Source organism: Cryobacterium shii (assembly GCF_004402595.1).
In the GTDB taxonomy this organism is placed as follows: Bacteria; Actinomycetota; Actinomycetes; order Actinomycetales; family Microbacteriaceae; genus Cryobacterium; species Cryobacterium shii.
The window spans coordinates 1-57,223 of sequence record NZ_SOFY01000009.1; the positions used below are offsets into that span (position 1 = coordinate 1).

General features: G+C 67.3%; 52 protein-coding genes, 3 tRNA genes, 1 other RNA gene and 1 pseudogene (1 of these 57 cut by a window edge). 40 read left to right on the forward strand and 17 right to left on the reverse strand.

Translation table 11 applies throughout. From position 1 onward, the window contains the following. The first annotated feature begins 160 nt into the window (after window positions 1-160). The 13 genes from E3O49_RS00945 (at window position 161) to E3O49_RS01000 (ending at window position 14,193) form a co-directional block, all read left to right on the forward strand. A complete protein-coding gene (locus tag E3O49_RS00945) occupies window positions 161-820 on the forward strand; it encodes a DsbA family oxidoreductase (RefSeq protein ID WP_134365143.1) in 660 nt (219 codons plus the stop codon). After that, window positions 817-969 (forward strand): hypothetical protein, encoded by a 153-nt coding sequence (locus E3O49_RS16435; protein ID WP_160140991.1) that lies wholly within the window; start codon window positions 817-819, stop codon window positions 967-969. The genes E3O49_RS00945 and E3O49_RS16435 overlap by 4 nt, the downstream gene beginning before the upstream one ends. Window positions 970-1,105: 136 nt before the next feature. Continuing rightward, window positions 1,106-2,272, forward strand: coding sequence for a tRNA dihydrouridine synthase DusB (dusB, locus tag E3O49_RS00950; protein WP_134403116.1), 1,167 nt, complete (start codon window positions 1,106-1,108; stop codon window positions 2,270-2,272). After that, window positions 2,265-3,512 (forward strand): deoxyguanosinetriphosphate triphosphohydrolase, encoded by a 1,248-nt coding sequence (locus tag E3O49_RS00955; RefSeq protein WP_134365145.1) that lies wholly within the window; start codon window positions 2,265-2,267, stop codon window positions 3,510-3,512. Before dusB ends, E3O49_RS00955 begins: the two co-directional genes overlap by 8 nt. An 89-nt stretch (window positions 3,513-3,601) precedes the next feature. Next, window positions 3,602-5,470 carry a DNA primase gene (gene dnaG, locus E3O49_RS00960; RefSeq protein ID WP_134450857.1) on the forward strand — a complete coding sequence of 623 codons (1,869 nt, stop codon included), beginning with the start codon at window positions 3,602-3,604 and terminating at the stop codon, window positions 5,468-5,470. A 178-nt stretch (window positions 5,471-5,648) separates the two neighbouring features. Then, window positions 5,649-7,286, forward strand: a complete 1,638-nt coding sequence (locus E3O49_RS00965; protein ID WP_134450859.1) for an ABC transporter substrate-binding protein — start codon at window positions 5,649-5,651, stop codon at window positions 7,284-7,286. Window positions 7,287-7,382: 96 nt separating this feature from the next. Then, window positions 7,383-8,471 (forward strand): ABC transporter permease, encoded by a 1,089-nt coding sequence (locus E3O49_RS00970; RefSeq protein WP_134450861.1) that lies wholly within the window; start codon window positions 7,383-7,385, stop codon window positions 8,469-8,471. A 2-nt stretch (window positions 8,472-8,473) separates the two neighbouring features. Further along, window positions 8,474-9,550 carry an ABC transporter permease gene (locus E3O49_RS00975; protein WP_420898175.1) on the forward strand — a complete coding sequence of 359 codons (1,077 nt, stop codon included), beginning with the start codon at window positions 8,474-8,476 and terminating at the stop codon, window positions 9,548-9,550. After that, window positions 9,547-11,235 carry an ABC transporter ATP-binding protein gene (locus E3O49_RS00980; protein ID WP_134450862.1) on the forward strand — a complete coding sequence of 563 codons (1,689 nt, stop codon included), beginning with the start codon at window positions 9,547-9,549 and terminating at the stop codon, window positions 11,233-11,235. The genes E3O49_RS00975 and E3O49_RS00980 overlap by 4 nt, the downstream gene beginning before the upstream one ends. Window positions 11,236-11,240: 5 nt before the next feature. Further along, window positions 11,241-12,119 (forward strand): ATP-binding cassette domain-containing protein, encoded by an 879-nt coding sequence (locus tag E3O49_RS00985; protein WP_134365150.1) that lies wholly within the window; start codon window positions 11,241-11,243, stop codon window positions 12,117-12,119. After that, window positions 12,103-13,110 carry a D-isomer specific 2-hydroxyacid dehydrogenase family protein gene (locus E3O49_RS00990; RefSeq protein ID WP_134365151.1) on the forward strand — a complete coding sequence of 336 codons (1,008 nt, stop codon included), beginning with the start codon at window positions 12,103-12,105 and terminating at the stop codon, window positions 13,108-13,110. The genes E3O49_RS00985 and E3O49_RS00990 overlap by 17 nt, the downstream gene beginning before the upstream one ends. Window positions 13,111-13,172: 62 nt before the next feature. After that, window positions 13,173-13,245 (forward strand) — tRNA-Asn (locus tag E3O49_RS00995). A 72-nt stretch (window positions 13,246-13,317) separates the two neighbouring features. Then, entirely contained in the window at window positions 13,318-14,193 is an 876-nt protein-coding gene (locus tag E3O49_RS01000) for a sensor histidine kinase (RefSeq protein ID WP_134365152.1), read from the forward strand. Between the two features lie 51 nt (window positions 14,194-14,244). On the opposite strand, the gene def is transcribed toward E3O49_RS01000, so the two are convergent. Beyond that, window positions 14,245-14,817, reverse strand: coding sequence for a peptide deformylase (gene def / locus E3O49_RS01005; RefSeq protein ID WP_134365153.1), 573 nt, complete (start codon window positions 14,815-14,817; stop codon window positions 14,245-14,247). Window positions 14,818-14,857: 40 nt separating this feature from the next. Between def and E3O49_RS01010 the strand changes: the two genes are divergently transcribed. From E3O49_RS01010 to E3O49_RS18975, 4 genes are all read left to right on the forward strand, one after another. Next, window positions 14,858-15,766 (forward strand): DMT family transporter, encoded by a 909-nt coding sequence (locus E3O49_RS01010; RefSeq protein WP_134365154.1) that lies wholly within the window; start codon window positions 14,858-14,860, stop codon window positions 15,764-15,766. Between the two features lie 158 nt (window positions 15,767-15,924). Then, complete coding sequence (locus E3O49_RS01015) at window positions 15,925-17,133, forward strand: glycosyltransferase (protein ID WP_241976125.1); 1,209 nt, start codon at window positions 15,925-15,927, stop codon at window positions 17,131-17,133. A 26-nt stretch (window positions 17,134-17,159) separates the two neighbouring features. Beyond that, window positions 17,160-17,233 (forward strand) — tRNA-Ile (locus E3O49_RS01020). Between the two features lie 173 nt (window positions 17,234-17,406). Next, window positions 17,407-17,631, forward strand: a complete 225-nt coding sequence (locus E3O49_RS18975) for a helix-turn-helix transcriptional regulator (RefSeq protein WP_160140992.1) — start codon at window positions 17,407-17,409, stop codon at window positions 17,629-17,631. Window positions 17,632-18,063: 432 nt separating this feature from the next. On the opposite strand, the gene E3O49_RS01030 is transcribed toward E3O49_RS18975, so the two are convergent. Both E3O49_RS01030 and E3O49_RS01035 read right to left on the reverse strand, forming a co-directional pair. Then, on the reverse strand, window positions 18,064-19,437 hold the full coding sequence (locus tag E3O49_RS01030; protein WP_134365156.1) for an APC family permease: 1,374 nt from the start codon (window positions 19,435-19,437) through the stop codon (window positions 18,064-18,066). A gap of 49 nt (window positions 19,438-19,486) precedes the next feature. Beyond that, window positions 19,487-21,154, reverse strand: a complete 1,668-nt coding sequence (locus E3O49_RS01035) for an amidohydrolase (protein WP_241976124.1) — start codon at window positions 21,152-21,154, stop codon at window positions 19,487-19,489. Between the two features lie 114 nt (window positions 21,155-21,268). On the opposite strand from E3O49_RS01035, the gene E3O49_RS01040 reads away from it, so the two are divergent. Further along, window positions 21,269-21,904: a TetR/AcrR family transcriptional regulator gene (locus E3O49_RS01040; protein WP_134365157.1), complete on the forward strand. Its 636-nt coding sequence runs from the start codon at window positions 21,269-21,271 to the stop codon at window positions 21,902-21,904. A gap of 57 nt (window positions 21,905-21,961) precedes the next feature. After that, window positions 21,962-22,762: a carbon-nitrogen hydrolase family protein gene (locus E3O49_RS01045; RefSeq protein ID WP_134365158.1), complete on the forward strand. Its 801-nt coding sequence runs from the start codon at window positions 21,962-21,964 to the stop codon at window positions 22,760-22,762. Between the two features lie 335 nt (window positions 22,763-23,097). Here the strand turns inward: E3O49_RS01045 and E3O49_RS01055 are convergent. After that, window positions 23,098-24,434, reverse strand: a pseudogene (locus E3O49_RS01055) (APC family permease); the annotation flags it as partial. On the opposite strand from E3O49_RS01055, the gene E3O49_RS18980 reads away from it, so the two are divergent. Continuing rightward, window positions 24,398-24,592 (forward strand): three-helix bundle dimerization domain-containing protein, encoded by a 195-nt coding sequence (locus E3O49_RS18980; protein WP_134365163.1) that lies wholly within the window; start codon window positions 24,398-24,400, stop codon window positions 24,590-24,592. The pseudogene E3O49_RS01055 and the gene E3O49_RS18980 overlap by 37 nt on opposite strands. Window positions 24,593-24,626: 34 nt before the next feature. On the opposite strand, the gene E3O49_RS18985 is transcribed toward E3O49_RS18980, so the two are convergent. After that, a complete protein-coding gene (locus E3O49_RS18985; RefSeq protein ID WP_370263955.1) occupies window positions 24,627-24,995 on the reverse strand; it encodes a three-helix bundle dimerization domain-containing protein in 369 nt (122 codons plus the stop codon). Window positions 24,996-25,106: 111 nt separating this feature from the next. Further along, the gene (mgtA, locus tag E3O49_RS01065; RefSeq protein WP_134403111.1) at window positions 25,107-27,767 is read right to left on the reverse strand and encodes a magnesium-translocating P-type ATPase; all 2,661 of its coding nucleotides are present in this window, start codon (window positions 27,765-27,767) and stop codon (window positions 25,107-25,109) included. 537 nt (window positions 27,768-28,304) lie between these two features. Here mgtA and E3O49_RS01070 point away from each other — a divergent pair. Both E3O49_RS01070 and E3O49_RS01075 read left to right on the forward strand, forming a co-directional pair. After that, a protein-coding gene (locus E3O49_RS01070; RefSeq protein ID WP_134450866.1) for an IS3 family transposase occupies window positions 28,305-29,701 on the forward strand; the annotation gives its coding sequence in 2 pieces (ribosomal slippage) (window positions 28,305-28,647 and window positions 28,647-29,701; 1,398 coding nt in all). A 586-nt stretch (window positions 29,702-30,287) separates the two neighbouring features. Further along, a complete protein-coding gene (locus E3O49_RS01075; protein ID WP_134403109.1) occupies window positions 30,288-31,130 on the forward strand; it encodes an aggregation-promoting factor C-terminal-like domain-containing protein in 843 nt (280 codons plus the stop codon). 66 nt (window positions 31,131-31,196) lie between these two features. On the opposite strand, the gene E3O49_RS01080 is transcribed toward E3O49_RS01075, so the two are convergent. Together E3O49_RS01080 and E3O49_RS01085 are read right to left on the reverse strand one after the other, a co-directional pair. Continuing rightward, window positions 31,197-31,763, reverse strand: coding sequence for a hypothetical protein (locus E3O49_RS01080; protein WP_134403108.1), 567 nt, complete (start codon window positions 31,761-31,763; stop codon window positions 31,197-31,199). 55 nt (window positions 31,764-31,818) lie between these two features. Then, window positions 31,819-32,544, reverse strand: a complete 726-nt coding sequence (locus E3O49_RS01085; RefSeq protein WP_134364924.1) for a helix-hairpin-helix domain-containing protein — start codon at window positions 32,542-32,544, stop codon at window positions 31,819-31,821. Window positions 32,545-32,654: 110 nt separating this feature from the next. On the opposite strand from E3O49_RS01085, the gene E3O49_RS01090 reads away from it, so the two are divergent. Both E3O49_RS01090 and E3O49_RS01095 read left to right on the forward strand, forming a co-directional pair. Then, on the forward strand, window positions 32,655-33,350 hold the full coding sequence (locus E3O49_RS01090) for a phosphoribosyltransferase (protein WP_134364923.1): 696 nt from the start codon (window positions 32,655-32,657) through the stop codon (window positions 33,348-33,350). Window positions 33,351-33,371: 21 nt separating this feature from the next. Next, window positions 33,372-35,066 (forward strand): bifunctional 3'-5' exonuclease/DNA polymerase, encoded by a 1,695-nt coding sequence (locus E3O49_RS01095; protein ID WP_134450868.1) that lies wholly within the window; start codon window positions 33,372-33,374, stop codon window positions 35,064-35,066. Window positions 35,067-35,080: 14 nt separating this feature from the next. Here the strand turns inward: E3O49_RS01095 and E3O49_RS01100 are convergent, their stop codons facing one another. Further along, a complete protein-coding gene (locus tag E3O49_RS01100) occupies window positions 35,081-35,650 on the reverse strand; it encodes a PadR family transcriptional regulator (protein ID WP_160140993.1) in 570 nt (189 codons plus the stop codon). 262 nt (window positions 35,651-35,912) lie between these two features. Between E3O49_RS01100 and E3O49_RS01105 the strand changes: the two genes are divergently transcribed. Beyond that, a complete protein-coding gene (locus E3O49_RS01105) occupies window positions 35,913-36,434 on the forward strand; it encodes a DUF3145 domain-containing protein (RefSeq protein ID WP_134364920.1) in 522 nt (173 codons plus the stop codon). Window positions 36,435-36,514: 80 nt separating this feature from the next. On the opposite strand, the gene E3O49_RS01110 is transcribed toward E3O49_RS01105, so the two are convergent. The 6 genes from E3O49_RS01110 to aceE all read right to left on the reverse strand — a co-directional run bounded on the left by E3O49_RS01110 (window position 36,515) and on the right by aceE (window position 44,180). Continuing rightward, complete coding sequence (locus tag E3O49_RS01110; protein ID WP_134364919.1) at window positions 36,515-37,750, reverse strand: beta-ketoacyl-[acyl-carrier-protein] synthase family protein; 1,236 nt, start codon at window positions 37,748-37,750, stop codon at window positions 36,515-36,517. 105 nt (window positions 37,751-37,855) lie between these two features. After that, window positions 37,856-38,104, reverse strand: a complete 249-nt coding sequence (locus E3O49_RS01115; RefSeq protein ID WP_134364918.1) for an acyl carrier protein — start codon at window positions 38,102-38,104, stop codon at window positions 37,856-37,858. A gap of 62 nt (window positions 38,105-38,166) precedes the next feature. Then, the gene (locus E3O49_RS01120) at window positions 38,167-39,171 is read right to left on the reverse strand and encodes a beta-ketoacyl-ACP synthase III (RefSeq protein WP_134364917.1); all 1,005 of its coding nucleotides are present in this window, start codon (window positions 39,169-39,171) and stop codon (window positions 38,167-38,169) included. A 12-nt stretch (window positions 39,172-39,183) separates the two neighbouring features. Further along, window positions 39,184-40,110, reverse strand: coding sequence for an ACP S-malonyltransferase (locus E3O49_RS01125; protein ID WP_134450870.1), 927 nt, complete (start codon window positions 40,108-40,110; stop codon window positions 39,184-39,186). Between the two features lie 130 nt (window positions 40,111-40,240). Continuing rightward, entirely contained in the window at window positions 40,241-41,446 is a 1,206-nt protein-coding gene (locus E3O49_RS01130) for a PucR family transcriptional regulator (RefSeq protein WP_134364915.1), read from the reverse strand. Between the two features lie 7 nt (window positions 41,447-41,453). Beyond that, window positions 41,454-44,180 carry a pyruvate dehydrogenase (acetyl-transferring), homodimeric type gene (gene aceE, locus E3O49_RS01135; RefSeq protein WP_134364914.1) on the reverse strand — a complete coding sequence of 909 codons (2,727 nt, stop codon included), beginning with the start codon at window positions 44,178-44,180 and terminating at the stop codon, window positions 41,454-41,456. Window positions 44,181-44,448: 268 nt separating this feature from the next. Between aceE and E3O49_RS01140 the strand changes: the two genes are divergently transcribed. The 6 genes from E3O49_RS01140 (at window position 44,449) to E3O49_RS01165 (ending at window position 48,023) form a co-directional block, all read left to right on the forward strand. Next, a complete protein-coding gene (locus tag E3O49_RS01140) occupies window positions 44,449-44,916 on the forward strand; it encodes a peroxiredoxin (protein WP_134364913.1) in 468 nt (155 codons plus the stop codon). A gap of 72 nt (window positions 44,917-44,988) precedes the next feature. Beyond that, a tRNA-Val gene (locus tag E3O49_RS01145) sits at window positions 44,989-45,061 on the forward strand. Between the two features lie 125 nt (window positions 45,062-45,186). Beyond that, window positions 45,187-45,891: a GAF and ANTAR domain-containing protein gene (locus E3O49_RS01150; RefSeq protein WP_160140994.1), complete on the forward strand. Its 705-nt coding sequence runs from the start codon at window positions 45,187-45,189 to the stop codon at window positions 45,889-45,891. Window positions 45,892-45,911: 20 nt separating this feature from the next. Continuing rightward, the gene (locus E3O49_RS01155; RefSeq protein WP_134364911.1) at window positions 45,912-46,628 is read left to right on the forward strand and encodes a GAF and ANTAR domain-containing protein; all 717 of its coding nucleotides are present in this window, start codon (window positions 45,912-45,914) and stop codon (window positions 46,626-46,628) included. Window positions 46,629-46,735: 107 nt separating this feature from the next. Further along, entirely contained in the window at window positions 46,736-47,074 is a 339-nt protein-coding gene (locus E3O49_RS01160) for a hypothetical protein (RefSeq protein ID WP_134364910.1), read from the forward strand. Window positions 47,075-47,177: 103 nt separating this feature from the next. Further along, window positions 47,178-48,023 (forward strand): universal stress protein, encoded by an 846-nt coding sequence (locus tag E3O49_RS01165; protein WP_160140995.1) that lies wholly within the window; start codon window positions 47,178-47,180, stop codon window positions 48,021-48,023. A 30-nt stretch (window positions 48,024-48,053) separates the two neighbouring features. Here E3O49_RS01165 and E3O49_RS01170 read toward each other — a convergent pair whose 3' ends face one another. Both E3O49_RS01170 and E3O49_RS01175 read right to left on the reverse strand, forming a co-directional pair. Continuing rightward, entirely contained in the window at window positions 48,054-48,884 is an 831-nt protein-coding gene (locus E3O49_RS01170; RefSeq protein WP_134364908.1) for a universal stress protein, read from the reverse strand. Then, entirely contained in the window at window positions 48,881-49,786 is a 906-nt protein-coding gene (locus E3O49_RS01175) for a universal stress protein (RefSeq protein WP_160140996.1), read from the reverse strand. Before E3O49_RS01175 ends, E3O49_RS01170 begins: the two co-directional genes overlap by 4 nt. 118 nt (window positions 49,787-49,904) lie before the next feature. On the opposite strand from E3O49_RS01175, the gene E3O49_RS01180 reads away from it, so the two are divergent. From E3O49_RS01180 to rnpB, 9 genes are all read left to right on the forward strand, one after another. After that, the gene (locus tag E3O49_RS01180) at window positions 49,905-51,602 is read left to right on the forward strand and encodes a GAF domain-containing sensor histidine kinase (RefSeq protein ID WP_134364906.1); all 1,698 of its coding nucleotides are present in this window, start codon (window positions 49,905-49,907) and stop codon (window positions 51,600-51,602) included. Then, complete coding sequence (locus E3O49_RS01185; protein ID WP_134364905.1) at window positions 51,599-52,282, forward strand: response regulator; 684 nt, start codon at window positions 51,599-51,601, stop codon at window positions 52,280-52,282. The genes E3O49_RS01180 and E3O49_RS01185 overlap by 4 nt, the downstream gene beginning before the upstream one ends. After that, window positions 52,279-52,782 carry a DUF427 domain-containing protein gene (locus E3O49_RS01190; RefSeq protein WP_134364904.1) on the forward strand — a complete coding sequence of 168 codons (504 nt, stop codon included), beginning with the start codon at window positions 52,279-52,281 and terminating at the stop codon, window positions 52,780-52,782. The genes E3O49_RS01185 and E3O49_RS01190 overlap by 4 nt, the downstream gene beginning before the upstream one ends. Window positions 52,783-52,999: 217 nt before the next feature. After that, on the forward strand, window positions 53,000-53,698 hold the full coding sequence (locus tag E3O49_RS16740) for a DMT family transporter (protein WP_174776161.1): 699 nt from the start codon (window positions 53,000-53,002) through the stop codon (window positions 53,696-53,698). A gap of 267 nt (window positions 53,699-53,965) precedes the next feature. Beyond that, window positions 53,966-54,295 carry a cytosine permease gene (locus tag E3O49_RS01200; protein ID WP_160140997.1) on the forward strand — a complete coding sequence of 110 codons (330 nt, stop codon included), beginning with the start codon at window positions 53,966-53,968 and terminating at the stop codon, window positions 54,293-54,295. 196 nt (window positions 54,296-54,491) lie between these two features. After that, the gene (locus E3O49_RS01205; protein WP_134364902.1) at window positions 54,492-55,382 is read left to right on the forward strand and encodes a cytosine permease; all 891 of its coding nucleotides are present in this window, start codon (window positions 54,492-54,494) and stop codon (window positions 55,380-55,382) included. 9 nt (window positions 55,383-55,391) lie between these two features. Then, window positions 55,392-56,213, forward strand: coding sequence for a Nif3-like dinuclear metal center hexameric protein (locus tag E3O49_RS01210; protein ID WP_134450872.1), 822 nt, complete (start codon window positions 55,392-55,394; stop codon window positions 56,211-56,213). 67 nt (window positions 56,214-56,280) lie between these two features. Beyond that, a complete protein-coding gene (locus E3O49_RS01215) occupies window positions 56,281-57,018 on the forward strand; it encodes a zinc ribbon domain-containing protein (protein WP_134364900.1) in 738 nt (245 codons plus the stop codon). A 44-nt stretch (window positions 57,019-57,062) separates the two neighbouring features. Then, an RNA gene (gene rnpB, locus E3O49_RS01220) (RNase P RNA component class A) lies at window positions 57,063-57,223 on the forward strand (it continues 218 nt past the right edge of the window).

Here is a 57,223-nt window from a genome sequence, read left to right on the forward strand (position 1 = left end):
CTACGGCATCCTCAGAGAACTCCAACGAGTCCTCGCCGTCTATCTCGGATACTGTCCCCACTGCCGACAACGAGCCCCAACATAACTAAGTACTACTAGGGCTGGCGCACACCGGGACCGGGCCGGGAATACAACGCGGGCGCCGACGGTTACCGCCACAGTGAGTGAAACCATCAAAGTAGACATCTGGTCCGATGTGCAGTGCCCCTGGTGCTACATCGGCAAGCGCAAATTCGAGGCCGGGGCGGCCCTGTTCGACGGCGAGGTCGAGGTCGAGTACCACAGCTACGAACTCGCGCCGGATACCCCGGTCGATTTCGACGGCAGCCCCGTCGACTACCTCAGCCAGCGCAAGGGCCTGCCCCTCGCCGACGTCGAGCAGATGCTCGAGCGGGTCACCGGGATCGCCCAGAGCGTCGGTCTGCACTACGACTACGACTCCGTGCACCAGACGAACACCGTCATCTCGCACGAGCTGCTGCACTACGCCAAAGCCCAGGGCCGCCAGCTCGAGATGAAGGAACGCCTGCTCAAGGCCTACTTTGTCGACGGCCGGCACGTGGGCCGGATCGAGGACCTGGCCGACCTGGCCGCCGAGATCGGTCTGGACCGGGACGACGTCGTGCGCTCCCTGACCGCGCACGAGTTCCTGGCGGCGGTCAAGGCCGACGTCGCTCAGGCCGCCGCCTACGGCATCCAGGGGGTGCCCTTCTTCGTGATCGACGGAAAATACGGCATCTCCGGTGCGCAGGAGCCTGATACCTTTGCGCAGGCTCTCGGCCAGGCTCAGTCCGAAAAAATCGAGGAGAAGAACAAATGACCGATGTGACCACCACCCCGGCCGTCCCCACCGAGGCCGTCTCCACCCCGGCCGTCCCCACCGAGGCCGCGCCGGTTCCCACGATCGAACTGCTCGGCCAGTCCGAGTCCGGCGCCTGCTGCGGCGCCGACGGCTGCTGCGGAGCCTGACTCCCCACCCCGCCGAGCCGTGAGTTTTACTCGTGTTTTGCGCCAAAACAGTGGCGGAACTCACGGCTCGGCGGGCGGGGAGAGGCCAGCTTGGGGGCGGTCACCAGCCATCCTGGCGTCTGTGAGAATTGAACGGATGATACCTGCAACCACGATCGGTCCGGCGAAGCCGCTCCAGATCGGCCCGCTCACGCTCGACGTGCCCGTCGTGCTCGCCCCGATGGCCGGCATCACCAACACCGCGTTCCGCCGGCTCTGCCGCGAGTTCGGTGCGGGCCTCTACGTCAGCGAGATGATCACCTCCCGCGCGCTGGTCGAGCGCACCCCGGAATCGATGCGCCTGATCCGGCACCACGAGAGCGAAACCACCCGCTCGATCCAGCTCTACGGGGTTGACCCGAAAACCGTCTCCGAGGCGGTCACCATGCTCGTCGCGGAGGACCGCGCCGACCACATCGACCTGAACTTCGGCTGTCCCGTGCCCAAGGTCACCCGCAAGGGCGGTGGCGCCGCACTGCCCTGGAAGCTCGGGCTGTTCCGGCAGATCGTCGAGGCCGCGGTGACCGCCGGCGGCTCCGTGCCGGTCACGATCAAGATGCGCAAGGGCATCGACTCCGACCACCTCACGTACCTGGAGGCCGGCAAGGCGGCCGAAGGCGCCGGCGTCGCCGCCATCGCACTGCACGCCCGCACGGCGGCCGAGCACTACTCCGGCCAGGCCGACTGGTCGGCCATCACCACGCTCAAGAACATCGTCACCAGCGTCCCGATCCTCGGCAACGGCGACATCTGGTCCGCCGAGGACGCCCTGCGCATGGTGGCCGAGACCGGATGCGACGGAGTCGTCGTCGGACGCGGCTGCCTGGGCCGCCCGTGGCTGTTCGGCGACCTGGCCGCGGCCTTCCGCGGCGACCTGGCCACCGCCCGGATCCAGCCCCGCCTCGGCCAGGTCGCGGACACGTTCCGCCGCCACGCCGAACTGCTCACCGAATTCTTCGAGAGCGAAGAGCGGGCCTGCCGCGACATCCGCAAGCATGTGGCCTGGTACTTCAAGGGTTACCCGGTCGGCGGCGACCTTCGGGCCAGCCTCGCGTCAGTGGTCTCGCTCGCGCAGCTCGACGACCTGCTCGGCACGCTCGACGGGGAGCAGGAATACCCGGGCGCGGGTGCCGAGGGCCCACGCGGACGCGCGGGCAGCCCGAAGAGGACCGCCCTCCCCGAACACTGGCTCGACTCCCAGGAGATCGAAGGCGCCGAACGCGCCAACCTGACCGAGGGCGAAGGGGACACAAGCGGTGGCTAACGAGACCGGGTACAGCACCCACGACGAACAGCGCTGGCTGCCGGAGCAGCACGGGTCCAGGCGCAGCGATTTCGCGCGCGACCGGGCCAGGCTGCTGCATTCCAGCGCGCTGCGGCGGCTCGCCGCCAAGACCCAGGTGCTCAGCCCCACCGCTGGCCTCGACTTCGCCCGGAACCGGCTCACCCATTCCCTCGAGGTGGCCCAGGTCGGCCGGGAGCTCGCCCTGCGGCTCGGACTCGACCCCGACATCGTCGACACCGCGTGCCTCGCGCACGACATCGGGCATCCGCCGTTCGGCCACAACGGCGAGCGTGCGCTGAACGACTGGTCCGCCGACATCGGCGGCTTCGAGGGCAACGCGCAGACCCTGCGCCTGCTCACCCGCCTCGAACCCAAGGTGTTCGGGGCCGACGGCCGCAGTTACGGGCTCAATCTCACCCGGGCCAGCCTCGACGCCAGCTGCAAGTACCCGTGGCCGGACGAGTCCTCGGTGGCCGACCCGAGCGGGCGCGCCAAATTCGGTTTCTACCAGGACGACCGGGCCGCCTTCGAGTGGATGCGCGCCGCCGCGCCGGACCGGCGCCTCTGCATCGAGGCGCAGGTGATGGACCTCTCGGACGACATCGCCTACTCCGTGCACGATTTCGAGGATGCCGTGGTCAACGGCTACGTCGACGTCGCCGCCCTCAACGGCCAGGCCAGCGCCGAACTCGTCCCGTCGATGCACGCCTGGATCGGCGGCGCCGTGTCACACGAGGAGCTCGCCCAGGCCTACGACCGGATCGGGGCGATGGACTCCTGGCTGCGCACCTGGACGGCGGGCCGCCGCGACCAGGGACGACTGAAGACCCTCACCAGCCAGCTGATCGGCCGCTTCTCCGGTGCCGCCGTGCACGCCACCCGGCAGTCCTACCCGATGGACAGCCTGCTCCGGTTCGGGGCCCACGTCGTGGTGCCGCGGGAGATCCAGGCCGAGATCGCCGTACTCAAGGGCGTCGTTGCCGCGTTCGTCATGTCCAACAACACCCGGCAGCCGATCTACACCCAGCAGCGTAAAGTGCTTGGCCTGCTGGCCGAACGCCTGTACACCTCGGGCGACGAGCACCTCGACGCCGGATTCACCGAGGACTGGCGCGCCGCCTCCGACGATGCCGCCCGCAAGCGCGTGGTCGTGGACCAGGTGGCCAGCCTCACCGACCAGTCCGCGCTGGCCTGGTACGAACGCCTCGTGCAGAACTGAGCCCGGCCCATCCGTAACTCCACACACCGTATCTCCACAAACCGGTGCACCGTACCGAACACCGACCCGGGCAGGACTAGCATTCAGCTATGGCAGGCCTGATTCGACAAGACGACATCGAAGAGGTCAAAGCCCGCACCAACATCGCCGACATCGTCAGCGACTATGTGAGCCTCAAGTCAGCCGGGGTCGGGTCGATGAAGGGTCTGTGCCCGTTCCACGACGAGCGCAGTCCCAGCTTCCATGTGCGCCCCCAGGTGGGGTTCTACCACTGCTTCGGCTGCGGCGAGAGCGGCGACGTCTACTCGTTCCTGCAGAAGATGGACCACGTCAGCTTCAGCGAGGCGGTCGAACGCCTCGCCGGGCGCGTCGGCATCGAGCTGCACTACGAGGGCGGCGAGGGCGCCGCGCCCGACCACACCAACCGGGCCCGGCTGTACGCAGCCAACCAGGCGGCCGCCGACTTCTTCGTCGAGCGGCTCGGCAGCGCGGGCGCCGCCGTCGGGCGCACTTTCCTCGGCGAACGCGGCTTCGACGCCCTGGCGGCCGCCCGCTTCGGCGTGGGTTTCGCCCCGAAGAGCTGGGACGAACTCACCAACCACCTCCGGGCCAAGGGGTTCACCACCGAGGAGCTCACGCTCTCCGGGCTGGTCTCCAGCCGTGAAGGAGCGAGCGGCGTCTACGACCGGTTCCGCGGTCGCCTGGTCTGGCCGATCCGTGACATCACCGGGCAGACCATCGGCTTCGGCGCCCGCAAGCTGCTCGACGACGACAAGGGCCCCAAGTACCTCAACACGCCCGAGACACCGATCTACCACAAGGCCCAGGTGCTCTACGGGCTCGACCTCGCCAAACGGGACATCTCGCGTGGGCACCAGGTCGTCGTCGTCGAGGGGTACACGGATGTGATGGCGTGCCACCTGGCCGGGGTCACCACCGCCGTGGCCACCTGCGGCACCTCCTTCGGTGTCGACCACATCAAGGTGCTGCGCCGCGTTCTCGGCGACGACAGCGGGGTCGGCGAGGTCGTGTTCACGTTCGACCCGGATGCCGCCGGCCAGAAGGCGGCCATGCGCGCCTTCAGCGAGGAGCAGCGTTTCACCGCCCAGACCTTCGTGGCGGTCGGTCCGGAGGGACTGGACCCCTGCGACCTGCGCCTGCACCGCGGCGACGACGCCGTGCGCCGGCTGATCGACTCGAAGAAACCCATGTTCGAGTTCATGATCCGGCAGCTGCTCGGCCAGTACAACCTCGACACCGTGGAGGGCCGGGTGGCGGCGCTCCGCTCCGCGGCGCCGATCGTCAGCGACATCCGCGACCCCGCCCTGCGCCCCGGGTACACCCACGAACTGGCCCGCATGCTCGGGATGGAGCTCGGCGAGGTCGGCAAGGCCGTCTCCGCGGCCCTGACCCGCTCACGGTCCTCCGGGTCAGGGGAGGACACCGCCCGGCACGCCGGCCGGGACGACGCGCCGCGGGAGCAGCCCTTCTCCATGGTCGACCTCGCCACCGATCCGGTCACCCGGCTGGAACGCGACGGCCTGATGGCCATGCTCCAGCGCCCGACCGTGGTCGGGCTGGAACTGCTTCAGCGGGCCGTGCAGACCACGTTCTCGAACCAGTCCCTGGCCGTCGTGCGCGACGCCATCGCCGCCAGCCTGGCGCACCACGCCGCATCCGACTGGCTGGACCGCGTCGTCACCGAGGTTCCGGCCCCGCTGGAAAACCTGGTCAAGGACCTGGCCATGGCGTCCCTGCCGGAGCGCTCCGAAGGGGCGGTCGCCCGATACGTGCGCGATGTCACGGTCGCCCTGGTCGACCGCGACCTGCTGCGGCAGAAGGCCGAGCTGCTCGGGCGGCTCCAGCGGGCGGATGCCTCCAACCGCGAGGTCTACGTGGCAATCCAGCGTGAACTGGTGCGGGTCGAAGCCGAGAAGCGCAACCTCCGCGAGGAGTGAGGCGCGAGCCCCGGCGGCCCCGAAAGCGGGGCGGTTCACGTTGCAGCTCGGTAAAGATGCTCCGTGAACCAGCTGGTAATCGGGCATTCTGTGCTAATTCTTTTCCTACAGCAATGCAGGCGTGTGCGTTACGGCCCCGCGCCCCGCATCGGAATTCTAGAGGAAGAGGCTCACGGCTATGGCATTCTCATCCACTTCACGCGCGAAAGGCATCAGCGCCGCGGCAGTCGTCGCTGTCGCCGCGCTGACCCTCGCGGGCTGCTCCGCGGGCGGGTCGACCGATAAGAGCACCAGCGGCGGCGGCTCCATCACGATCGGCACGACCGACAAGGTCACGACCCTCGACCCCGCCGGCTCCTATGACAACGGCTCGTTCTCGGTGCAGAACCAGGTTTTCCCGTTCCTGATGAACACGCCGTACGGCAGCCCCGACGTCGAGCCCGACATCGCCACCAAGGCCGAGTTCACCAGCCCGACCGAGTACACGGTCACGCTGAAGCCCGACCTGAAGTGGGCCAACGGCAACGCCCTCACGTCCTCCGACGTGAAGTTCACCTTCGACCGCCAGCTGAAGATCGCGGACGACAATGGCCCGTCCTCGCTGCTCTACAACCTCGCCAGCGCCGCGGCGCCCGACGACACCACCGTCGTCTTCACGCTCAAGCAGGCCGACGACCAGATCTTCCCGCAGATCCTGTCCAGCCCGGCCGGCCCGATCGTCGACGAGGATTCCTTCTCCGCCACCGCGCTCACCTCCGACAACGACATCGTCAAGGCGAACGCCTTTGCCGGCCAGTACGTCATCACCAGCTACGACTTCAACAACCTGGTCGGTTACAAGGCCAACAAGGACTACGCGGGACTCCTCGGCCCGGCGAAGACGGATGTCGTCAACGTCAAGTACTACGCCGACGCCTCCAACCTCAAGCTCGACGTGCAGCAGGGCAACATCGACGTCGCGTTCCGCAGCCTCTCGGCCACGGACATCGAGGACCTTCGCGGCAACGACAAGGTCAAGGTCGTCGACGGTCCCGGCGGCGAGCTCCGCTACGTCGTCTTCAACTTCGACACCCAGCCGTTCGGTGCCAAGACCCCCGAGGCAGACCCGGCCAAGGCTCTCGCCGTGCGCCAGGCGGTTGCCGACCTCGTCGACCGCGAGGAAATCGCCAAGCAGGTCTACAAGGGCACCTACACGCCCGTGTACTCCTACGTGCCCGCCGGTCTGACCGGTGCCACCGAGTCCCTCAAGGGCCTCTACGGCGACGGAAAAGGCGCCCCGGACCTCGACAAGGCCAAGGCGACCCTCGCCGCGGCCGGCGTGACCGGCCCGGTCGTGCTGAACCTGCAGTACAGCAACGACCACTACGGTCCCTCCTCGGGCGACGAGTACGCCCTGGTCAAGGACCAGCTGGAAGCCTCCGGCCTGTTCACGGTCAACCTGCAGACCACCGAGTGGGTTCAGTACGCCAAGGACCGAACGACCGACGTCTACCCCGTCTACCAGCTCGGCTGGTTCCCGGACTACTCCGACGCCGACAACTACCTGACCCCGTTCTTCCTCGAGGGTGGCTTCCTGAAGAACCACTACAGCGACCCCGAGGTCGACGCTTTGATCCTGAAGCAGGCCGTCACGGCCGACCCCGCGGAGCGCACCAAGCTGATCGAGGACATCCAGGACAAGGTCGCCGCCCAGCTGTCGACCGTGCCGCTGCTGCAGGGCGCCCAGGTGGCCGTCACCGGCACCGACGTGACCGGCACCAGCGACACCCTCGACGCGTCGTTCAAGTTCCGCTACGCTGCGCTGAAAAAGGGCTGAGTCCCGACCGGCTAGAGTTTCTCTAATTTGAAATCCGGGGGCACCCAGCAATTTCATTGCTGGGTGCCCCTCTCATTTTTCCAGCGTTAGGCAGGCATGACCACTGTGAGCATGCGTCCCACGGCCCCTCCGGCCGCCGGACGCAAGAAACGAACCTCGTCCGGCGGCGGGATCGGCCGGTACGTCCTGATCCGCTTCCTGCTGATCATCCCCACGATCTTCATCCTCGTCTCCATGGTCTTCTGGCTGATGCGCCTCACCGGCGACCCGATCACGGCGGCCCTGGGCGGTCGCCTCGGGCCCGATCAGCTGGCAGAGCGCATCCACGCGGCCGGCTATGACCGCCCGATCCTGGTGCAGTACGTGGAGTACCTCGGCCAGATCTTCACCGGCAACTTCGGCACCACGATCAGCACCAACCGCCCCGTCTCGGAGGTTCTGATGACCTACGGGCTCGCCACCTTCGAGCTGGTCTTCTACTCACTCCTGGTCGCGTTCATCATCGGGATCCCGCTCGGAATGGTCGCCGCCTACTTCCGGGACAAGCCCACGGACGCGTTCCTGCGCGTCTTCGCCATTCTCTGCTACGCCACCCCGGTCTTCTTCTCCGGCCTCCTGTTCAAGCTCGTCTTCGCCGTCTGGCTGCAGGTCCTGCCCGTCGCCGGGCGCGCCTCGACCGGCGCCGAACTGCAGATGCAGTTGCTGCCCAACAAGACCGGGCTGTACACCATCGACGCGCTGATGACCGGCAACCCGCAGGTGCTCGCTGACGTGCTCTCCCACGCCGTGCTCCCGTCGCTCGCCCTCGGGCTCCTCACGGCCGGGGTATTCCTCCGGCTCGTGCGCACCAACGTCATCGGCACCCTCGGCACCGACTACGTCGACGCCGCCCGCTCACGCGGGGTGAGCGAGTTCCGGCTGGTGCGCAAGCACGCCTACCGTCCCGCACTGATCCCCATCATCACCGTGATCGGCCTGCAGATCGCCCTGCTCCTCGGCGGCGCGGTGCTGACCGAGACCACCTTCGAATGGAAGGGCCTGGGCTTCATGCTCTCCGAATTCCTCAAGGCGCGTGACTTCGTGGCCGTGCAGGGAATCGTCGCCCTGCTCGCTGTCATCGTCGCCCTGTCCAACTTCATCGTCGATATCATCGCCGCGCTGATCGACCCGAGGGTGAGGTACTGACCGTGACCGCTGCCCAGAACCCGCCCGCCGTGCGGAGGCCCGGCCGGTGGACCCGCCTTCCCATCGTGCACCAGCTGCGCCAGAGCATCGGGCTGCAGCGCGGGATGCTCGTGGCCGGCCTGGTCATCACGGCCGTGTTCGTGCTGACGGCCATCTTCGCTCCCGTGATCGCCCCGTTCGGTTTCAGCCAGCTCCGCGACGCCGACGGCGCGTTCGGCGCGCAGCAGCCCCCGGGCGGAGCGCATCTCCTCGGCACCACGGCGGGCGGTTACGACGTGCTGTCCCGGGTGATCTGGGGCGCGCAGACGGCCCTCTTCGTGATCATCGTCGCCGTGATCCTGTCCATCTTCGCCGGGGTGCTGCTCGGGCTGCTCTCCGGCTACTTCGGCGGCTGGCTCGACCGCATCCTCGTCGTCGTGTCCGACGCCGTGTACGCCTTCCCGTCCCTGCTGCTTGCCATCGTGATGTCCATCGTCATCTCCGGCGGCAAATCGAACCTGATCGGCGGCATCCTCGCGGCCGCGATCTCGATCACCGTGGTGTTCATCCCGCAGTACTTCCGGGTGATCAGGGCCGAGACGGTGCGGATCAAGGCGGAAGCCTACGTCGAGTCCGCCCGCGTGCTCGGCGCCAGCAACGGCCGGATCATGTTCCGGCACGTGCTGCGCAATGCCACCCGCACCCTCCCGCTGATTTTCACCCTGAACTCGTCGGAGGCCATCCTGACCCTCGCCGGTCTCGGCTTCCTCGGCTTCGGCATCGAACCGACCGCCGCCTCCGAATGGGGTTTCGACCTCAACAAGGCGGTCTCCGACGTCACCAGCGGAATCTGGTGGACTTCGCTCTTCCCCGGCCTCGCGATCGTGCTCGTCGTGCTCGGCATCACACTGGTCGGCGAGAGCCTCAACGACCTCGCCGATCCGCGGCTGCGCGGACGACGGGCGGTCGCGCAGGCGGCCGGCGTCGTCGCGGAGACCTCCGTCGTTCCCGGCGGTGTGCTCACCGCCGGGCCCGGCGGGCTCGACGGTCTCGAAGACCAAGCCACCCATCCTTCCGACGGACTCGAGGCCAGACCATGACCGATGTGCTCACCATCACCGACCTGGCCATCTCCTTCGCGACCGACGCCGGCGCCGTCAGGGCCGTCGACGGCGTGAGCCTGCGGGTGGCGCCGGGCGAGGTCCTCGCCATCGTCGGCGAGAGCGGCAGCGGCAAGACCGTCACCGCCAAGACGATTCTGGGGCTCCTGCCGGAGACGGCGACCGCCTCCGGGGCGGTCATCCTCAGCAGCAAAGACGGTTCGAGTGAGAACAACGTGATCTCGCTCAGCACATCCCAGTTGCGCCAGGTTCGCGGCACTGACGTGTCGATGGTGTTCCAGGAGCCGTCCACCGCCCTCAACCCGGTGTACACCGTCGGCTGGCAGATCGCCGAGGGCATCCGTGCCCACGGTGAGTTCAGCCGCAAGGAGGCGAAGCAGAAGGCGATTGAGATTCTCGGCCGGGTCGGCATTCCCGACCCGGAGATCCGCGTCAACTATTTCCCGCACCAGTTCTCCGGCGGGCAGAAGCAGCGCGTCGTCATCGCCATGGCCCTCGTGCTCGACCCGGGCCTCATCGTCGCCGACGAGCCGACCACGGCCCTCGACGTGACCGTGCAGGCGGAGATCCTCGACCTGCTGCGCCGCTGCCGCGACGAGTTCGGCACCGCCATCGTGCTGATCACGCACAACATGGGTGTCGTCGCCGACCTGGCCGACCGCGTCGCCGTGATGTACCAGGGCAAGGTGGTGGAGGAGGCCGATGCCCAGACCCTGTTCACCTCGCCGCAGGACGACTACACGAAGAAGCTGCTGGCTGCCGTGCCCCACGTCGGCCAGGGCGTCGCGCACGCCGCCGCGCGGGCCACGGCGCGGGAGCGCGGATGGGCGCAGCAGGCCCCGGTCGTCGTCGCCGACAACCTCCGGATCGAGTACCCCGGGCGCCTCGGCCGAGGCGGCTTCACCGCCGTGGACGGGGTGAGTTTCCTGATCCGGCCGGGTGAGGTACTCGGCCTGGTGGGCGAGAGCGGCTCCGGCAAGACCACCACCGGGCGGGCCATCGCCGGCCTGACCCGCGTGACCGGCGGGTCGCTCACCGTGCTGGGTCACGAGATGAACGGCTTCAAGGAACGGGCGTTCAAGAAATTCCGCAAGGACATCGGTTTCGTCTTCCAGGACCCCGCGTCGAGCTTCAACCCGTTGCTGACGATCGCCGAATGCGTCGCGGAACCGCTGGTGGTTCACGGTCGGGCGAAGACTCCTGCGGCGGCCCGGGCCCGGGTGAACGAACTCCTCGAGGCCGTGCAGCTGCCCCGGGCCTACGGGGACCGCTACCCGCACGAACTCAGCGGCGGCCAGCGGCAACGGGCCAGCCTCGCCCGGGCGCTGGCCCTGGAACCGGCCCTGCTGATCGCCGACGAACCCACCAGCGCCCTCGACGTGTCGGTGCAGGCACGCGTGCTGGAGCTCTTCGCGGAGCTGCAGCGGGAATTCGGATTCGCGTCGCTGTTCATCAGCCACGACCTTGCCGTCGTCGACCTCGTCGCCGATCGGATCGCGGTGCTCTACCAGGGCAAACTGGTCGAGGAGGGAACCAGCGCCCAGGTGCTGGGCGCGCCGAAGGACCCGTACACCCAGCGGCTCCTCGCCTCGCTGCCCGTACCTGACCCGGCCGAACAGGCCGTCCGACGGGAGGGGCTCCGCCGACTGCGTGCGGCAGGATAGACACCATGACTCGCGGCACGGCACCGACCCACCCGATCTCGACCAGTGACCTGACCATCGAATACCCGCCACACGGAGCGAGCGGCGCCTTCGTGGCGGTGCACGGCCTCACCCTGCGGATCGAGCCCGGCGAGGTTCTCGGGCTGCTGGGGGAGAGCGGATCCGGCAAGAGCACCCTCGCGCGGGTGTTGTCGGGGGCCGCGTTCGGCCCTGCTGCCGGAACGGTGAGACCGCAGATCACCGGGGGAGAGGCCGGTGTTCTCGGCTACCGGCTGCGCGGCATCCGTCGTCGCAAACTGGCCCGGCTCACCTTCGGGGTGGGCTACCTCGCCCAGGACGCCGCCGACACGCTTCCGTCCACCCTGACCGTTGCGGAGATCGTGGCCGAGCCGATCCTGGACCGGGACCGGCGCTACAACCGCCGTGCGCTCGAGGCCCGGGTGGCGACCATGATCGACGCCGTCCGCCTGCCGCTGACCGTGCTCACCCAGTACCCTTACGAGCTGAGCAACGGGCAGCGCCAGCGGGTTGCCCTCGCCCGGGCGCTCGTGTTCGGCCCGTCGCTCCTGATCGCCGACGAGCCGACCGCGGGCGTGGACGCCACGGTGCGGGACGCGGTGACCGATCTGATCGGCGAACTGCAGCGGGAACGTGCCTTCTCCGCCCTGGTGATCAGCTCGGACCTCAAGGTGCTGCGCCGGGTGGCGAACCGGATCGGCGTGCTCCACCAAGGAGTCCTGGTCGGGCTCGGCACCATCGACGAGGTGTTCGACGACCCGTGGCATCCGTATGTCGCGGGCCTGGCCGATGCGCTTACCGGTGACGAAACCACCGAGAGCGAACCCGGCGCGGACGAGGACGGTGCCCATGTCACGCAGTCCTGAACTCGCCCAGCACCGGGCCGTGCTCACGGCCGCCGTGGCTCCTCTGCCGCGGGACCGGTGGCCGGAACGCGGCCCGATCACGATCCTGCCCGAGTCCGAGGGCGCCTTCACGGCTGCCGTGCGATCTGCCGGGGGAACGGTCACGGCCCTCTCCCCGGACACGCGGGGGCTGATCTGGCTGGATTACGGGCGCGCCGACGAACTGCGCGCCACCCTGGACGCGCACCCGATGATCGGCTGGGTGCAACTGCCCTGGGCGGGCGTGGACGCGTTCAGCGGCGTGCTGGCCGGGCTCGGCCGGCCGGGCCTGCTCTGGACCAGCGCCAAGGGCGCCTACGCGCAGCCCGTCGCCGAGCATGCCCTCGCCCTCGGTCTGGCCCTGCTCCGCGTGCTTCCGAAGCGCGCTCGCGCAACAACCTGGAGCACGGTGCCGGAAGGGCGCTCGCTCTACGGCCGCTCCGTGGTCATCGTCGGCGCTGGCGGAATCGCCCTGGAACTGATTCGCCTGCTCGCCCCCTTCGACACCTCCATCACGGTCGTGCGTCGCAGCCCGCTGCCGGTGCCCGGTGCGGCCCGGACTGTGCCGACCGAAGCCCTGCACGAGGTTCTGCAGACCGCCGACGTGGTCTTCATCGCCGCGGCGCTCACCGAGGGCACCCGGCACCTGATCGGAGAGCGCGAATTCGAGTTGATGCGGCCGGAGGCGGTCCTGGTGAACGTCGCCCGGGGACCGCTCGTCCACACGGATGCGCTCACGGCGGCCCTGGCCTCCGGGGGAATCGCCGGGGCGGCCCTCGACGTCACCGACCCGGAGCCGTTGCCGGACGGACACCCGCTATGGCACGAACCGCGCTGCCTGATCACCCCGCACACGGCTGACACGCCCGAGATGACGGCACCGCTGCTCGCCGAGCGGATCCGCCTCAATGTGCGCGCATTCCTTGAAGATGGCCGATTTGTCGGGGTCGTCGACCCTCGGGTCGGCTACTGAAGGCGGGCCTCGATTTTGCACACGGCCAACATTTGATAAAGTAACAGAGTTGTAAAAAGCATTCCTCGATAGCTCAATTGGCAGAGCAGCGCACTGTTAATGCGCAGGTTCTTGGTTCGAGTCCAAGTCGGGGAGCTAAAGGCCACCAAGGGCTCCACCCCTGGTGGCCTTTTTTGTTCGAAGTGGGCGGCAGAAAAGGCGGCATACGTGAACGTTTCCCTCAGTGTGGACATCCTGCTGGCTGTGCTCACGGTCGTGCTCCTCGCCCTGTGGCTGCGCGCTCGGCGCTCCTGGCGGCGAGTCGTGTTCGACCGGTCGGCCGCCGAACGGATGCGCATCGACCTGGAACTCTCCCTCGCCGAACAGCAGGGCCGGCTCGGCATCATCCGCGAACTCCAGGACGTCGCCGTTCTCTCGGTCTCCCGCCTGATCACGCGGGCCGAGGCGGCCCGGTACACGGCGGAGAGCGACCCGTCGAGCGCCGTGCGTGTCGCCACGACCCTGGTCGACGAGGGCCGCGTGGCCCTGGCCGACATGCGCCGGGTTCTCACGATCGTTCGGGACGGCGAAGCCATCGCGACAACGCAGCCCGGGTTGCAGTCCACGCGCGACCTCTTCCGGGTCATGTGCGACGCCGGCCTCTCCGTGGTCTTCACCGAGTCCGGGGAGCGATTCCCGCTCAAGCCGGGCGCCGAACTGGCCATCTTCCGCATCCTGCAGGGTGCCCTGGCCAACACCCTCAGCCACGGCGGCCGTGGCACGGAAGCCCGCATCTCCTTCACCTGGAGCCGAGATGGACTGCAACTCGTGGTGGCCGACGACGGCATCCGTGCGGCGGCCCGGCGGGAAAGCACGGATGAAGCCGATTTCGCGGCGCGCACAAAGTACACGATCGATGACGACCTGAAAGCGCTGAGCGAGAGCGTTACCGGGGCGGGAATCACCCAGATGCGCGAACGCGCCGAACTGTTCGGCGGCGTATTCGACGCCGGCAGCGTGCCCGGAGTCGGCTTCACCGTGTCGGCGGTGTTCCCGTCGCTGCGTTTCCACAACGGCATCCACGGCGTCAACCTCGCTCGCTGACGAGGGGTCCCCTGCTCAACCGGTCAACCGGTCGGCAGGGCACTCGTCGGTTCAGTCCTCGAGGTTGTCCACGCCGGGCAGCCAGGCTTGCCCGGGGATGCCCCAGCCGCGTTTGCGTTCCACTTTGGCCGCGATTTTGGCATAGAAGTGCTCGAGCCGGTCGACGTACAGCGTGCCATCGAGGTGGTCGTACTCATGCTGGAAGATGCGCGCGAGCCATCCGTCGGCCCGGATCTCGAACGGTTTTTGGTCCAGGTCCACCGCCGTCAGGATCGCGGCGGGGGAGCGCAGCAGCGGGAATCGCTCGCCGGGGAAGGACAGGCACCCCTCGACGTCCTCGTCCTCGTCGGCCTCTCCGGCCGGAACGGGCGTGATCCACAATTCCGGGTTGATGGCCACGCCACGCCACAGGCGGTCGCCGTCCTCGTCGTCGGGGTAGTTGTAGGTGAAGAGCCGCAGGGGCACGCCGACCTGGGGTGCGGCCAGGCCGACACCGGGGGCGGCGTCCATCGTCTCGAACATGTCCTGCACCAGTTCGTGCAGATCATCTCCGAAATTCACGACGGGGCGTGCGGGGGAGTGGAGAACGGGATCTCCTGAAATAACTATCGAGCGTACGGCCATTCAGCAAGGATATCGGGCTCGTTCTGGATAAGGTCATTGAGTGACTCCCGACCTGACTGACTTGGCTGTCACGATCGACCCGCGTCAGGCGATCGGCATCCCGCTGGCCCTCGTTGGAGCGGTGTTCCTGTCGCTCGGGGCGCAGTTCCAGCACCGCGGCGTCACCAAGGTAGAGGCGAAGACCGCAGAGATAACGGGCGGGCTCAATCCTCGGCAGCTGATGCTTCTGCTCAGCCGGCCCTCCTGGGTGTTCGGCACGCTGATGCTGGGGCTCGCCATCGTCTTCCAGCTCTCCAGTCTGGCCTTCGCCCCGATCATCATGGTGCAGCCGTTGGGCGCCGTCGCCCTGGTGATCACGTCGATCCTCAACGCCCGGGTCACCCGTGTTCCGGTCAACCGGGCGTCGAAAATCGCCATCGCGATGTGCGTGGGCGGGGTCGGCCTGTTCGTCACCGTGGCGGCCTTCACCGCGGTGGACAAGCCCGTCACCGACGCGAACCTGCTCACCATTCTGGTCGTGCTCGGCGTGGTGCTGGCGCTATTCGGCGCCGCATTCGTGTTCCTGCGCACCCGGTTCAAGGCCATTTTCTACATCATCGGCGCCGGGGTGCTCTATGGTTTTGTCGCCACCCTGGCGAAGGTGATCATCAACCGAACCCAGAACGGAAACTTCGAATGGCTGACGCTCGCCTGCGTGGCCGGGCTGCTGCTGGCCGCCGCCCTGGGAGCCTATTTCGTGCAGACCGCCTACGCGTCCGGCCCCCCGGACCTGGTCATCGCCGGGTTGACCGTGATTGATCCGCTGATTGCCGTCGGTATCGGCATCGTCGTGCTCGGTGAGGTGGAGCAGGCCCCGGCCTGGGCATCCGCCGCTTTCATCCTGGCGGGCGTCGTTGCGATCGGTGGGGTCTTCCTGCTGGCGCGCTATCACCCCCTTGCCACGGACTGAAGCCGATTAGAATAGGGTGCTAGAAGACCTCGTCAGCGTACGCGCCGTCGAAAACAGGAACTCTTCGCCGGATGATGGCCTCCGGCACACCTACGTTGGGACAGTGTCTTTTGTCAGAATCGACCGATTTTTCGAGCGAGTCGCACCGGGTTGCCCCGGTGTCGAAGAAGCCGATTCGGGTATTGATCGCCGCGGACACCTTCGCTCCCGACGTGAACGGCGCGGCCAAATTCGCCGAGCGGCTCGCTGCCGGCATGGTGGCCCGCGGGCACGAGGTGCAGATCATGGCGCCGGCTCCGTCACGCAAGTACGGCACCTTCACCGAGACGCATGAAGGCCAGCAGATGGTCGTGCACCGCCTGCAGAGCTGGCGCTGGTATCCGCACGACTGGCTTCGATTCGCCCTGCCTTGGTTCGTCCGACGCGACAGCCGCCGCATCCTCGACTCCTTCAAGCCCGACGTGGTGCACTTCCAGTCGCACATCATCGTGGGCCGCGGGGTCACGATCGAGGCGAAGAAGCGGGGCATCCGCATCATCGGCACCAACCACTTCATGCCCGAGAACATGCTCGAGTTCACCCTTCTGCCCAAGGGGCTGCACGAGCGATTGATCAAGGGCGCCTGGCGGGCGGCGCGGCGCACCTTCGGCCGCGCGGAGGCCGTCACAACCCCGACCCAGCGGGCAGCCCAGTTTCTGGAGCGCTACACCGGCCTCGAGGGCGTGCTGGCGATCTCCTGCGGCATCAACGCCCACAACTATTCGCCCAACTTTGAACCCCGCACCGGGAACCGCATTCTGTTCGTCGGGCGCGTGACCGGTGAGAAGCAGATCGACGTACTGCTGCAGGCCGTCGCCCTGCTCTCGCCCGACCTGAACGTGCAGGTCGAGATCGTCGGCGGCGGCGACCAAAAGCGCAACCTGGAGCACCTGGCCCAGACGCTGGGCATCCGGGCCCGCGTCACCTTCACCGGCTATGTGACGGATGCCGAGCTGCGCGACGCGTATACCCGGTCGACCGTGTTCGCCATGCCGTCGATTGCAGAATTGCAGAGCATTGCGACGATGGAAGCCATGGCCTCCGGTTTGCCGGTCGTAGCTGCCAATGCCATGGCGCTCCCGCACCTCGTGCATGACGGTGAGAACGGCTTCCTGTTCGAACCCGGCAACTCGCAAGACCTCGCCGACAAGCTGACCACTGTTCTGACGGCGACGCCGGAGAACCTGGACGCCCTCAAGCACGAGTCGCTCAGACTCATCGAAGCCCACGACATCAATCGCACCCTCAACACTTTCGAGTGCCTGTATCGTGGGGAGCCGGTGACCGATCGGGTCATCTCAGAAACGTCCGCGCACACTCCCGAGTAAGCCACTCGCGAGTAGTCGCGGTCATCGGGGCGGTAGCTCAGCTGGTTAGAGCAGCGGACTCATAATCCGTCGGTCCTGGGTTCAAGTCCCAGCCGCCCTACACTGAAACATCGATTGACCAAGGTTTCTTGTCCAAGCAGACAGGACAGAGACTTGATGCGCTTAACGCTTATTCAACGAATATTCATCGAGACCCGTTGGACGGGGGACTCCGCCGGCGCGGCGCACGACGCGTATCGGCCCATCTGGGTTGGCCTGGAACACCTACGGGTCATGAACACCGAACGTCTTTCCCTACTGGGTCTCGAGCTCCTGCTCACGACCAGCGAGCTCGCTGATTATCTGGGGGTGCAAGTGCAGGCCATCTACGATCTGCGCACCGACGGGCGGGGCCCGTCCGGCCTTCGTGTCGGTTGGGAAATCCGGTACCGCGTCTCTGACGTCCTCTGCTGGTTGGACGATCTTCATGAGCCCTCAGGCAGCGTGAGAACCGGTTAGGGAGCTCGCTGATGGCCGGCCGGCCGCGACTGCCGACAAGTACGTTTGGCGCCATCAAAACGGCCGAGGTCGGCACGGGTCACTACCGGGCATGGACCCGCTTCCGTGACTGGGACGGCCAGACGCGCCAGGTCACGGCCACCGGGTCGAGCCATGACGGGCTTGGCTGCCCGGTCACGTCCCGCTGGGGGTGCGGTACGCGGCGCGCCCGAGTGCGACCTGCAACCTCAAGCCGATACCTGGCCCAGCCACGCTCCTTAGCGTGGCTGGGCGGGGACCTTTGGCCGAGCAGCAGCCCGTTCGCAGTTTCGCAAACGAGACCCTTGCCCGCTCGAGGGAGCCCCCCTCGGGGCTCAATTTGAGGGGCGTGCCGGTTGGTGTCCGGTGCCCACTCTTCGCCTTGGCGCACGCTCTCAGAGCGCCTCGCCCTGGTTACTCCTTCAGATCGAGCATGGGGGTAGGCCGGCGGAAGCCGCGGGTCAAGACGAGCAGGTACACAAAGCCCACGGCCAGCCAAACGAGGCCCACGACGAGCGCGCGCGGCGACAGGCTGGTCCAGAGCCAGAACGTGAGCACAACGCCGATGGCCGGAACGAATAGGTAATTGAGCGTTTGCAGCCCTCCTCGCTTCCTCAGGCCGAAGAAGTGGTGCTTTATCACCGACAGGTTGACCGCGCTGAAAGCGATGAGTGCGCCAAAGCTGATCATCTCGGCCAAGAGCCCGAGGTCGATCACCACGGCAAGCAGCGACACGATTGAAACTGTCAAGATCGAAAGCACAGGTGTGTCGAAGCGCGCGCTGAGTCGACCGAAGATCCGCGACGGGAGGACACCATCTCGTCCCATAGCGAAGAGAATGCGGGCGACAGAGGCCTGCGAAGTCAGGGCGGAACCAGCCGCACCGGCGATATAAGCGGCGAGGAACAAGGTCGAAAGGAACGCACCGCCTGCCTGGGCGACCACGTCAAGAGCTGCGGAGTCCACGCTGGTAAAGGCGTGGCTCGGCAGGATGAGGTGGCTCACATATGCCAACCCGATGAAAGTCACTCCAGCAATGAGGGTGATGATCATGATTGCGCGGGGCAGGCTCTTCTTCGGATCGCGGGTCTCCTCGGCAAGCGTGGAGACGGAGTCGAAACCCAGAAACGATAGGCAGAGTACAGCAGCACCGGCGGCCAACGGCCCGAATCCGGGAGCCGTACCGTTCCCGACGAAGGGTGCGAGCAAGTCGACGCTCGTTCCGCGCCCGATGGTTGCCGCCGCCACACCCACGAAGGCGACGATGAAGATCGCCTGCACGGCGATGACGACCACGTTCGCGCGGGCTACGGACGCGATCCCAACGATGTTGAGAATGGTCACGAGTGCGATCGAAGCCAGCACGAAGGTCCAAGCAGGAACGCTCGGAACGGCCGCATTCAAGTAGATCCCGATAACCACGTAATTGATCATGGGCAGGAACAAGTAGTCCAGCATGAGCGACCACCCGGTCAGGAAACCGACCGCTGGTCCGAAACTGCGCTGAGTGTAGGTGTACGCAGATCCGGCAAGCGGAAACGCACGTGCCATTTGGCCGTATGAACGCGCCGTGAAGACCATCGCAACCAAGGTGATCAGATACGCCAACGGCAGGCGCCCGCCGGTCATCTGAGTGACGATGCCGTAGGTGGTGAACACGGTGAGTGGCACCATGTAAACGAGGCCGAACAGCACAAGCGAGGGCACTCCCAGTACCCGGCGCAGTTGCCCCTGGCTGGTAGCGACTTCCGCCGAGGCGGCAGGTACAGCGGTGGACTCTGTCGTCATGGATCTTCTCTCTTCTTCTAGTGTTCGCGATTGTTTCGACCCACGGCATTCACCGCTGGAACGTCGGCGCACCTGCGAGGTAGGTGGCACGGATACCGGTCAATGGCAGTTCGGTGGGGCAAACCGTCCTGGGGTCCCGGGCGAGCCAAACCAGGTCTGCGCTGGCGCCCACGCGGATTTCGCCCCACGGCGCCTGCGTTCGCGCGGCACCGGCTTGACTGGCCACGCCGCTTGTGTAGGCGGCGAGGGCGGTTTCGGCGTCGAGCCGTTGCTCTGGCATCCAGCCACCTGCCGGTTCGCCGTCGATCGTGGCCCGGGAGACCGCGATGCCGATGCCCTCCAGGGGAGACGCCGACGAGCAGGGCCAGTCCGAACCGAATGCCAGCGTTGCCCCAGTTTCGACGAGAGTGCGCATCTGATACTGCCGATCCGTGCGCTCGAGCCCCAAGCGAGGGACCGTGAGTACAGTCATCAGAGCGTCCATCTGCGCCCAGAGCGGCTGCATCACAGCTATCACATCGAGTTCCTTGAACCGGGGGAGGTCATCCGCGGCCGCAAGTTGCACATGCGCGATCACCGGCCGGCGATCCGCTGGCCCGTTCACACGCCGGGCGAGCTCGATGGCGTCCAAGGCACGTCGAACGGCCGCGTCTCCTATCGCGTGGATATGAGCCTGGAACCCGGCTGCGTCGATTGCGGTGACTGAATCGGCGAGGTGTTCGGCCGTCCAAACGAGCATCCCGTGCCCATGCAGGCCGGAGCAGTACGGCTCGAGCAGCGCGCCAGTCTCATTCTCGACGACGCCGTCAGCGAAGAACTTCACGCTGTTCGCGGTGAGTAGGGGGTGCCCCAGAAGCTCGACCTGCCTCCGTGCTTCGATCATGGCGGGAAGCGAAGCGGGAAAGTGGCGCGGGTCAGCGAGCAGTGCGAGGTTGACCCGGGTCGACAGTGCACCGCGGCGCGCGGCCTCCAGGTAGACGACGACGTCGGCCGGCTCAACCCAGGCGTCCTGCACCCACGTCACTCCCAGCTCGGCGAAGTGCTTGGTCGCTCGGCGGAGCGCATCGATCTGCTCGTCGAAGCTGAAGCCGGGGCTGACGGTTGTGAGGAGTTCTATGGCCCCCCACTCCCGCAGAATGCCGAGCGGGCTCCCGTCCGCCCGTCTTGGGATCTCGCCGAGTTCCGGTTCCGGTGTGTTCGCGTCGATGCCGGCGCGTTCAAGGGCCAGCGAGTTGCACCAGACGGTGTGGTAGTCCCAGGCGCGCAGCATGACCGGTCGGTCGGAGAGTGCTTCATCCAGCCATCGTGCGTCGAACAAGCCGCCGGGTGTGAGGGATCCGTCGTAGGAAGCGCCGATGATCCACTCTTTCTGTGGGTGCTTTTCGGCATAGCGGCGCACCTCAGCGACGATCTCGGCGATACTCGTGCAGGCGCGCACGCTCGGCCCGTTTTCCTCGAGACCACCGAAGAGCGGATGGGCGTGCCCCTCTCCGAAGGAAGGCATCAGGAAGCCGCCATCGAGGTCGACGACCTCGAAGGTCGCTGGGGTGGGGGACAACAGGTTCTGGTGCATCAGTTCACGGGCGTCATCATCGAGGGCCGCGATACGCCCCTCGCTCACGAGCACGGCGGTTGCCTCGGGCACCCCCGCACCCAACCAGGCGGTTCCGCCGATGAAAAATGTCAGGGCGGGGTCGGGAGCAATCAGTTCTGACACGGTGAGTCTCCTTGATTCTCGCAGTGCGTTTTTTCGATACGAACGTTGTTCGTATTGAGTAGAGTATGGGTTCGGACTCCTCGGGGGAAGAACCAGTTTTCAGGGAGGTGCTCTGTGTCGCTGTCGAAACGACAGATTGTGATTGCCGCGCTCGAACTCGCGGAGAAGCAGGGCGCCGAACGGCTCACAATGCGCAGCCTCGCAGCGAACCTGGATCGACGGCCATCGTCGCTCTACAATCACATCTCCGGTCGGGATGATCTGATCGAAGGGATGCGGGCACTCGTCGTCGAGGAAATCGACACCTCCGTCTTCGCAGTCAAAGGTTGGGACGATGCCGTCATTGTCTGGGCTGAGTCCTACCTGTCTGCCTTTGCGGCGCGACCGAGCTGCATTCGCCTCTTGGCCACCACGCCCATCACCGATCCTTCCACGTTGCGCATGTACGACATCGTGGTGAGCGCCCTTGTGCGCGGCGGTTGGGCCGACGGTGACGCGGTCGCTGTCATGCGGACGATTGAGGCACTCGTGCTCGGTTCCGCGCTCGACGCGATCGCACCGAGTTCGTTGCTGTCACTGGATGCTGTTCCGTTAGAACTCGAGGCCCTCCGTCGATCACTCGAGCCAGGACACCGAGACCGTGCGGGGGCCCGGGCGGCGTTCGTGCTGGGGATGGAAGCGCTTGTCGAGGGTCTGCGCGTACGTCTTGCCGCCGAGCGATCCAGCTCCGGGCCTCCGGGCCAAACATGAAAATGACCACACGGTAACTAGTCCATGCGTGCATATAGCTCACACCGAAAGGTAGACATGAAACTCTCCATCGCTGGATTGCAGACCGCGGGTTCCCCAGGGAACGTCGCCTCCAATCTCGGAGAACTGAGGGCAGCGGCGAGAACAACGAAGGCGGGTGGGGGAGAGCTCCTGATCACCCCCGAACTCTTCCTCACTGGATACAACCTCGGCGACAAGCTGTTCGATTTGGCCAAGTTGGATCTGCTCATCAAGGTGCAAGAGATCGCGCGGGAGGAGGGTCTCGCGATGATCGTGGGGCTGCCAGAGTACGAGGAGGATCGCCTCTACAACTCAGTTGTCTTCCTGGACGAGGGCGGCGCGGTGCTCGGTCATTACCGCAAGACGCACCTGTTCGGCAGCCTCGACCGGGAGCTCTTCACCCGCGGCGAGCAGCTCGTATCCACTGTGGACTATCGAGGTGTTCGTCTAGCCATGCTCATTTGCTACGACGTTGAGTTCCCCGAGACCGTTCGCGCCGCGGCGTTGGCGGGAGCTCATGCGGTCATTGTTGCGACCGCGCAGATGACGCCGTTCAAATTCATCGCAGAGCAGCTCATTCCAGTGCGCGCCTGGGAAAACCAGATCTACATGGCCTACGTCAACCATGACGGAGAGGAAGGCGACCTCGCCTACGTCGGTCGCAGCTCGATTGTGGACCCCTATGCGAGGGTGCTCGACTCGATCGTGCACGGCACACGGATACTGACCGCGGTCATCGATACAGAAATCGTCGACCAAGCTCGCCTCCGAAACCCGTATCTAAACGACCGTAGACCAGACCTCTACGACCCGTCGGCGTCAGCCCAAACCGTTTGATCCCTGTCGCACCAGACGGACTGAGAGAACTATTGGCTGCATTCTCCAAAGAGTCTAGAGCGGCCCACCGTCTGGGTCTGGGGACTTGATGCGCGCACGTTTATTCAACACCGGTTTGTGAGCTCGAGCGCATCCCGCTCGCTCATCTCCGAGATTCCAGGTATTGCCCCATTGCGTATTATCGTTTGAACGCCAGGCGCGAACACCGTGCATGACCTCACCGACCGGGGCACCGGTCCCAAGCTGCTCACCGGAGAGGGCGCAGCGATCGACACCACGATCGCATCCGGCAAGGTCCCCGGGATCTTCGCAGCTCTCGCCGAGTTCGAGCGGCCCTCCTCTCTGAGCGCACAGGAGTCCGAGGGATGCACCTCCAGGAAGATGATCGGTGAACCTGGCGGGATGTTACCGAACCGTCGCTCGTCACGGCTCTTGACCCGGTACTCGGCCTCGGTGTCTTCGTCGGGTTCGTGGGAAATGATACGGATGACGTCGTAGTCCTCAGCATCTGATGTCACAAAGTCGAGCGCGTGGGAATCCAACACTACGGAGGTCGCCCGCAGCTCGAAAGAGCGTCGCACCCGGGAGAGGATCGACGTGGTCATGATGGCGAGGATGAAGAGCGCAGCGATCCGCACGCTGTCCGGGCGTTCGATGACGTTGGCGATCGTCGTGTAGATAAGGATCAGCGCCGTGATGCCGAACCCGACTGCGCTCCAGCGTTGTCCCTTGCGCCGGGCGGAGAGGGTCACCGCGACGGCGGCCGAGGTCATCAGCACGAGCACTCCGGTGGCGTACGCGCCGCCCTGGGCGTCGACGCTCGCCTGGAAGGCGACAGTGATGAGGAAGGCAATCGCGGTGAAGACGAGCACAAGCGGTCGAACGGCCGGCGCCCACTGCGGCGCCATGCCGTACCGCGGCAGATATCGCGGCACGAGATTGAGCAGACCGGCCATCGCTGACGCACCGGCGAACCACAGGATGCAGATGGTGCTGGGGTCGTAGACGGACCCGAAAAACGGACCGAGGTACTCGTGAGCGAGATACGCAAGGGCGCGACCGTTGGCCGGGCCGCCGGGCTGGAAGTCCTTCTGTGGAATCAGCAGGGTCGTGACGAGACTGGACGTGATCAGGAAGCCACTCATGATCAGAGCCGCCGTGGTCAGGAGTCGCTTGGTGCCGCGGATCCGGCCCGCGGGGTCATCCTCGGTATCGGTCGCGTCCCCGGTCACTTGCGGCATCACGGCGACCTCGGTCTCGAATCCGGACAGGCCCAGGGCTAGCTTGGGGAAAACCAGCAGGGCGATGCCCACCATGACGAGCGGGTTTGCGTGTTGCTCGGTGAGTGCCGCCCACCAATCAGTAATCAAGTCGCGTGTTCGGCGACATGACCGATGGCCACCACGATCACCACCAGGTTGAGGAGCAGATAGATCGCGACGAGCACAACTGCGATACCGATGGCCTCTTTGAAGCCGAGGAGGAAGACGATGCTGAGGAGCGCGACGAGGAAGAGTGTGACCAGCACCTCCTGGCCCTGCATCCAGGACGGGGCGAACGGATTCTCGATAGCGTGCGCCGCGGCGTCTGCCGCGGACAGGGTGATGGTGATCATGAAGTCCGTGGCGGCGAAGCCTGAAGGCCGTTGCGAAGGTAGTCGACCGCCTCGTCGAGAGATTCCCTCATAGTCCGCGGCCCAGCTTCGGGCGGGCGGTCCTTGAAGAGCACAAGGCTTTGGATGGACGTCCGATCCGAGAATACGTGCCCGTGCTGGTTGAACACAGGGCCAAAGGACGGCTGCGCCTTCACGACGCAACAAAAACGTCATAGGCCTAGAGGTGAACGATGCGCGCGTGACGAGCGGTCAGGCAGCGGTGCTGTCGTTTCGCGCCTCGCGCCTCAGACGGGTGCGTGCAGCATGCTCAACTAAATTGGGTACGTAGGCACGAATAGGGTTTTCCGAGAGAGCACGATATCCCTCGCGGACGGTCTCAGTGATGTGATCTCGGGGCGTACCCGGGAAATGTTGCGAGAGCCGGTCAACCATTGGACCCACCGTAGTGGGGTCTTGCTCAATTGGGGTCACAAGCTGAGTCTGTCGCAAAGCCGGTTCATCGCCAAAGACCATGCCAAACGCCCCCGTAGACCGATTTGCGTGCTCCGCACTTTGTCGACACCGTTCGTCACGCCGAATCGACCTCGACGACGTAGTCGATGTGGGCGCATCCCTCATCGCGGGACCCGAGAACGATATTGCCGACCTCGAAATCCAGCGGTTCGACGGCGAGCTCTCGCGTGAAGTTCCGTCCCGCGGCCTAGATCCTGATTCCGCATGTGGCCGCCATCACGCTCGCGAACGAGGGCCGGAGCTAGCGGGCCGGAAGCCGCTTGCTCCGGAGTGCCCCACGCTGAAGGCGGCCGCTCGCCGGCCGATCCGGTGGCTGGGTGCTCTCCGGCGCTCTGGCACAGGCGGCGCGGCCACCCGGGCGTAGAAGAACAGTTTGGCGAATTCCACCAGCAGCAGGTAGACCACGATCAGACCGGCAAGTGCCAGGAAGAAGGGTGCCGGGAGCGGTGCGAAGCCGAGCAGGGGCCCGAGCGCTGAGAACGGCAGATACGCGCCGATGGCCACCACTCCGAACGCTGCCACAGTGAGCCCCGTCGACGGCCGGCTGCGCAGAAACGGTACTCGTCGGGTTCGGATCGAGAAAATGATCAGCGTCTGGGTGGCGATCGATTCAATGAACCAGCCCGACCGGAACTCGCCGGGTCCCGCGTTGAACACCAGAAGCATCAGGGCGAAGGTGGCGAAGTCGAAGAGTGAGCTGATGCCGCCGAAGAGCAGCATGAAGCGGCGGATGAACCCGATGTTCCAGTGCGCCGGCGCCCGAACCTGCTCCTCGTCTACACGGTCGCTGGGGATGGCGAGCTGGCCCGCGTCGTAGAGCAGATTGTTGAGCAGGATCTGTCCCGGCAGCATCGGCAGGAAACTCAAGAATACGGATGCCACGGCGGCGCTGAACATGTTCCCAAAGTTGCTGGACGTGCCCATGAGCACGTACTTGATGGTGTTGGCAAAGGTCCGTCGTCCCTCGACGACTCCATCCGCCAGCACGCCCAGGTCCTTCTCCAGGAGCACGATGTCGGCCGCGTCCTTGGCGACGTCGGTCGCGCTGTCCACCGAGATACCCACATCGGCGTCGTGCAGCGCCAGCGCATCGTTGACCCCGTCACCCAAGAACCCGACCGCCCTCCCGTTGGCGCGCAACATCCGGATCACCCGCGCCTTCTGCTCGGGCGAGACCCGGGCGAAGATGGTCGCCTGCTCGGCGGCCGGACCGAGCTCCGCGTCGGAGAGCCCATTGATCTGCACCCCAGTCAGGGTTCCACCGGAGATCACGCCGAGGTCGGCGCAGGCCCGCTCAGTGACCCGGGCATTGTCGCCCGTCGCAACTTTCACCGTGATTCCCAGCGCCTCGAGCCGATCCAGGGACTCGCGGGCATTCGCCTTCTGCTCGTCGGCGAAAAGAAGGAACCCGGCCAGAACCAGGTCGTGCTCATCGGCGATGCTGATCCGTTTCTGGCCCACGGCCGGGCGGCTGGCCACGGCGATGACGCGGGCACCGGAGTCGAACTGCTCGGCAAGCAGTGCGAGGGCCGCGTCGGAGGTGCCGATGCAGATACGCAGCAGGTCTTCCGGCGCACCCTTGGCTACCAGGCTGACCGTTCCCTCGCCGTCCCGGACCAGCACGCTGGTCATCCGCCGGTGGTGGTCGAACGGAGTCACGTCGAGGTGCGCGTAGCGCGATGGCTCGAACGCCGCGGCGGCGGGGGACTGCCAGAGGGCCGCGTCCAGCGGATTCTGGCCCACCGTGGAGACCTTGCCGCCGGTGAAGTCCGCCTCGGTCGCAACCAGCCCAAGCACGGCTACTTCCTCATCAGAGACCTCGGGACGAACCGACATGGTGCCGGTGAACCGGATGCGCCCCTCGGTCAGGGTGCCGGTCTTGTCCGTGACCAGAACATCCATGTCGCCCAGATCCTCAATGCAGACCAGCCGCTTCACGAGGACCCGGCGCTGGGCCAGACGTCGCGCACCTGTGGCCAGACTCGTGCTGACCACGGCGGGGAGAAGCTGCGGGGTGATCCCCACCGCGATGGCGAGAGAGAACAGCAGTGACTCGAGCAGCGGGCGCTGGAGCACCAAGTTGGCTAGGAAGATCAGGCTCGTCAGCACCACGGCCACGCGCACGAGGAGGAACGAGAAGCGCTTCAGCCCGAGCTGGAATTCAGTCTGGGGCTGCGTTTCCCCGAGCCCCAGGGCGATCCGCCCGAATTCGGCGCGTCCGCCCGTGGCCACGACGACGCCCATGCAGCTGCCAGTCTGAATCACGGTGCCCATGAGCACGCAGGAGGCCAGGTCGCCGGGAGCGGCATCTGCCGGCACTGGGGTCGGGTTCTTCTCGACCGGCAGCGACTCCCCGGTGAGAATGCTCTCGTCGCAGAGTAGATCCTCACTCCGCAGTACACGGATGTCCGCCGGCACGATCGAACCCAGCCCGAGATGCACCACGTCACCGGCGACCAGCTCCACCACGTCAATCTGCCGAGCGGCACCGTCCCGCACCACGACGGCGCGCCGCGACACCCGGGAGTGCAAGGATTCCACGGCCTGCTCGGCCCGGAACTCGTTAACGAACCCAAGCCCCACGCTCGCCACCAGGATGACGGCGATGACGATCGAGTTCGTGACATCGCCGAGGAAGAGCGAGAGGGCGGCGGTCAGGAACAACAGGATCAGGATGGGGCTGCGCAGTTGCCTCACGAGCACCGGCCACGCCCGGGCTGCGTGGGTGCGCACGGCGTTGGGGCCGAACTCCGTCAATCTTCGAGTCGCTTCGTCGTCGCTCAGGCCGTCCGGGGACGACCCCAGGTCGGCCAGCACCTGCTCCGGTGGGCGGCTGGCGAACCGGGCCAGAGCCTCCTGCACTGCCGGGTCTGGCATCTGAACGCCTCCGCCGGAGCCGTTGAATGGACCCCGCGGCCAGACTGGCTCATCTTCTGCAACGCGGCAAGTGTCCAGGTCGGTTTGAGGCGCGATAAGGATTGCTTCCTGCGACAAATACCGGGCGACCGTGCTGACACAGCCCGGGCTGCCCAATGCACCGTTCATTGCGTCGAGGCCGGTTAGGTGGGTCAAGGTATTCCGCTAGATTCGTCTCAGAAATTGCAGGGGACTCCCGGTCAGATCGAGATCAGGAAAGGTCTAGACGCTTCGGTCGAGGCGTTCACTTGCGCCGTCGGAAACCGTCGGTCCCGCACTGTGTCGAGAAACTCCACCACTCAGCGGGACGTGACCCCTCACTTGCTCCTCCTCGCGCTCGTGGGGTGCATCATGGGTCTCATACTCGTGGACCCTACGTGTCAGGGTTGGGTGAGGCCAGCAGCTAACAGCAAGTCCGCCGCATGACGTAGGGCGAGAACCAGGAACCGATCCACCATGCCCAGCCCATCTTTGATCGCCGTGCGCGACGATAGTCCAATGAATACCAGCAGTCCCGGACCCAGATCCGGAGGTCCGACGCCGAGGCGCTCGTTCACCCCGGCGCAGAAACTCGAGCACCTGGCCGCCTACGAGGCCGCCATCCAAAACAACACGGGCGGCGCCTACCTTCGGGAGCAGGGGATCCACTCCTCGCAGATCACCGAGTGGCGCAAACTCCTGGCGGGCAAGAAACCGGGCGAGAAGATTGGCCGGTTGACGCCGGAACAGGCCGAGATCGCGAGACTGCGTCGCCAGCTTGGCAAGGCCGAGCAGCGCCTCGCGACCACGGAGGTGGCCTTAACCATCATGGGAAAAGCGCACGAGCTCTTGGAGCAGTTGTCCAAGAGCTCGCGGGACGACAAACCGCACACCGACTCCTGATGGCCGCCTACCGACAGCTGACCATTGCTGGCGTTTCGACCCGGATCGCGGCACGGCTGACCGGGATCTCCCGGGCGACGGCGACCCGGAAACCGTCCCTCCCGCTGCCTGTCCCGGCGCCCCCGGTGGTGCCGGCGAACAAGCTCAACAGCCTCGAGCGGGCCAGGATTCTGGCGGTGGTGAACTCGCCCGGCTACGTTGATTTGCCGCCGATCCAGATCTACGCGCAGCTGCTCGATCAGGGCGTCTATTTGGCGTCGATCTCAACGATCTACCGAATTTTGGCCGAGAACAAACAGGTCAAGGGACGCCGCCGCCTGGCCCGCCACCCGTCCCGGGCGATCCCGGAACTGGTCGCGACCGGCCCGGGGCAGGTCTACTCGTGGGACATCACGAAACTGGCCGGACCGATCAAGGGCACGTACTTCGACTGCTACGTGATGATCGACATTTACTCCCGGTACATCGTCGGCGCCCACGTCCACGCGTCGGAGTCCGGCGAGTTGGCGGTGGAGATGATGAGGGAAATCTTCGGCATCCACGGCGTCCCGCACGTCGTCCACGCGGACCGGGGCACGTCGATGACGTCGAAGACCGTCGCGACGATGTTGTCGGACCTGGAGGTCACCAAGTCGCACTCCCGCCCCCGGGTGAGCAACGACAACCCGTTCTCCGAGGCATGGTTCAAGACCTTGAAGTTCGCCCCGGTGTTTCCTGAACGCTTCGGCTCCGTGGGCGAGGCGCGGGTGTTCATGGCCGACTTCGTCGAGGGTTACAACCACACCCATCGCCATTCTGGGATCGGGCTGAATACCCCCGCGGACGTCCACTACGGCCTCGCGGCCGGCAAGGCCATCGACCGGTCAGCGACCTTGGCCGCCGCACGCGCCCAGAACCCGGAACGATTCGGCACCACGGCCGACCCGAAGATCCTCGCCCTGCCCGGCACCACCTGGATCAACAAACCAGCCGAGCAAGAAGAGAAGGAACAGGAAGCAAAACTAGCCGCCTAAACTCACGCTGGCCTCATTCACCTTGACAAATTCCGGGACGGCGGCCACCAGATCAACCTCTTGAGGGGCGTCTGCGTTCATCGCGCCGGGTCGTAAGCGTCAGAAATACAGGTTCCGTGAAAGTCTCAGTCAAGTCCTAGCTAAGAAGCGCAAACCGGTGTAAGGATCTCAGGGCCCGCATTCATCGACGCCCGGGCATATGCCGGCCGGAACCCAACGTTTCTCCAGTACAAGTTGGGGTCAGCGAGTAAATAGACGTAGGGTCGGCCGGACTGGCATGGTCAGTTTCGACGCGCCAATGGGTACCTCAACGGGGTGAATCCGCTCTCTGGGCGCCACTCTGATAAGCGCCCCGTGCAGGGGTTTGACAGGTAAAAATGAGGTTTCATCCAGAAATCCCCGACATGCTTGCACCTTCGTTCGCCCGGCTGTACACGGTCGCGGTTCCACTGATCCAGATGCGGCGGGTGCACCCCCTGCCCCGGGCGCATCGCAGGAAGTCATGCTTACCCTCCCCCCGCTCCACCCCCAGTCCCGCCGCAGGGAAATCTCCACAGCTCGAAAGCGCACCCGAACCAGAACCCGTTTGATCGTCGCCGGCTCCGTCCTCGGCATCGCCGGGCTCGTGGCGGGGGTCGGCACCACGGCCGTCGCCCAGTCCTCGGCGGCCAGCGCCGAGAGTATCGCGGAAACGCGGGTGCTCTCCGAGAGCACGGGCGTTCGCCACGGTCAGCTCTCGGTTTACTCGGCCATCGCCAAGTCGACCGCCGACCACCGCGCCGAATCCACCATCAGCGCGGCCACCGGCGTGATCGCCACCATGGCGAACAAGGTCGACGCCACCCCGCTGGCTTCTTCCGTGGCCTCTCTCGGAAACTATGAGGAGCTGGAGACGGATGCCGTCATCTCGCTGACTCTGCAAACCAAGTCAGAGACCGCGGCGGCCCAGTCGGCCGTGGCCGAGGTCGACCGCGCTGCCGCATCCGCCGAGGCGGAGGCCGCGGCCGCGGCAGCTGCCGCTGCCGAGCAGGCCAGGGCCGTGGCGGCGCAGGCCGCAGCTGCGGAGGCCGCGAAGGCCAGCCAGGTCGCTCCGGCACCCGCGCCGTCCCCAAGCGGGGGCAACTCGCCCGATGCCGCCCGCGCCACCGCCCGCGCGATGGCCGCCTCGAACTACGGCTGGGGCGACTCGGAGTTCTCCTGCCTGAACCAGCTCTGGGAGCGCGAGTCCGGCTGGTCGTACACGGCGTACAACCCCAGCGGGGCGACCGGCATCCCGCAGGCACTTCCCGGCAGCAAGATGGCCACGACCGGCTCCGACTGGGCCACCAACGCCACCACCCAGATCGCCTGGGGTCTCGGCTACATCAGCGGCAGCTACGGTTCGCCGTGCTCGGCGTGGGCACACTCCGAAGCCAACAACTGGTACTGACCCTGGCACTGATCGGCCCGGGCTGACAGTCTGGCCCGAGCAGCCTGACCGTGAGCCGCGGGGCGGCTACGCCCGCTTCCGGTGATGTGCCAGGGGCTTCGAGGGAACATCCGGCGCCGCGTGGTCCGCGGCTGGCCGCAGTTCCGACTGCCGGGCCACCGCGAGCAGGTCCCACGGGTTCTCGCCCGTGACGGACACCCCTTTGGCGCCGGAGCGGCGAGTTCGGCCCCGCACGAGCAGGTAGTGGGTCGCGAAGACCCGCCCGCCGACGCGCTCCTGGGCGTTGTGGAAGAAGACCACGTTGGCGACCGGCCCGCTGCCGTCGTCGAGGCTGACGAAGACGACCCGGCGTCCGCGCCGCATCGGGGGAGTGTTCGTCGCCCGCCGCACCCCGGCGACCAGCACCTCGGTACCCCCGGGGAGTGAACCGAGCTGCGCGGCCGGTGTCACGCCGAGCTTCCCGAAGAGCGGGTGGAAGCGCGCCATCTGATGGCTGCTGACCGAGAGGTGCAGGTCTCGGAGCTCCAGATCGGACTGGGTGCGGCCGTAAAGGTCGAGTGAGGTGACCCCGCCGCCGGACTCGGGCAGGGGCAGGTCCACGTCGAACGCGAGCTGGTCATCGTCGATGTGCACCGCCCGGCCCTGCAGCCCCTGAACGTGGGCGAGGAGCTGGTGCCGGCGGTCGAGGTCATAGCCAACGAAACAGTCCCGGAGCGCCGACCCGGGCGAGGGCCTCGAAGGTCCGCTTGCGGGGGTGCACCCGGTTCCGGAAATCCTGCAGCGAGGTGAACGGCTGGTGCCGGGCAATCCGCGCCCGCTCCGCCTCGCTGCTGCCGACCAGCTCCGGCAGGGCCAGACGGATGCCCAGACTCCCGTCGACGAGTTCCTCCACCCGGTATTCCAGCCCGCTGGTCTGCACATCGAGACCCAGCACGGGAACGCCGAGGTTTCTCGCCTCGGCCACGATCAGGTCCTTCGGCCACATGCCGGGGTCGTGCGTGAGGAGCCCGGCCAGGAACTCGGCCGGGTAGTGGGTTTTCAGCCAGGCCGACTGATAGGTCGGGAGGGCGAAGGCGGCCCCGTGAGCCTTGGCGAATCCGAAACTGCCGAAGCCGGCGAGCACCCGCCAGACCTGGGCGATCAAGGCGGGCGGGAAGCCGCGTTCGAGGGCGCGGCGCCGCACGAACTCCTCGATCCGGGGCAGGTCCCTTGGTCTGCCGAGATGACGCTGCAAGACATCCGCTTTTCCCAGGCCGCAGCCGGTGAGTTCGTCGAACAGGCGCATCACCTGTTCGTGGAAAATAACGACGCCCCTGGTCTCCCGCAGGATCGGCTCGAAGCGCGGGTGCAAATAGCCGGGGGCGACTTCTCCGTGCCGGGCCTGCAGGTACTTGAGCGGCATGTTGTTCTGCATCGGGCCTCCGCAGGGGTTTGATCCGTCCGACCCGAGGGCCTCGACAAACGGAGGACCGGACGGCAGAATCTCCCAGAGAAGAGCCCAGACCGGGAGCGGACGGGAGCCGGATGTTCACGGATCGGAGCGAGGCCGGCCGGCTGCTGGCAGACCGGGTCGCGGAACGCCTGGCCGAACTGCGCCGGTCAGACCCCGCGCTGTCCGACCCCGTCGTCTACGCCCTGCCGCGGGGCGGGGTCCCGGTCGCGGTCGAGGTTGCCCGGCGCCTGCACGCACCGCTGGATCTCGTGCTGGTGCGCAAGATCGGGGCGCCGGGCTACCCGGAGGTGGCGATGGGAGCGGTGGTCGACGGCGTCGACAGGCAGACCATCCTCAACGAGGACGTCTTCGCCGCCACCGGGGGCGATGCGGCGGGCCTCAGCCGCGCCAGAAGCCGGGAACTGGCGGAAATCGAGCGCCGTCGCATCCGTTACCTGGGCGACCGGCCGCAGATCAGCCCGGCCGGGCGGGTGGCGGTGATCGTTGACGACGGACTCGCGACGGGAGCAACCGCCAAGGCCGCGCTCTCCGCAGTGAAACGCCAGGGGGCCCGGCTGGCGGTGCTCGCCGTCCCGGTCGCTCCCGCGGATTCCATCGCCGACATGCTGCGGTACGCGGACGAGATGATCGTGCTGCAGACACCCCGGGACTTCTGGGCGATCGGCCCGTTCTACCGGGATTTCCACCAGCTCTCCGATGACGAGACCGTGCAGTTGCTCCGGGAGGCTTGGGCCCGGCGCGACGAAACGGCAACCGGGGACGTCTGATCCGCACGGCAGAATGGAAGGGTGCACCTTCTGGCGAGTCGAACGGCCAACGGCGAGATCCTCGTCCGGCACCTCGACGCCCGGGGCCGGCCCGTCGAACCGGCCACCCGGCTCGCCGAGCACGAATTTCCCCGGTTCGCCCTCCGGCAGGAGTCATCATCCTTCCCGCGCTGGGTGTTCGAGGACACGTCCCGCATCTACCCCCTGCTGCTCGCCGGCGGGGTGAGGGTGCAGCGCGGCCATGACCTGCGCCTGTGCCACGCGATCCTGCGGCTGGCGGCCGCGACCGATTCGAGCGAGCTGGCCCGGGCGGAGCCGAGCCGGTGGGATCGGGCGCCGGCCTTCGAACCCGAGGCCGCGGAGCCGGGATCGACGCTCTTCGACCTCATCGTCGACGACGACGCCTCGCACGACGACTTGCCGGAGGAGTTCCGGCGCCAGTTGGAGGCGGTCGCCGCCGCCGTCGACCCGGGCCGTCTCCGCCTCCTATTGGCGGCGGAATCGGCCGGGGCGCTGATCGCGGCGGAAATGCAGTTCGCGGGGCTGCCCTGGCGAACGGACATCCACGATCGGCTGCTGACCCGCGAACTGGGCCCGCGCGTCGCCCCGGGAATCCGGCCGGAACGCCTGGAGGAACTCGCGCAGGTCATCCGCCGGGAGCTGGGCGACCCCCACTTGAACCCGGATTCGCAGCCGGACCTGATGCGCGCGCTCCTGCGGGTCGGACTGGAGGTCTCGTCGACCCGCGCCTGGGAACTGCAGAAGCTGCAACATCCGGTGATCGCTCCGTTGCTCGACTACAAGAAGCTGGCCCGCCTGCTGAGCGCCAACGGTTGGTACTGGATGGACACCTGGATCGTCGAGGGCCGCTTCCACCCTGAGTACATCCCGGGCGGCGTGGTGACCGGGCGCTGGGCGACCCGGGGCGGCGGCGCCCTGCAATTGCCCAAACAGGTTCGCGGTGCGGTCGTGGCCGATGAGGGCTGGAAACTCGTCGTGGCGGATGCCGCCCAGCTGGAACCGCGCATCCTCGCTGCGCTCTCCCGGGACACCGCCATGGCAACGGCGGGCCGGGGCACCGACCTCTATGCCGGGATCGTGTCCAGCGGTGTGGTCGAAACCCGGGACCACGCCAAGGTGGCCATGCTGGGCGCCATGTACGGAGCGACCACCGGGGAAAGCGGGCGGCTGCTCCCGCAATTGAAGAAGGCCTACCCACGGGCGATCGAACTCACCGAAACGGCCGCCCGCGCGGGCGAGCGCGGTGACGTGGTCTCCACCCGGCTCGGGCGGTCCTCGCCTCGCCCCGGTGAACGCTGGCTCGCCGCCCAGGCCCAGGCCTATCACCCCGGGGCAACGGATGCCGACGAACGCCGCGCCCGCAGCCAGGCCCGTGACTGGGGTCGGTTCACCCGCAATTTCATCGTGCAGGGGAGCGCGGCGGAGTGGGCGCTTTGCTGGATGGCTGAGATCCGGCGGGAACTCCGTCTGCTCCAACCGGGCCAGGCGCGGGGCCCGGTCTTCGCCGAGTCCCCGCACCTCGTGTTCTTCCTGCACGACGAGGTCATCGTGCACACGCCGGAGCTCCTGGCCGACGATGTCCAACGGATCGTGAGCCGCGCTGCGGCAACGGCCGGCCGTCACCTGTTCGGCGACTTCCCGGTCGACTTCCTGCTCACGGTCGCGGCGGTCGACAGTTATGCCGAGGCCAAGTGACCCGGTGCGTTGGGTCAGACCGGGGCAGCAGCAGGGCGGCGCCCTCGTCTGGGCCGGGCGGTACTGAGCCCGTGCCGGAACGCGTCCGCGGGGCCGTCGCCGAGGCGTGCGTCGGCTTCATCGAGCCAGGACAGCGCCGCGCAGGCCAGGGCGTGTTGCGCCCGCACTGCCAGGCGATCCTGCCCGGTGCCTGACTGCGGGTCCGAGTCGCGGCCGACAGCGCCGGAGTCGATTCCGGATCGCCACCGATCCCGGTAACTGGCGATGATGTCCCGGGCATCCGAGTGGGGGAGGGAGGACGCGATCAGCACCCGGTCGACCAGGTCGTTCCACTCCTCGCCGCTCGCGCTGTCGGTGTCGTGCAGCCAGGCCAGGGCCTCGCTCCGACCGAGGGCCGTATTGCGGTAAAGCGGTAGCCCGTCCGGAGTGGCGCCGGCCGATTCGATGGCCCCCTGCTTCAGGAGGCGGTCGAGGGTCGCGTAGATCTGTCCGACGTTGACGTGTCGGCGCCCGCCCGTTCTGGACCCCAGCTCGCCGTGCAACTGGAAACCGTAGGCCGGGCCGATCGTGAGGATAGCCAGCAAGCCGCAACGTACGGACACGGGACCTCCGAATCGGTTGAAAACCTTACTCAGTATATCCGACCGTGCACGGCGTCTCGCGGCCGGTCTTGTCATCTCCCGGGTGCCTGAGGCATAATTCAGCTATCGGTTGCAGGCCCCGAGGGTCCTCGGCCGGATAGATTCACGCATCCGCTGCATTGTTTCATTCAGGCATTGAATCATTCGGCAGTGCTTCGTTCAGAGGTCGTTGGGGAAGACGCATCTCACAGAACGGAGAAAAACGATGGCGGCAACCCAGGCTCGGCAGGCGACGACTGCGCGGGGAGTTCTTTATGTGCACTCGGCGCCGCGGGCGCTGAGTCCCCACGTGGAGTGGGCAGTCGGTCGAGCGCTGGGGCTGGCGGTCAATTTCGACTGGAGCGACCAGCCCGTTCTTCCCGGCGCCCAGCGCGCGGAATTCCAGTGGGAAGGTACGCGCGGCACCGGGGCCGTGCTCGCTTCCGCCCTCCGTGGCTGGGATCACCTGCGGTACGAGGTGACCGAGGATGCGGGATTCGGCACGGATGGTGGTCGATGGTTGCACACGCCCGGCCTCGGCATCTTTTTCGCCCAGACGGATACCGCAGGCAACGTCGTGATCCCGGAGGACCGGCTGCGCAACGCGATGGAGCTGGCCGGGGCCAACGCTCTCGCACTGCACCGGGAGCTGCGGCTGGCCCTGGGACAGGCGTGGGACGACGAGCTGGAGCCGTTTCGCCACGCGAGCGATTTCAACGCCGTGGTCTGGCTGCACCAGGTCGGCTGACACCCGGGACACAATGAGAACGACCCCGGCCGGATACCCGGCGGGGCCGTTCTCGTTCGGGGACCGTTTCCGCCGCGGCGTTACGCCGAGCGGAAGGCGACGACGGCGTTGTGACCGCCGAACCCGAAGGAATTGCTGATGGCGAGCAGGTCGCCCGCCGGAAGGGCCCGCGGACTCGTCACCACGTCGAGCGGGATGTTCGGATCCTGATTCTGCAGGTTGATCGTCGGCGGCAGGGTGCGCTCGGACAGGGCCAGAACCGTGAACAGGGCCTCGATCGCGCCGGCACCACCGAGGAGGTGACCGGTGGATGCCTTGGTCGCCGACACCGGGATGCCCTCGAGCAGGTCGCCGAAGACACGCCGGAGTGCGTTGTACTCCGCGATGTCGCCGACCGGGGTGCTGGTCGCGTGGGCGTTGATGTGGACCACGTCGGAGAGGCTTGCTCCGGCGTTGCGGATTGCCGTGATCATGGCGCGGGCCGCGGCCGTTCCTTCGGGGTCCGGAGCGGTGATGTGGTACGCGTCGCTGGTCACGGCGCCGCCGAGGAGCTCGGCGTAGATGCGGGCGCCGCGAGCCTTCGCGTGCTCTTCCGTTTCGACAACGAGGGCCGCTGCCCCTTCACCCAGCACGAAACCATCCCGGCTGATGTCGTAGGGGCGGGACGCCGTGGCCGGGTCGTCGTTGCGCTTGGAGAGGGCCTGCATGGCCGCGAAGGATGCGATCGGCAGCGGGTGGATCGCGGCTTCGGAGCCACCGGCGATCACGATGTCGGCGAGTCCGGCCTGGAGGCGGTTGTAGGCGTTCACGAGTGACTCGGTGCTCGAGGCACAGGCGGAGACGACGGTCGTGATGCCGGCCCGCGCATGCAGGTCCATCCCGATCGCGGCTCCGGGGCCATTGGGCATGAGCATGGGCACGGTCATCGGCAGGACACGGCGGGGACCGCGTTCGCGGAGGGTGTCCCAGGCGTCGAGGAGCGTCCAGACTCCGCCGATGCCGGTCGCCCAGTCGACGGCCAGTCGTTCGGGGTCGGCCTCGGGGGAACCGGCGTCCGCCCAGGCCTCACGGCCGGCGATCAGTGCGAACTGGCTGGAGGGATCGAGACGCTTCGACTCGTGCCGGGCGAGCACATCGGCCGCGGAGACCCGGGCCTGGGCGGCGAAAGTCACGGGGAGCTGAGTGCGGGCCACCCATTCGTGGTCCAGCGTGCTCGTACCCGATTCGCCGGCGAGCAGGGCGGTCCAGCTGTCGGCGGCCGTGCCGCCGAGCGGGGAGGTCGCACCGATGCCGGTGATAACGATCTTTTTGGTCATAACGTTAACTCTCCGTGAGACGAAAAAACGAGGACAGGTCACACAGATCAGGCCGGTCGGCAGTTGCCGGCCGGCCTGATCCGTGATGGCCCTGTTCGGTGAGGGCTAGACCTGCGCCTTGACGATGAAATCGACGGCGTTGCCGACGGTCTTGAGGTTCTTGACCTCTTCATCGGGGATCTTGACGTCGAACTTCTCTTCAGCGTTGACGACGATGGTCATCATCGAGATGGAATCGATGTCCAGGTCGTCGGTGAACGACTTCCCCAGCTCAACCGTGTCGGCTGCGATGCCCGTCTCGTCGTTAATGAGTTCGGCCAGGCCGGCAAGAACTTCTTCGGTGGACAATGCCATTTTTTTCTCCTTGGGGGTGTTTCGTATGACCGAGACTCAGTTTAGAGGGGGATGGGTGAAATCTAGGGAAGCACGACGACCTGCGCGCCGAACACCAGACCGGCCCCGAAGCCGATCTGGAGGGCGAGGCCGCCGCTGAGCTCAGGGTGCTCCGCGAGCAGGCGGTGGGTGGCCAGCGGGATCGACGCCGAGGACGTGTTCCCGGTGGTCGCGACGTCACGGGCGATGACGACGGATTCCGGAAGCTTGAGCTGCTTGGCGAACTCGTCGATGATGCGCATATTCGCCTGGTGGGGGATGAACGCGGCGAGCTGGCTGCTCTCGATGCCGGCGACCTCCAGTGCCTTCTTCGCCACCTTGGCCATATCCCAGACGGCCCAACGGAAGACGGTCTGACCCTCCTGGCGCAGGGTGGGCCACTCGGCCTCGCCGCGACGATACTCCTGAAGAGTGGCGTTCATGGTGATGGCGTCGGCCTTGGAGCCGTCGGATCCCCACACTGTGGGAGCGATTCCGGGGTAGTCGCTGGGACCGATGACGACCGCGCCGGCGCCGTCGCCGAGCAGGAAGGAGATGCTGCGATCGGTCGGGTCGACGAGGTCGGACAGCTTCTCCGCGCCGATGACCAGAGCGTAGTGGGCGGCCCCCGTACGGATCAGGGCGTCGGCCTGCGCTACGGCGTAGGCGTATCCCGCACAGGCCGCGTTGATGTCATACGCCGCGGCCGGGTTGGCGCCGACCCGGTCGGCGACCACGGCGGCGATGGAGGGCGTCTGGCGCCCGTTGCTGATGGTGGCCACGATGACGGCGTCGATCAGGTTCGGCGCAATGCCGGACTTCTCGATGGCCTCGCGGGCGGCATCCGCGGCCAGGTCGACCGCCTCGACGGACTGGCTGGCCCGGGTGCGGGTGACGATGCCCGTGCGCTGTTGGATCCACTCATCGGAGGAATCGATCGGTCCGACCAGGGCGTCATTGGGAACGAGGAGATCCCCACGCGCGGCGCCGACTGAGAGGATCCGGGTGAACTGGGGGCCGTGCGACTGCTGGAGTGTTGGCTTGGACATAGTCTCTTTCGGTCAGGCTTGGTTCTGCTGGTCGATCAGGTCGAATGCAGCAGGCAGGTCGTCCGGCGTCTTGATGGCGACGCTGGGTACACCCTTGAGTGCACGTTTCGCGAGCCCCACGAGGGCGCCGGCCGGCGCGAGCTCGATGATTCCGGTGACACCGGCAGCCGCGAACGACTGCATGCACAGGTCCCACCGTACCGGCGACGAGACCTGATGAACCAGCAAGTCGACGAATCGAGCGCCGCTGGAGACGGAGGTGCCGTCCCGGTTGGTCCAAATCGGCAGGGTCGGATCAGTGGCGGGCAGCGCCGCCGCTACCCGGGTGAGGTGCTCCACGGCGGGCTGCATGTAACGGGTGTGGAATGCGCCGGCGACCTGGAGAGGAATGACCCTGGCCCGGGTCGGCGGGTTCTGCCCGAGGGCGGCCAGGGCGTCGGGGGATCCGGCCACGACGATCTGTCCGCCGCCGTTGAAGTTGGCGGGGGCGAGTCCGAGTTCGTCGAGGCGGGTGAGGAGCTCCGTCTCGTCCGCGCCGATGACGGCGCTCATGCCGGAGGGTTCCAGTGCGGCGGCCTCGGCCATAGCGTTTCCGCGCTCCCGCACGAACCGCACAGCGTCCGCGGCGGTGAGGATGCCCGCGCCGGCCGCGGCCGTGATCTCACCGACGGAGTGGCCGGCGATCCCACTGATCCGCTCCCGGCGTCCGTCGACCAGGATCGCGTCCAGGGTGAGGAGGCCGGCGGCCACGATCAGCGGCTGGGCGATTCGGGTGTCTCGGATCGTGTCGGCGTCGCTGACCGTGCCGTGGCGCACGAGGTCGATCCCGCATACGTCGGAGATCTCGGCCAGGCCGGCGGCGAAAGCGGGGTCCGCCAGCCAGGGTTCGAGGAATCCGGGGGTTTGCGAGCCCTGACCCGGGCAGACGACAACAATCATTTGTCCAGTCTCCCAAGCCCGTTCCCGGAACGGGTGTCGATCCTCCACCAACTATCCAGGAAACGTTTGTCGGTAACCACCAGTCGGGCGGTCCTGAGGGTGGTGCGGTTCGCCGTCGGCGACGTGCGGTTCACCGTCGGCGAGTAGACCCGTCGTGATCGCTGATCGAACCGATGATGAGCGCGGCCTGCAGAATAAGCGCTTCTCTGGCCCCGGTCGCGTCATAACCGATGACCTCTGAGACCCTCTTCAAACGGTACCGAACGGTGTTCGGGTGCACGAAGAGTTCCCGGGCGGTCGCCTCGAGGGACCGGCCGTTGTCGAGGTAGCACCAGAGGGTGGTGAGCAGCTCGGTCGAATGGGCCTGCAGGGGCCGGTAGATGCGGTGGATCAGGGTGGCCCGGGCGAGGGGGTCGCCGGCGAGGGCGCGCTCGGGGAGCAGGTCGTCGGCCTGGACCGGGCGGGGTGCGTTGCGCCAGGACCGCGCCACGGCGAAGCCGGCGAGGGCAGCCTTGGCGCTCTTGGAGGCGTCCACCAGATTGGGCACCTCGTGGCCGAGCACCAGGTGGCCGGCGCCGAAGCTCGGTTCCAGCTGGACCGCAATTTCCATGAAACTGAGCGCGGACGCCGTGCCGATGTTCTCCTCCGCATCCGCGGGTCTGGGATGGGCGCGACCGATCACCAGCACGAGACGATTGCCCTGCACGCCGATCAGGACGTCCGCGGCCATGTGCCGGGCCGATCGCCGCAACTGGTCGACGTCGAGCATCTTGGGGGTCGTCCCGACGAGCACGCACACCTCGCCGTGCCCGTGCCAGCCCAGAGCGGCGATCCGGCTGGGAAGTTCGTCGTCATATTCGCCGCTCAGGATCGAATCGACGACGAGGGCTTCCAGTCGCACGTCCCAGAGTCCGCGCGCTTCCGCGGCCCTGGCGTACACATCGGCCGCTCCGAAGGCGATCTCCCTCGAGTACAGGAGGATGGCCTCCCGAAGGATTTCGCCACCGTCCTTGATCCTCTCCTCCACCACCTCGACTGTGACCCTGATCAGCTGCAGCGTCTGCTGCAGGCTGATGGAGCGCAGGAGTTCGCGGGGGGCCGCGCCGAAGACGTCCGCGGCGATCCAGGGAGTGGACCGTGGGTCGTCGAACCAGGAGATGAACGACGTGATCCCGGCCTGGGCGACCAGCCCCACCGCGGACCGCCGCCCCGGCGGCATATCGCCATACCAGGGCAGCGTGTCCTCGAGACGTTTCAGCGTCGCCGTAGAAAGCTCACCCGAGATGGTCCGGAGCCAGGTGAGCGTTTGTTCTTTTGTCTTCGGCGTCGATGCCACTGGTCGCTTAGCTCTCGCCCCCGGCGGAACCGGTGGTTCCGGCGGTCACGTCGTGCAACCGGTACCTGTCGATGGCCTGGCTGACCAGGCTCCGGTCGATCTCGCCACGCTTGGCGAGAAGCTGCAGCGTGCGCACCACCATCGACGGTCCGTCGATCTTGAAGAACCGGCGCGCGGCGGGGCGGGTGTCGGAGAAGCCGAAGCCGTCCGCGCCGAGCGTCGCGAAGTCGCCGGGGATGAACTGGCGGATCTGGTCAGGCACGGCGTGCATGAAGTCGGAGACCGCGATGAAGGGTCCCGCTGCTCCGGCGAGCTTCTCCGTCACATACGGAACGAGCGCTTCGTTGTCCGGGTAGAGGAAGTTGTGCTCCTCGGCCCGGATGCCGTCGCGCCGCAGCTCGGCCCAGGACGTGACCGACCAGACATCTGCCGACACCCCCCAGTCCTCGGCGAGCAGCTTCTGTGCTTCGAGCGCCCAGGACACGGCCACGCCCGACGCGAGCAGCTGGGCCTTCGGCCCGGTGATCGGCGAGTGATTGACGCGGTGGATGCCGCGCACGATGCCGTCCACGTCCACCTCCTCGGGTTCCGCCGGCTGCACCTGCGGTTCGTTATAGACGGTGATGTAGTACATGACGTTCGGGTCGGTGTGCGTGCCGCCGTACATCCGCTCGAGTCCGGAGCGCACGATATGCCCGATCTCGTAACCGAATGCGGGGTCGTACGACACGACGGCCGGGTTGGTCGAGGCCAGCAACGGGGAGTGCCCGTCGGCGTGCTGCAGGCCTTCCCCGGTCAGGGTCGTGCGTCCGGCGGTGGCGCCGATCATGAACCCGCGGGCCATCTGGTCGCCGGCAGCCCACATGGCGTCGCCCGTGCGCTGGAAACCGAACATGGAGTAGAACACGTAGATCGGGATCAGCGGCTCACCCTGGGTGGCGTACGAGGTGCCCACGTTGGTGAATGCGGCCATCGCGCCGGCTTCGTTGATGCCCACGTGCAGGATCTGTCCCTGGGGGCTTTCTTTGTAGGCCAGGAGCTGCGCGTGGTCGACCGAGGTGTACTGCTGGCCGTTGGGGTTGTAGATCTTCGCGTTCGGGAAGAACGCGTCGATTCCGAAGGTGCGGGCCTCGTCCGGGATGATCGGCACGATGCGGTTCCCGAAATCCTTGGCGCGCAGCAGCTCCTTGAGCAGCCGCACGAAGGCCATCGTGGTCGCGATCTCCTGCGTTCCGGAGCCCTTCTTCGTGGGCGCGTAGGTCGCATCGTCGGGCAGGTTGACCTGGGTGTACTTGCTGCGACGTTCGGGCAGGTACCCGCCGAGGGCGCGGCGGCGCTCGTGCAGGTACTGGATGGCCTCGTCGTTGTCGTCCGGTTTGAAGTACGGCGGCAGGTACGGGTTCTCCTCGAGCTGGGCATCCGTGATCGGCATGTGGGTGCTGTCGCGGAAGGTCTTGAGGTTGTCGAGGGTGAACTTCTTCATCTGGTGGGTCGCATTGCGGCCCTCGAAGCTCGGCCCGAGGGCGTAGCCCTTGACGGTCTTCGCGAGGATGACGGTCGGCTGTCCCTTGTGTTCCGAGGCCGCCTTGAACGCCGCGTAGACCTTGCGGTAGTCGTGTCCGCCGCGCTTGAGGTTCCAGATTTCATCGTCGGTGTAGCCCTCGACGAGCTTGAGCGTTCGGGGGTCGCGGCCGAAGAAGTTCTCGCGCACATAGGCGCCGCTTTCGGCCTTGTAAGTCTGGTAGTCCCCGTCGGGGGTCGCGTTCATCAGGGCGCGCAGGGCACCGTCGGAGTCGCGGGCGAGGAGGTCGTCCCACTCGCGGCCCCAGACGACCTTGATCACGTTCCAGCCGGCGCCGCGGAAGAAGCTCTCCAGTTCCTGGATGATCTTGCCGTTGCCGCGCACCGGGCCGTCGAGGCGCTGGAGGTTGCAGTTGATGATGAAGTTGAGGTTGTCCAGGCCCTCGTTGGCGGCAACCTGAAGCTGTCCGCGGCTCTCGACCTCGTCCATTTCGCCGTCGCCGAGGAACGCCCAGACCTGCTGGTCGCTTGCGTCCTTGATCCCGCGATTGGTGAGGTACCGGTTGGTCTGGGCCTGGTAGATCGCGTTGATCGGGCCGAGTCCCATCGACACGGTCGGGAACTGCCAGAATTCGGGCATCAGCCGCGGGTGCGGGTAGGAGGACAGGCCGTTCGGGGCGTGTGACTTCTCCTGGCGGAATCCGTCGAGCTGGTCAGCGCTCAGGCGGCCCTCGAGGAAGGCGCGGGCGTACGTGCCGGGGGAGGCATGGCCCTGGATGAAGATCTGGTCTCCACCGCCCGGGTGGTCCTGGCCGCGGAAGAAGTGGTTGAAGCCGACCTCGTAGAGTGCGGCGGATGACGCATAGGTGGAGATGTGCCCGCCGACGGAGATGCCGGGACGCTGGGCTCGGTGCACGAGGACCGCCGCGTTCCAGCGGATCCAGGCACGGTAACGACGTTCGATGTCCTCGTCGCCGGGGAAGTCGGGTTCGCCGTCATCGGCGATCGTGTTGATGTAGTCCGTTGTCGGCACCATGGGTACGCCCAGGTGCAGTTCCTTGGAGCGCTTCAGCAGGCTGAGCATGATCTCGCGACCGCGCTCGTGTCCCTGGGCCGATACGAGCGAGTCCAGCGATTCCGACCATTCGGCCGTTTCCTCCGGGTCCGCATCCGTGCTGTTCACCGAATACGGGTCCTGGTCGTTGACAGTCACACTCGACCTCTCTCTGTTGGTCTCTGTTGGGCAGACCGTGTTGGTGCCGATCATGCCGGGATAGCTGCGCCGCTGCACGGTCGGGTCACGACCGATGGCACCACGCAAGCCTACAGATTATGCCTGTGGTCCGTGCACGAACGATGCGTGTCGTTTTCAGGCCGCAGGATGCCGCCGGGCGGGGCCGATTCTTGGTTCACCCAGTCACCGGGGCTAGGCTGTGTCGCCGCCGCTCAAGTTCGCGCGGGCGGAGGAAAGGAAGCGCAGCATGGCTTTGGAGAACGACACCCAGGCTCCCGATTTCGAGCTCGTCAACCAGTTCGGCGAGCGGGTCCAGTTGAGCCGGTTCCGCGGGAAGAAGTCGGTTGCCCTGGTCTTTTTCCCGCTCGCGTTCTCCGGCATCTGCAGCGGTGAGCTCTGCGAACTGCGAGACAACCTCTCCCTGTTCGAGTCCAGTGGCGTCGAGGTGGTCGGGATCTCGGTCGACTCGCGGCACACGCTCCGGGCGTGGGGAGAGCAGGAGGAGTACACCTTCGACCTTCTGGCCGACTTCTGGCCCCACGGCGCGGTGGCCAAGGAATACGGTGTCTTCCTGGAGGATAAGGGCTTTGCGAATCGTGCCACGTTCCTGATCGACCCGGACGGAATCATCCGGGCCAGTTTCATCACCGCCCCCGGTGAGGCTCGCTCGCTGGAGGCGTACCGCGCCGCGATCGAGGAACTCCAGCCGGCCTGACCGGCCCTGGCGTACGGCGGCCGTGCAGAATCGGTATGATGGTGCACGGCCTGCAGAGGTCGACGTTTCAAGGGGCCTTTAGCTCAGTTGGTAGAGCGCCACGTTTACACCGTGGATGTCATCGGTTCGAGCCCGGTAGGGCCCACCCCTCAAGAACCACCCATAACCCTCCGTGGGGCGAGAGGTCGTGAGGTACTGTGCACCAGAATGAGCACGCAGGTGCCGTCACCACGACCGCTTCGGGCAGAGCGCGTCGAGGGGGTGGGCGTCATGACTCGGTCTGACCGGCTGTCCTTCGGCGTCGCGGTCGAGGAGCTGACCAGCGCTCACCTGCACCAGACCAATCTCTGCGCACCGTTCCTCAGGGCGCTGCCCGTCGACGGGCTGGCGATCTCCACCCTCGGGGTGCCGTTCGGCACCGAAACCATCTGCGCGAGCAACGCCGCCGCGGCCCGCATCGATGAGATCCAATTCGATCTCGGCGAGGGGCCGTGCTGGGACGCCAGGGCGACACGTCGGCCGGTGCTGTCCCCGGACATCCGTCACGAGGCCAATCTCGACTGGCCTGTCTTCCAGCGCACTCTCGGCGACACCGAAGTCGGCGGGATCTTCGCCTTCCCGATGCTGGTGGGCTCGCTGGACATCGGCGCCGTCGACTTCTATTCGCGAATGCCCCGCGCGCTCACCCTCGGGCAGATCGAGGATGCCACCACCCTCGTCGGCATCGCGGCCCGGCAGGTGCTTCGGCGGGTGCTGCTCTCGAATACGATGAAACCGGACGCCGACGACGATCGGGGCTACTCCCGACGCGTCGTGCACCAGGCGACCGGAATGGTGCTGGCCCAATTAGACGTATCACCCTCGGACGCGCTTCTCATCCTGCAGGGTTACGCCTTTTCGCACGGTCAAACGGTGCGAGAGGTCGCGGAGAACGTGGTCGCACGAAATATTGATTTTACTTCAGAATTAAATTAGACGGGTCTTAGGATAAGTTCATGGTGACCAAGTCACGTGAAGGTCAGCTGGTTGAGACATTCGTCACTCTGGCCGACACCCTGGTGGTCGGCTACGACGTGGTGGATCTGCTGCACACGCTGGTTGAGACGTGCGCGACGCTCTTCGAGGCGTCAGCAGTCGGAATCATCCTGACCGCCGGTGACGACACCGATCTCGAGGTTGTGGCCTCGACCAACGAGTGCAGCCGTCTGATCGAGATCCTGCAGCTTCGAGCCGGCAACGGCCCGTGCGTCGAGTGCTACACCACGGGCAGGCCCGTCGCGATTCCCAACCTCGAGGTTCTCTCGCCGGACTGGACGCGGTTCCGGGCCGGAGCCATCGAGCTCGGATTCAAGTCCATGCACTCGGTTCCGCTGCGCCTGCGTTCCACGACCATCGGTTCGCTCAACCTTTTCTGGGACCGCCTGGGTGGGCTGGGAGCTGACGACCTGCGCACTGTCCAGGCTCTGGCCGACACCGCCACGATCGGAATCCTGCAGGAACGGGCCATCCGGGAGAGCGACGTGGCCCGTGCCCAGTTGCAGCACGCCCTCAGCAGCCGGGTGCTGATCGAGCAGGCCAAGGGTGTGGTCGCTTTCACCCACACCGTCAACATGGACGAGGCCTTCGCTCTGCTGCGCCAGCACGCGCGCAGCAACGGCCTGCCGCTGAACGACGTGGCGGAGCGAATCGTCAACCGGTCCCTCTCGCTGTAGCCCCGCTGCTCGGGACGCCCGCATTTCCGGCCTCGGCCGGGCTATAGTGTGACTCACGCCCCAGACCCTGGCTGCACGTGTAATTTTCGTGAGCTATCGAGGTCACCATGAAGCGCATTTTCCATCCCGGCGGCTCTGTCCTCACCGGAAGCGAACTCGCGGATGCCGTGATGCATTACGCGGAGGCCTTGAGTTCACGCGGGCAGGTCGACGTCATCGACATCCCGGTCGCGGATGAGACTGGACTGCCCGGTCGTGCCCAGTTCCTGATTGGCGCATCCAGCCAGCTCGTCTGTGTCACTGCCGACGCCGTGGACCAGGAGCTGGTGGAATCGGCGAAGTCCGATGACCTGCGCCGCAAAGCGCTGTCCGGCACGGCGAGCGGTCGGGTTTCGTGGACCGGGGACGGGCTTGATTCGCCGCAATTCGACGAGTTCGAATACTGACGGTCTGCTGCAGCGGCCCGCGGGATGACCGGGACTTTCGGCCCTGTCAGGCTCGGTTCTGACCCGACACCATTGAGGCCGGTGCACGGGAATGGAGAAGATCATGGACGAACGCGTTGTGGTCGGGATGAGCGGCAAGCCGTCGGACCGGGATGCCCTGCACTGGGCCCTCGACTACGCGCGCCCGAGACGGTTCGCAGTCGAGCTGGTTCACGTCGTCGACGAGAACTGGGCGAGTCTGGCCGCCGGGTACGAGCACACCGCGCGGGAGCAGGCTGAACGCAACCTCGCCCGGGAGATCGCGGATGCGGCACCCCTGGCGCCGGAGCTGAAGCTCCACGCGACCGTGCTCACAGGTTCGCAGGCCGGGGCGCTGGCCGACCGGGCAGAAGGCGCTGCACTGCTGGTGATCGGCTCACATGCGCTCGGGCGCTTTCGGGACTATGTCTTCAGCACCCGTTCCGCGCAGATCGCGGCCCGTGCCCCCGGCTCCGTCGTCATCGTTCCCGAACGAAGTAACCGGGACGGCACCGGGGTCGTTGTCGGCGTCGACGGCTCCGAGGCCTCGCTTGCGGCCGTCCAGTTCGCCGCCGAGCAGGCGGACCGTCTGGGGCAGCGCCTGACCGCCGTGTACTGCTGGAGCGTGCCCGCTCCGTGGACCGAGGAGGGCGCCATGATCGACTGGCCGATGCAACCGGATGACGCCGACCGGCTGGTCCTCTCCGAAGCGGTCGCAGGACTGGCCGAACGCTACCCCGACCTGCAGTTAGACCTTCGGCTGGACCTGGGTCTGCCGGTCGATGCGCTCGTCACGGCCGCGACCGGTGCGAGCCTGCTCGTCGTGGGCAACCATTCCCGGAACGGATTCGCCCGCTTCTGGCTGGGTTCGGTCAGCCACGTGATCGTGCTGACCATGCCCTGCCCGGTGGCCGTGATCCGGAGCGTGTGACCCGCAGCGAGTGACGTCCGGGGCCGGGGCTCAGGCGGGCCTGGCGATAAGGATGGGAACGTTGATGTTCATGAGCACGTCGTGGGTGACCGATCCGATCACCGACTGTGTCGCCCCTCGCGGGTGGGACACGCCGACCACGATCAGGGACGCGCCCGCGCCCGCATCCAGCAGGGCTTCCGCGGGGTCGCGGTTCACCAGGCGCCGGCGAACGACCACGCCCGGCGCGGTGGCGCTCGCGACCGCGGCCGCCTCGCTGAGGAGCAGGTGCGCGGCGTCGGCGCTCTCGGGCAGCTCAGGCGACGCCTTCCCCGTGCAAAGTGTCGGCGGCGCGTGCACCAGGATGAGCTCCTGGCCGAGCCGGTCGGCTTCGCGGGCGCCTCGGATGACGGCCGACGTCGAACCCTCGAACCGGTCCACCCCGACGACAACCCCGCGCCGGGTGTCGAACGTCGTGTCCGGGATGACTGCCACCGTGCACGGCGCAGCGGCCGCGATCTGCACGCTGCGGGATCCGAGCACGCGCCCCCGCAGGAACCCGGTCTTGTGGGTGCCCACGATGAGGGTGTCGTCGGCCAGCGGAAGGGCGGCAAGGGTCCAGGACGGCGCGCCGTGCAGGATGATGGCGCCGATGTCGAGCCTGGGGTGAGCCTTCTTCGCCAGGGCGAGCTCCTCGGCCAGCAGGGCACTGGCGTGTCGCTCCGCATCCTGCGCATAGGACGGGCCGAGAAGGCCCCACTCGTCGTCGACGACGTTGACCAGGACCGCCGGAGAATCGTCCTCGGCTGCCCGGGACAGTCCCCAGCTGATCGCAGCTCGGCTCGGCTCGGAGCCGTCTGCCCCGATGTAGTAGGTGTTCACTGTGCATCCTTTCCGGTCGCCTGGTCGCGGTCACCCGCGTCGTCGGGGCGAGGAACGACCGCGACCGGGCAGGGCAGATTGAGTAGGACGTCGTGACTGACCGATCCGAGGAAGAGGGAGCCGACGGCGCCGCGGCCGTGAGTGCCCACCACGATCAGGGAGGCGTCCCGGGAAGCCTCCACGAGAACAAACGCCGGCAGGCCCTGTTCCAGGACTTCGGTGACCTGGAGGTCGGGGTTGGCTGCCCGGACCCGCTCTGCGCGTTCGGCGAGGATCTCGGCGTGCGCCTGCCGCAACTCGTCATAGGGAATCACGGCCCCGAATTCGACCGCCACCGTGGCCGGGATCGTCCAGGCATGCACGATGCTGAGCGGGCGGCCGAAGTGAGCGGCCTCGCGGGCGGCGAAGTCCAAGGCCCCGGCTGCCAACGCATCGTCTTCCAGTCCGACCACGACGGGCCCGGTTCGTGGCGCCCATACCGCGGGGACGACGATGACGGGGCACTTCGCATGGGCGGTGAGGCGCAACGGAAGGGTCCCGTAGACCGCTCCGGCGAGCACCCCCGTCTTGTTGGTGCCGATGACGAGGAGGTCCGCGGCGGCGGACGCCCGGACGAGTTCATCGGTGGGGACCCCGTGGCGGATGTACCCGGTCTTGCGGCAGTTCGGTGCGGCCTGGTCGACCCGGCGGATGGCTTCGGCGAGTGCGCGTTCGTAGGCGGGCTGGAAGTCATCCTCCGGCCCCCCGGTGGGGGACCAGCCCATTTCCACCACCGTCGTCAGTTCGAGGCTCACCGAGGCTGACGGGAGCCGCTCGGCCGCCAGAGCGCGGTCGAGGGCCCACTCGAGGGCGGCCCTGCTGGCGGGCCCGCCGTCGATGGCGACGATCACTTTTTCGACCATGGCTGGCCTCCTTCCCTCGCGTCCCCCCTCACGGTGACAGCGTCGGGAGGCGCCGAAAAGGGGCGAAGGTCCCACGCGAGTAGAATCCCCGGCATCAGACCGAGAGCGGAGCCAGGCCATGCCCCAGCACGAGATCACAGCCCCGGTTGCCACCCCGTTCACGCGGCCCGAACCCTCGGCGAATCAGTCGGATGCGCGCCTGCGCCGCCTCCTCCTGGCCAGCCAGGCGATTGTGGGCCAGCTCGATCTTCTCTCCGTGCAGCGGCGCATCGTGGAGGCGGCGGTCGACCTGTGCCCGGCGCTGTTCGGGGCGCTCGCGACCACCGCCGACAACGGCCGTCTCGAGCCGAGCGTCCAGGTCGGGGCATCCGCGGATGCCGCCGTTGCGGGGGGCGCGTGGGCCGAGGTCCTCGGGCTGCTGGGCACCCTCGCCGATGACCCGGTTCCGCTTCGGCTGAGCCGATGGCAGGCCAAACCGCGTCCGGCTGGTTTCGAGGGTGAGGACCCGCCGATGCAGAGTCTCCTGGCCGTCCCGGTGCGGGTGCGCGGCGAGGTCTCGGGCATCCTGTATCTGATCGGCAGGGTGCCGGGAGCATTCGACCAGGAAGACGAGGACCTGTTGTGTGCCTTGGCGGCGACCGCGGGCATCGCGATCGACAATGCCCGGCTGTTCGAGGAGACCCAGCGGCGTCAGCGCTGGTCGGCCGCGTCGGCCGGGGTCAGCGCTGCCCTCCTGACCGATCGCTCGGACGATACCCTGGCCCTCCTGGCCGACCGATTCGCGCAGACGGCGGATGCGCAACTGGTGTGCGTCGTCGTCCCCGATGGAATCGACCCCGGCGCGGATGCTTCCCTGGTCGTCGCCACCGCCAGGGGGCCGCTCGCGCAGCAGGCCGCCGGCCTCATCTTCCCTGTCGCCGGGAGCCTGTGCGGGCGGGTATTCTCCGGCGGCCAGCCGCTCCTGGTCGACGGCGGGGACGGCGTCAGGCCGGGCCCGGACTCCGCCCTGATCTGCGGGTCCACCATGGTCATCCCTCTGGGAGCGGGAGTCCCGCACGGGGTCCTGACGGCCTCGCGTCCCCTCGGAGCGGCCCGGTTCACCGCCTCGGACCTCGTGATGGCCTCGGACTTCGCGGAGCAGGCGAGTGTGGCGCTGGAACTCTCCCTGGGCCGGGCCGATCGGGCCCGGCTGGCGGTGCTGGAGGACCGCGGCAGGATCGCCCGGGACCTGCACGACCTCGTCATCCAAAGGGTCTTCGCCGCCGGGATGTCGATTCAGGCCATTGGCGGGGAGATAACCGACCGGGCGCTGCGCCTGAGGCTCGACGAGGAGGTGCAGGCCCTGGACGCTGCCATCGTCGAGATCCGCACGGCCATTTTCGCCCTGACCCTGCCGGCGCACCCCGACCGGCCGTCCCTGCGACATCGCGTCATCGACCTGCTGACCGAACTCGGGCCCCTGTTCGAGCAGCCTCCACGAGTCGTTTTCTCCGGCCCGATCGACCTGGTCACGCCGGCCGACCTGGCCGACGACCTCGTCGCCGTGATCCGCGAGGGGCTGACCAACGTGGTTAGGCACGCCCGGGCCGGCGAAACGGTTGTGAGCCTGACCGTGGTCGCCGACTCGATCACGATCGAAATCAGTGACGACGGCGTGGGCAGGGCGAAGGCCGCGCACTCCGGCGGAATCGACAACCTGGCGGCACGGGCAGGACGATGGCAGGGAAATTTCACCCTCGACGACCGGGCGCCCCGGGGCACACGGCTGCGCTGGGCGGCCAGCCTGGTCGGTGCATCCGTCACGGCACGCCGATGACCCGCGTCTTCCTCGTGGACGACCACGAAATCGTCCGGCATGGCCTCGTGCACCTGATCAACGCGGAAGCGGACCTGGAGGTCGTGGGGGAGGCGTCGACCAGGCGGGAGGCCCTCGCCCGGGTCGCCGCCACCCGGCCGGACGTCGCGGTCCTCGACGTCCGCCTGCCCGACGGAAGCGGCATCGACGTCTGCCGGGAGATCCTCGCCCGGGACCCGGGCATCCGGTGCCTGATCTTCACCGCCTTCGACGACGACGAGGCCACCTGCGCCGCGGTGCTGGCGGGGGCTGCAGGGTATGTCCTGAAGAACATCCGCGGTGACCGGCTGATCGACGGCATCCGCCGGGTGGCCCGCGGGGAGCGGCTGCTCACCGACCTGGCCGCCCGGCGGGTGGCCGAGGTGCTGAGCCTGGCCGAGCCGGACCGGGCCGCGCAGGCACTGACCCTGCGCGAGCGGCAGGTCCTGGACCTCATTTCGCGGGGGCTCACCAACCGTCAGATCGGCGCCGAGCTGGAGCTGGCCGAGAAAACGGTCAAGAACTATGTGTCCGCCGTACTCAGCAAGCTCGGGATGCAGCGAAGAACCCAGGCCGCGGTCTTCGGTGCCGATCTGTCCCGGGCCGCGGGCGGTTCCGGCTCTCGAATCCACCCCGGGTCTGCCGGTACGCTGGCCCGATGAAGCAGAATCGCGTCACTCCGGCCGTGCCGGGCCCGGGCCAGGAATCGGTCTGGACATACCCCCGGCCGCCCCGGGCCGAGCCGAGTACCGACCGCGTCGTCGTCACGTTCGGCGGCCAGGTCATCGTCGACACCAGAGATGTGATCCGGGTGCTCGAGACGAGCCATCCTCCGGTCTACTACCTGCCTCGATCGGCTTTCCGGCCCGGGAGCCTGGAACCGGCCCCCGGGAACTCGTGGTGCGAGTACAAAGGGCAGGCGTCCTACCTCAATGTGGTCACGCCGGGACGGCGGGAGGAATCCGCCGCCTGGACCTACCCGGCGCCGAGGAAGGGGTATGAGGCGCTCCTCGACCGCATTGCCCTCTACCCCGGCCGGATGGAGCGGTGCACAGTGAACGGGGAACGGGTGCAGCCGCAGCCGGGAGACTTCTACGGCGGCTGGATCACGTCCCGGGTGGTCGGCCCGTTCAAGGGGGAGCCCGGCACGCTCGGATGGTGACTGCGGGGCCCCGGATGATCCTGCCGGGCCCCGGCGTGATGCCGATCCTTCTGGCCGCCCTGCTCTGGGGGACGACCGGAACGGCCGCGCATTTCCTGCCGGATGACCTCAGCCCGCTGGCGACCGGAGCAGCCACGATGGCCGTCGGTGGGGGACTGCTCTGGCTGCTGTCGGTGCGCGGCGCCCGAGCCGTCCTGAGAGACAGGTCCGTGCGCCGGTGGGCGGGGCCGGCGTCGCCGCCATCGTCGTCTACCCGCTCGCTTTCTACAGTTCGATGCACCTGGCCGGGGTGGCCGTCGGAACGGTCGTGTCCCTCGGATCCGCTCCGGTGTTCGCTGCCGGGATCGAGTTCCTGGCCGAACGTCGTCGGGTCACTCCGCGTTGGGGCCTGTGCACGTTGGCCGCCCTGGCCGGGACAGGCCTGTTGGTGCTCGGCGGCAGCATCGGAGCCGCCGAGGTCTCGGGCGCCCCGGTCGGCGCGTTGCTGGGTGTGCTGGCCGGGTTCAGCTATGCCCTGTACACCCACGCGTCGCACCAGCTGATCGGGGCGGGACACAGCCCGCGGGCCACGATGGGTGCGCTGTTCGGCGTGACCGCGGTCTGCCTCGTCCCCGTGCTGCTGGTGACCGGAGCGCCGCTGCTCCAGAGCGCGGGCAGCGCGGGGATTGCCGCGTATCTGGCCATCGGGCCGATGTGTGCCGCGTACCTGCTTTTCGGCCACGGCCTGCGTTCGGTCCGGGGCAGCCTCGCCACCAGCATCACGCTGCTCGAACCGCTCGTCGCCACTGTGCTCGCTGTCCTCGTCGTGGGTGAACGGCTGACCCCGCCCGCCTGGGCCGGCCTCTGCCTGCTGCTGGTGGCGGTGACGGCCCTGGTCAGCCTCGACAACCGGGAAAGAATGAGCATTTCTCGCTAGAATCGGGTCATGGCCGAGCGGGACGGGGCTGCACGGGGCGAGGGACGACGGCCCCGACGCCCCTGGTGGCCCCGGCGACGACCTCGCCGGGGCGGTTCGATCTGCCCCCGGCACCGGATCCCCGGACATCGCCGGGCGCGACGTCGACCGGGAGCTTCCGGAGGACGCGGACGACGTGGTCAGCGGCGTCCCCGGCCCGATCCCGAGTCCGCGGGTGGCGGAGAGGGAGTCGGTGATCCCTGATGCGGGCCTCCGGGCACCCCCCCGGTGCGCCGCATCGAACACAGCGGCACGGAGCCGGTTCCGGTGACGAACCGGGTCGGGCACCCCACACGGATGTTCCGCCTCTGGTTCGCCGTGACGGCATCCGTGGTCAGCGTGGCGCTGGGGGCCCGGCTGATTGCGCTCGGACTCAATGTCCTCGAAGCGGCGGTGTCCGCTCTTCTCGGAATCGCCCTGTCGTTCATCCCGGTAGGCCTCGGCACCCTGGCCGGCAAGCGGACCGGGCAACCGGCGATGGTCCTGTCCCGGGCCACGTTCGGCCTGGTCGGGAACGTGGTGCCCACCGCTCTGGTCGTCCTGATGAGAGTCGTGTAGGGGGCGCTGCTCGCGGCCGCGGCCGGGCAGGCGATCGGCACGGTTGCGGCGGCGGCAGGGCGCGACGCACCCGGGTACGGCACCGTCCCGGCTCTGGTCGGCGCAGTCGCCGTCACCGTGGCCGCGGCCGCTGTCGCCGTTTTCGGTTACGGGTTGCGCTACCTCGTCCACGGTCCTGCTCGCCCTGGCGATGATCATGACCGCCGGGCTGATCGATCCCGGACCCGCCCTGGCCGACTCGACCGGGATCGGACTCGGCGCGCTCACCGGCACGATCCTCGTCTTCGCCTATTTCGGGCTGGCCTGGGCGACCAGCAGCGCAGATCTGGCCCGGTACCAGAGAGAGGACTCGCCCGGTCGGACCTCGATGCTGTGGGCGAACCTCGGGCTGGGCCTGCCGGCCCTGGTCCTGATCTGTTTCGGGGCGGTGCTGGCCGCATCGCACCCCGCACAGGCCGCCGCTTTCGCGATCGATCCGGTCGGCAGTCTGGCCCGAATCCTCCCGGGTTGGACCGGGATCCCCCTGCTACTCGTCGGCACGCTCACCCTGCTGTCGGCGATCAACCTCAATCTGTACTCGGGCGGTCTCGCCGTCACCGCCGCGGACAGCAGGATCACCCGGCCCGTCGGCGTGCTGCTCGCCGCGCTGGGAACAGCGATACTCGTCGTGCTGATCCTCGTCAGCCGAACGGGCCTGGCCGACGCCTCCCTGGCCCTGCCGGTGACGCTGGCCGTGCCCGTCGCGGCCTGGACCGGCCTGTTCTGCGCGGAGGTGGTGATTCGGCGGAGCCCGCTCGACACCAGGAGCCTGCTTCATCGCGGCGGTCGCTATGCGGACTGGCGCTGGGTCAACGTGGGTGCTCTCGCCGTGATCACGGTCGTCGGCTACGGACTGATCGAGTCCGGCCCGGGATGGCTGGCCTGGCAGGGCTTCCTCCTCGCCTGGGCCGGCATCGATCCTCACGGCGGCCTGGCGGCGACCGCGCTCGGCGTGCTCGTCGCACTCGTGCTGGGCCTGATCACACCGCCGGTCCTGGGCATTCCGGCGATCCGGCGGCAGGAAGCCGCGCCGTCCGGTCACCGGTAAGCTGACGGGGTGCCATTCTCGCTCGCCGATGTAACCCTGATCGTCCATGAATTGTGGCCGTTGTCCGGGGCCGAAGACTGGGATGCCCCCGGTCTGGTCAGCGGCGACCCGACACACTCGGTCACCTCGATCCACCTCGCCGTCGACGCGGTCTCCGCAACCGTCGACGAGGCCGTCGAACGGGGTGCTGACCTGCTGCTCGTGCACCACCCGCTGCTGCTGCGCGGGGTGACGTCGGTCGCGGAGGACCGGTACAAGGGTGCGCTGCTCGGCCGCCTGATCCGGGCCGATTGCGCCCTCCTGGCGGCGCACACGAATGCGGACGTGGTCGTGGACGGCGTATCGGACATCCTGGCTTCCCGCCTCGGCCTCCTGGACACGCGTCCGATCACGGCGGGAGTCGCTCCCGGCACCGGCATCGGGCGGGTGGGCCGGTTGCCGGAACGCACGTCGCTGGACCGGCTGGCCCGGCGACTGGCCGATCTGCTGCCGGCGACCGTGTCCGGCGTCCGGGTCTCGGGGGAGCGCGACGCCGTCGTGGAGACCGTGGCGCTGTGCGGAGGTGCGGGAGACTCACTCCTCGCGCATCCGTCCGTGGTCGCGGCGGATGTGTACATCACCGCCGACCTCTGGCACCACCCGGCCTCCGAGGCCCGCGAGCAGGCCGTGCACTCCGGCGGCACGCCGGCGTTGATCGACGTGTCGCACTGGGCCAGCGAGTCGCTCTGGCTCGAACCCGCCGCCGAGCAGCTCCGGGCGGCGCTCCCCGGAATCACGGTCACCTGCAGTGATCTGCGCACAGATCCGTGGGACTTCGTCATCGTGCAGTAACCTGCCGATGGATGCGGTTCCACCCCCACGCCCGCTCAAGCTCAATACTCGTAAAGGTCAGGACATCGTGAAGGCATCTCCAGTTGAACAGAAGGAGCTTCTCCGGCTTCAGGCCCTCGACATCAGGCTCCAGCAGGTCGAGCACCAGACGAAGGCCCTGCCGGAGCTTGCACGGCTCCGGGAACTCGGCGCGCAGGCCGACACGATCCGGATGACTCTGAGCACCCGCTCGGGCGAGGTCGAAGACGTCCGGCTCGAACTGAACCGGATCGAGTCCGATGTCGACGTGGTCGAGAAGCGCATAGCCAGGGACGCCGACCGGGTGCAGCACACGTCTTCGGTGAAAGACGTCCAGGCACTGGAGACCGAGCTCGCCGCGCTCCGTAAGCGGCTTCTGGCGCTCGAGGAGATCGAGATCGCGGTCATGGAACGCCTCGAAGAGCGTGAGGGCGCCGCTGCCGCAGTCGAGGCCGAGCGCGATGCCATCCTGGGCCGGATGCGCGACGCCGAAGTGGCGCGGGACCTCAGCCTTGCTGACCTGAACCGGCAGCTCGGCGAGCTGCGTCGCGACCGGGCAGCCATCGCCGGCGGCGTCACCGAATACCTCGCCGCGCTCTACCAGAAGCGCTTCGTGGCCGGGCGCGGGAACGCCGCGGCCCTGCTCCGGGCCCGCACCTGCAGCGGGTGCACGATGACGCTGACCGGCAGCGACCTGGATGCCGTGCGGTCCGCACCGGCCGACGACGTGCTCTTCTGCCCGGACTGCGGCGCGATTCTGGTGCGCACGGAGGAATCGGGTATCTAGGTGGAGTGAGGCTCCGCCCGCGGCCTGTATTCTGGACAGTGGAATGGGTCGGCAAGACGGTCGCGTCATCCGCTTCCCTTCGGGGGTGCGGGTGCCGAGGAACGTCCGGGCTCCACAGAGCAGGATGGTGGGTAACACCCACCCGGGGCAACCCGCGAGACAGTGCCACAGAAAGTAGACCGCCGCCGGCCTCGGCCGGAGGTAA

What these genes read in the sequence shown, in the direction of transcription:
- E3O49_RS16435 (WP_160140991.1), top strand. Translation starts at nt 817, where the DNA reads ATGACCGATGTGACCACCACCCCGGCCGTCCCCACCGAGGCCGTCTCC.
- dusB (WP_134403116.1), top strand. Translation starts at nt 1,106, where the DNA reads ATGATACCTGCAACCACGATCGGTCCGGCGAAGCCGCTCCAGATCGGC.
- dnaG (WP_134450857.1), top strand. Translation starts at nt 3,602, where the DNA reads ATGGCAGGCCTGATTCGACAAGACGACATCGAAGAGGTCAAAGCCCGC.
- E3O49_RS00965 (WP_134450859.1), top strand. Translation starts at nt 5,649, where the DNA reads ATGGCATTCTCATCCACTTCACGCGCGAAAGGCATCAGCGCCGCGGCA.
- E3O49_RS00970 (WP_134450861.1), top strand. Translation starts at nt 7,383, where the DNA reads ATGACCACTGTGAGCATGCGTCCCACGGCCCCTCCGGCCGCCGGACGC.
- E3O49_RS00980 (WP_134450862.1), top strand. Translation starts at nt 9,547, where the DNA reads ATGACCGATGTGCTCACCATCACCGACCTGGCCATCTCCTTCGCGACC.
- E3O49_RS00985 (WP_134365150.1), top strand. Translation starts at nt 11,241, where the DNA reads ATGACTCGCGGCACGGCACCGACCCACCCGATCTCGACCAGTGACCTG.
- E3O49_RS00990 (WP_134365151.1), top strand. Translation starts at nt 12,103, where the DNA reads ATGTCACGCAGTCCTGAACTCGCCCAGCACCGGGCCGTGCTCACGGCC.
- def (WP_134365153.1), bottom strand. Translation starts at nt 14,817, where the DNA reads ATGGCCGTACGCTCGATAGTTATTTCAGGAGATCCCGTTCTCCACTCC.
- E3O49_RS18975 (WP_160140992.1), top strand. Translation starts at nt 17,407, where the DNA reads ATGAACACCGAACGTCTTTCCCTACTGGGTCTCGAGCTCCTGCTCACG.
- E3O49_RS01030 (WP_134365156.1), bottom strand. Translation starts at nt 19,437, where the DNA reads ATGACGACAGAGTCCACCGCTGTACCTGCCGCCTCGGCGGAAGTCGCT.
- E3O49_RS01045 (WP_134365158.1), top strand. Translation starts at nt 21,962, where the DNA reads ATGAAACTCTCCATCGCTGGATTGCAGACCGCGGGTTCCCCAGGGAAC.
- E3O49_RS18985 (WP_370263955.1), bottom strand. Translation starts at nt 24,995, where the DNA reads ATGAGGGATGCGCCCACATCGACTACGTCGTCGAGGTCGATTCGGCGT.
- mgtA (WP_134403111.1), bottom strand. Translation starts at nt 27,767, where the DNA reads ATGCCAGACCCGGCAGTGCAGGAGGCTCTGGCCCGGTTCGCCAGCCGC.
- E3O49_RS01085 (WP_134364924.1), bottom strand. Translation starts at nt 32,544, where the DNA reads ATGCAGAACAACATGCCGCTCAAGTACCTGCAGGCCCGGCACGGAGAA.
- E3O49_RS01090 (WP_134364923.1), top strand. Translation starts at nt 32,655, where the DNA reads ATGTTCACGGATCGGAGCGAGGCCGGCCGGCTGCTGGCAGACCGGGTC.
- E3O49_RS01105 (WP_134364920.1), top strand. Translation starts at nt 35,913, where the DNA reads ATGGCGGCAACCCAGGCTCGGCAGGCGACGACTGCGCGGGGAGTTCTT.
- E3O49_RS01110 (WP_134364919.1), bottom strand. Translation starts at nt 37,750, where the DNA reads ATGACCAAAAAGATCGTTATCACCGGCATCGGTGCGACCTCCCCGCTC.
- E3O49_RS01115 (WP_134364918.1), bottom strand. Translation starts at nt 38,104, where the DNA reads ATGGCATTGTCCACCGAAGAAGTTCTTGCCGGCCTGGCCGAACTCATT.
- E3O49_RS01120 (WP_134364917.1), bottom strand. Translation starts at nt 39,171, where the DNA reads ATGTCCAAGCCAACACTCCAGCAGTCGCACGGCCCCCAGTTCACCCGG.
- E3O49_RS01125 (WP_134450870.1), bottom strand. Translation starts at nt 40,110, where the DNA reads ATGATTGTTGTCGTCTGCCCGGGTCAGGGCTCGCAAACCCCCGGATTC.
- E3O49_RS01140 (WP_134364913.1), top strand. Translation starts at nt 44,449, where the DNA reads ATGGCTTTGGAGAACGACACCCAGGCTCCCGATTTCGAGCTCGTCAAC.
- E3O49_RS01150 (WP_160140994.1), top strand. Translation starts at nt 45,187, where the DNA reads ATGACTCGGTCTGACCGGCTGTCCTTCGGCGTCGCGGTCGAGGAGCTG.
- E3O49_RS01155 (WP_134364911.1), top strand. Translation starts at nt 45,912, where the DNA reads ATGGTGACCAAGTCACGTGAAGGTCAGCTGGTTGAGACATTCGTCACT.
- E3O49_RS01160 (WP_134364910.1), top strand. Translation starts at nt 46,736, where the DNA reads ATGAAGCGCATTTTCCATCCCGGCGGCTCTGTCCTCACCGGAAGCGAA.
- E3O49_RS01165 (WP_160140995.1), top strand. Translation starts at nt 47,178, where the DNA reads ATGGACGAACGCGTTGTGGTCGGGATGAGCGGCAAGCCGTCGGACCGG.
- E3O49_RS01175 (WP_160140996.1), bottom strand. Translation starts at nt 49,786, where the DNA reads ATGGTCGAAAAAGTGATCGTCGCCATCGACGGCGGGCCCGCCAGCAGG.
- E3O49_RS01180 (WP_134364906.1), top strand. Translation starts at nt 49,905, where the DNA reads ATGCCCCAGCACGAGATCACAGCCCCGGTTGCCACCCCGTTCACGCGG.
- E3O49_RS01185 (WP_134364905.1), top strand. Translation starts at nt 51,599, where the DNA reads ATGACCCGCGTCTTCCTCGTGGACGACCACGAAATCGTCCGGCATGGC.
- E3O49_RS01190 (WP_134364904.1), top strand. Translation starts at nt 52,279, where the DNA reads ATGAAGCAGAATCGCGTCACTCCGGCCGTGCCGGGCCCGGGCCAGGAA.
- E3O49_RS01205 (WP_134364902.1), top strand. Translation starts at nt 54,492, where the DNA reads ATGACCGCCGGGCTGATCGATCCCGGACCCGCCCTGGCCGACTCGACC.